This window comes from Curtobacterium sp. CFBP9011, from assembly GCF_034045095.1.
GTDB lineage: Bacteria > Actinomycetota > Actinomycetes > Actinomycetales > Microbacteriaceae > Curtobacterium.
This window is the reverse complement of the sequence record NZ_JAXCWN010000003.1, coordinates 167,409-222,536: the sequence shown is the minus strand read 5'-3', so window position 1 is coordinate 222,536 and position 55,128 is coordinate 167,409. Positions and strand designations below refer to the sequence as shown.

The window sequence follows — 55,128 nt, the reverse complement described above, 5'->3', positions numbered from 1 at the left end:
CGCTCTCCCAGGCGGTGGCGACCGCGGCGAGCATGCGGTTCGCGATCGACTCGTACGCTTCGCCCCAGCTCGGTCGCCAGGGGTTCGCGATCCACGGCCATTCCGTCGGGCGTCGGACGGAGCGCTTGGTGAACCCGGGAGGCTGTCCCTCGTACCGGTTCGTCGGCTCGATGAGGCGTTCGTCGAGCCGGACGTCGAGACCGTAGGCGGCCGACCAGGGAGCAGCGGACTCCTGCGTGCGCTGGAGCGGCGAGGCGACGATCGCGCGGACGTCGACCCCGGCATCCTTCCAGGCGGCGGCGGAGGTGGCGGCCATCCGGGTGCCGAGCTCGCTCAGACCGAAGCCCGGGAGCCGCCCGTAGAGGACACGGTCGGGGTTGTGGACCTCGCCGTGCCGCACGAGGTGGATCGTGTTCGCGGGCATGGGTTCCAGTGTAGGTCGGTCCTGCTCGCCCACCCGCCGCTCAGCAGATCCACGGCTGCACACCTGTTCAGTGCGCCGTCAGCCGAGGTGGCCGGAGAGCCGTCCGTGCAGGGCGATCGACCCGCTGTTCAGGTTGACGACCTCGACGGTCGACCCGTGCTGGGCGAACCGCTGCTCGATCCCGTCGAGGGCGGCCACGGTGCTGGCGTCGAAGACGTGTGCGTCGGTCATGTCGATGACCACGTGCTCCGGGTCCGCGGCGTAGGAGAACCGGGTGACCAGGTCGTTCGACGACGCGAAGAACAGCGCGCCGCGGACCCGGTAGCGGACCGTGTGCTCGTTGACGGGTTCGCGGACGACCTCCACCACGTGGGCGACCCGGCGGGCGAAGACGAGCGCGGCGACCACGACACCGGCCAGGACCCCGGTCGCCAGGTTGTTCGTCGCCAGGACCACGAGCACGGTGATGACCATCACGGCGGTCTCCCCCAGCGGCATCCGGCGGAGCGTGCGCGGTCGGACGCTGTGCCAGTCGAAGGTCGCGACACAGACCATGAGCATGACGGCGGTCAGCGCGGCCATCGGGATCTCGGCGACCACGTCGTGCAGCACGATCGTGAGCACGAGGATCGCGGCCCCGGCGGTGAAGGTCGACACGCGTGTCCGAGCACCGGCCGTCTTCACGTTGACGACGGTCTGGCCGATCATCGCGCACCCACCGGTCCCGCCGAAGAACGCGGCGGCGATGTTCGCGATGCCCTGCCCCCAGGACTCGCGCCAGGCGCTGGAGCGGGTCTCGGTGACGGCGTCGACGAGCTGTGCGGTGAGCAGGGTCTCGATGAGCCCGACGATCGCGACACCGAACGCGTACGGCGCGATGAGCCGCAGGGTGTCGAGCGTGAACGGCACGGTGACGCCGTTGAACCCGGGCAGTGCGGTCGGCAGCGCGCCCTCGTCGCCGACGGTCGGGACGGCGACCCCGAACAGGACGGTGATGCCGGTGATCACGACCACCGCGATGAGCGGCGCCGGGACCGCCTTGGTGAGGTACGGGACACCGATGATGAGCCCGATGCCGAGCGCGGTCAGGGGCCACACGACGAACGGGACGTCGTGGCCGAACAGGTTGGGCAGCTGCGCGGTGAAGATGAGGATCGCGAGGGCGTTCACGAAGGCGACGTTGACGCTCCGCGGGATGAAGCGCATGAGCCGGGCGACCCCGAGGAACCCGAGCACGAGCTGGAACAGGCCGCCGAGCACGATCGTCGGCACCAGGTAGGCGACGCCGTGGTCGCGGACCAGCGGGGCGATGACGAGTGCGACGGACCCCGCGGCGGCGGAGATCATCGCCGGGCGGCCGCCCACGATCGAGATGACGATCGCGAAGACCACGCTCGAGAAGAGCCCGACGGCCGGGTCGACGCCTGCCACGACCGAGAACGAGATCGCCTCGGGGATCAGGGCGAGTGCGGTGACCACGCCGGCCAGGACCTCCCGGGTCAGCAGGCGCGGCGAACGCAGGGCGGACAGGACGCTCGGCGCGCCGGGGACGGTGCTGGTGATCGACATCGGGAGCGACCCTACCGACGCGTGAGGGTTGCCGCGACCGGAGCCCGCTCACGACCGGTTCTGCCACGATGGCGGACATGACCGCCCCGGACGTCCCCACCACCATGCACATCGGCGAACTCGCCGAACGCACCGGGATGTCGCTCCGGTCGATCCGGCACTACGACGAGGTCGGGCTGCTGGTGCCGAGCGGTCGGACCTCCGGCGGCTTCCGCGTCTACACGGCCGGGGACCTCGAGCGCCTGCTCGTGATCCGCCGCATGAAGCCGCTCGGGTTCACGCTCGAGGAGATGGCCGGACTGCTGCGGGTCGTCGACGGGCTGGCGACCGCGGACCCCACCGAGGCCACGGCCCTGGCTGCCCGGCTCGACGAGTTCCTCGACGACGCCCGGGCCCGGCACGCCAAGCTGCTGGAACGCGCCGCGATGGCCGAGGAGTTCATCGGGACCCTGGGGCGGCTGCGCGCGTCGGTCTGATCCCGTCGATCCGCGATCAGCGGTGGATGGGTGGCCAGGCCGCAGCACCGGGACCCTCCGTCATGAGTCCCGCCCCGTGTCCTCCCGCGACCTGGCCACGAGGACGACGGTAGGGACCTGACGGAGCCGGGGCGGGCCTCCCGGCCGTCCCTGTGGACGAACGCTCCGAGCGGTGTTGCTGTGCAGGGAGAGGCTCAGCCCGGACCGAGTTCGCCACCGGCACGCCACGGGCGCGCCCGGCCGGTAGACTCCACGACCGTGATCGAACGCACCCGCATCGCCGACCTCGCAAGCCTCCCCGACGGCCCCGTCTCCGTGGCCGGATGGGTCGAGACCGTCCGCGATCAGAAGAAGGTGCAGTTCGTCGTCCTCCGCGACGAGAGCGGCGCCGTCCAGCTGGTCAACCCCGCCACCCGTGAAGCCGTCGAGGGGGACGACTCCTCCGCCGCGGCCCTCGCCACCACCGAGACGATCTCGGGCCTGGCGCACGGCTCCTTCATCCACGTCACCGGCACCCTGAAGGCCGACGAGCGCGTCAAGCTCGGCGGGCTCGAGGTCAAGGTCGGCACCCTGACCGTCGTCAGCGCCGCCATCCCCGAGACCCCGATCGCCGACGACTCGTCGCTCGACAAGCGTCTCGACTGGCGGTTCCTCGACCTGCGCAACCGCAAGCAGAACCTCATCTTCCGCATCCAGACGACGATGGAACACGCGTTCCGCACCTACTGGGTCGAGCGCGACTACATCGAGATCCACACCCCGAAGCTGATGGCGTCCGCGTCGGAGTCCCGCGCCGAGCTCTTCCAGCTCGAGTACTTCGAGACCACCGCCTACCTGTCGCAGTCGCCGCAGAACTTCAAGCAGATGGCACAGCCGGCCGGTTTCGGTGCCGTGTTCGAGATCGCCGACGCCTTCCGCGCCGACCCGTCGTTCACCTCGCGCCACGCGACCGAGTTCACCAGCGTCGACGCCGAGTTCTCGTGGATCGAGTCGCACGAGGACGTCATGACGATGCACGAAGAGGTCCTGGTCGCCGGCATCACTGCTGTCAAGGAGAAGTACGGCAAGGACATCCAGGAGGTCTTCGGCTTCGAGCTGCAGGTCCCGACCACGCCGTTCCCCCGCGTGACCCTGGCCGAAGCCCGCACGATCGTCGCCGAGAGCGGCCACGACGTCGTGCGCGCCGACGGCGACCTGGACCCCGAGGGCGAGCGCCGCGTGTCGGCCTGGGCCAAGGAGCACCACGGGTCGGAGTTCGTCTTCGTCACCGACTACGACGCATCGATCCGGCCGTACTACCACATGCGTCACGCCGACGACCCGACGCTCACGAACAGCTACGACCTGCTGTTCAACGGCGCCGAGATCTCCACGGGCGCCCAGCGTGAACACCGCGTCGACGTCCTCACCGCCCAGGCGGAGGAGAAGGGCCTGGACCCCGCCGAGCTCGGTTGGTACCTCGACTTCTTCCGCTACGGCGTCCCGCCGCACGGTGGGTTCGGCATGGGCCTGGCCCGCGTGCTGATGCTCATGCTCGGCGAGCCGTCGATCCGCGAGGTCACGTACCTCTTCCGTGGCCCGACGCGCCTGACCCCGTAGGCAGCGCGGCGCCGCAGCCGCGGCGCCTCGCGGCGCAGCTGCGGCGCGGACTGTCGTCGCACAACAGGAACCGGCTCGAACCACGGAAGTCCGTGGTTCGAGCCGGTTCTCGTTGTGCGGTGCCACGGCGCACCGGCCGAACGCGCAGCCGCAGGCGCGCCGGCCGCAACCGCAGGCGCCGCGGCCGGGCTGCGCCGGCCTCAGTCCTGCCAGTCGATGGCCGCGCGGCTGGTGACCATCGCGCGGATCTCCGCGGCGGCGGCCTGGTGCTCCGGGTGGAACTGGTACTCGTCCAGGCCGGCGAGGTCGTCGAAGGTCGCGACGACCGCCAGGTCCTGGTTCTTCCCCGGGTAGGCGACGTTCTCGACGACCTCGAGCGACCGGATCGATCCGATGACGCCGACCAGGCCGGTGAGCAGTTCGCGCACCCGGGCGACGGCGACGGCGCGGTCGAGGTCCTCACGCAGGGTCCAGGAGACGACGTGGCGGATCATGCGCGAGCCTCCGCCAGTTCGATCGCCCGGGCGAGTCGCTCGGCATCGACGTGCCAGTTGCTGTGCACACGGCCGTCGACCAGGACGACGGGGATGTCCTCGGAGTACTCCTCGCGGAGCGCGTCGTCGTCGAGGATCGACCGTTCCTGGAGGGTCGTGCCGGGGTGCGCGGACACGACCTGTTCCACGACGGGTCGCGCGTCGTCGCAGAGGTGGCATCCGGGTTTGGTGAGGAGCGTCACGGCGGGCATGGCACCAGGGTAGTCCGGCGGGTCCCCGGCCCGGCTGGTGGCCCTGCATCCGCGCCGTGGCAGGGATCAGAGCCGAGCAGCGAGGCCCGGACCCACCCCGGGAAATGCGAAAGCCCCGGCGAACCGGGGCTTCTGCGGCAAGTCTTGCGACTTACTTCTTGTTGCGACGCTGGTGACGCGTCTTGCGAAGGAGCTTGCGGTGCTTCTTCTTCGCCATGCGCTTGCGACGCTTCTTGATGACAGAACCCATGTGGACCTCGCTCGGACTGATGGTGATGTACGGACACCGGGCCGATGAAGCCGCGGAAAATCAACCTGCCCGAGTCTACCGGAGGGCTGACGCGATGTCGAACGGCGCCGGAACGGACGGTGGACGCCCGGGGCGGATGCGTCGGGTCAGCCGACGTCGGCGATGCCACCGCGGAGCATCTCCGCGACCGCCGATTCGGGGACCCGGAAGGACCGACCGAACCGGATGGCGGGGAGCTCGCCGGCGTGCACCATGCGGTAGACCGTCATCTTGGAGACCCGCATCATCTCGGCGACCTCCGCGACGGTGAGGAAGCGCACGTCGTCGAAACTGCCGGTCATGATCCGCCTTCGGGCTGGCTTGCTTGTTGTGACCTGTGTGGTCTCTGGACACTGTAGAGGCGCGTGAGCCTCGCTGTCCAGCAGCCGCTCAGTCGTCCTCGGGGCGCTTCGTGAACCGGCGCCGTCCGCGGTCGACGACACGCTCCCAGCCCTGCTGCGCGCCCGTGAACGCGACGGTGGCTCGATGTGACGCCTCGGCCATCACGCGGCCCAGCTCGGTGCCGACCTCGACGGTCCCCTTGCCGGTCGCCCCACTCCGTCGGAACGAGACCGGCTGGCCGTCCGGCGTCCAGGACGTCGTCGCCGGGGTGCCGTCGGCGTCCACCGCGTTGGTGAAGGGGACGACCCAGTCCTCGATGCCGAGCAGGGGTTCCGGGTCCAGGCGGTAGTAGCGGTGCTGACCCTCTTCGCGGCTGGTGACGAGCCCGATGTCGCGGAGCACGCGGAGGTGCTTCGACACGGTCGGTTGGCTCACGCCGAGGCGCAGCACGAGCTGTCCGACGCTGAGTTCGCCGCCGGTCGCGTCCGCCCCGTACGCGGTGAGCAGTTCGCCCAGCAGTGCACGCCGCGTCGGGTCCGCGACGACGCTGAAGATGTCGGCCATGGGGAGAGGCTAACCGCCGCGGTGCGGATGTACCATGACGAACCGTCCCGCCCATGTCCTCGGAGGCATACGATGCTCGACCGCACCGAGCCGGTCCCCGCCCCGGGCGCCGCGTCGGCCCGGCGACACCCGGGCCGGATCACCACGGCGCTGCGGTCCTCGCCCTCCCGCCTGGCGATCCTGGTCTTCATCGTCCTGATCTTCCTGTTCACGGTGCTGTTCATGACGCCGATGGCCGCGGCCGACGGGACGACGACCGACTTCTCCGACGCGCTCTTCACCGCGGCGAGCGTGGTCTGCGTCACCGGGCTCGCGACGGTCGACATGGCGACGCACTGGTCGGTGTTCGGCAAGGTCCTCGTCGTGATCGGGACGCAGATCGGCGCACTCGGGGTCCTGACGTTCGCGTCGATCCTCGGCCTGGTGGTCACCCGCCGCCTCGGACTCCGCGCGAAGCTCATCGCCGCGGGCGACTCCAACCCGCTACGGACCCACCACGGAGCCGTCCCGGAAGGGCAGGCGGTCCGGCTCGGCGACGTCGGCACCCTGCTGCTGACCGTCGCGGTGAGCACCCTGTCGATCGAGATCGTCCTGGGTCTGCTGCTGCTGCCGAGCGTCCTGGTGACGGGCATCCCGTTCTGGTCGGCGGTCGGTGACTCGTTCTACTACGCCGCGATGGCGTTCACGAACACCGGGTTCGCACCGAACGCCTCCGGGCTCGACCCGTTCGCGCACGACTACTGGTTCCTCACCCTGTTGATGGTCGGCGTCGTGGCCGGCTCGATCGGCTTCCCGGTGATCCGCACGCTGACGAAGCAGCTGCGTTCCCCCAGGCGCTGGCCGATCCACGTCAAGCTCACGCTGGTGACCAGCGGCGTCCTGCTGCTCGGCGGCGCGGTGACGTACATCGCGCTCGAGGCCTCGAACCCCGCCACCTTCGGTCGCGAGGGCGCCGGCCGCACGGCGTTCCAGGCGCTGTTCCTGTCCACGATGACGCGGTCCGGCGGGTTCTCGCTCGTCGACTTCGACGAGCTGCACGGGTCGAGCCTCCTCGTCACGGACATGCTCATGTTCATCGGTGGCGGCTCCGCCTCCACCGCCGGCGGCATCAAGGTCACCACGCTCGCCGTGCTGTTCCTGGCGGCCGTCGCGGAGGCCCGTGGCCGGCAGAGCATGGAGGCGTTCGGCCGGCGGATCCCGAGTGACGTCCTCCGCGTCGCCGTGGCGATCGTCCTGTGGGGTGCCACCATCGTCGCGATCGCCACCGTCGTGCTGCTGCAGATCACGCACGAGCCACTCGACCGGGTCCTGTTCGAGGTGATCTCCGCGTTCGCCACGTGCGGTCTGTCGTCCGGGGTCTCGGCCGACCTGCCGGACTCCGGCAAGTACGTCCTCGCCGCGACGATGTTCCTCGGCCGGGTCGGTACAGTGACCATCGCCGCCGCGCTCGCAGCGAGTCAGAGCCGGCAGCTGTTCCGCCGTCCCGAGGAGAGGCCGATCGTTGGCTGACCGAAACCGCACGCACCACCAGCAGGGCCCCGTCAGCCACGACGCCCCCGTGCTGGTCATCGGGCTCGGCCGCTTCGGTGCCGCCACGGCCGGCCAGCTCGAGCGTCAGGGGCGTGACGTCCTGGTGGTCGACACCGACGCCGCCCTGGTGCAGAAGTGGTCGGACCGGGTCACGCACGCGGTGCAGGCCGACGCGACTGACATGGACGCCCTGAAGCAGATCGGGGCACAGGACTTCGCGATCGCGGTCGTCGGCACCGGCTCGGACCTCGAGTCGAGCGTCCTCATCACCGCGAACCTCGTCGACCTCGGGGTCCCGCAGATCTGGGCGAAGGCGATCAGCCGGTCACACGGCACGATCCTGAGCCGCATCGGTGCGAACCACGTGGTGTACCCGGAGCGTGAGGCCGGCGAGCGGACGGCGCACCTGGTGTCCGGCCGGATGCTCGACTTCATCGAGTTCGACGACGACTTCGCCGTGGTCAAGATGTTCCCGCCGCGGGCCGTCCGCGGGCGGGACCTGGCGACGACGGTGATCCGGACGCGCTTCGGCCTGACGGTGCTCGGCATCAAGCCGCCCGGTCAGGCGTTCGTGCCGGCGACCCCGGACAGCGTCATCGGTGAGGACGACGTGATCATCGTCTCCGGCACCGAGACCGACCTCGAACGGTTCGCCGCGCTCGAGTAGCCCGCTCAGAGGCGGGACAGCTCCTCGGCCCGGGCGATCGCGGCGCGCGCAGCCCGCTCGAGCGTCCCGGACAGGTCCGCCTCCTGCAGCACGGTGACCGCACGCTCGGTGGTCCCCTTCGGGCTCGTCACCGCGCGGCGCAAGTCGGCCGGCTCGCTGCCCGACCTGGCCAGGAGCTCGACCGCGCCCCGGACGGTCCCCTGCACCATCGTGCGCGCCTGCTCGTGCGTGAACCCGAGCGCCTCGGCGGCCTGCTGCCACTGCTCGACGAGCAGGAAGACGTAGGCGGGGCCGGAGCCGGACACGGCGGACAGGGCGTCGAGCTGCGACTCCGGCACCTCGATGACCTCGCCCGAGACCGCGAACACGTGTGCAGCGAGTGCCGTCGCGTCCGCGTCCGCCGATGCTCCGGCGCTGATGCCGGTGACCCCGAGGCCGACCCCGATCGGGGTGTTCGGCAGCGCCCGGACCACCCGGACGCCCGCGGGCACGTGCGCCTGCATCGTCTCGGTCGTCACGCCGACGGCGACGCTGACGACGACCGCGTCCGGCGCCAGGTCTCCGGCGACCTCGTCGAGCAGGTCGACGATGCCGAACGGCTTCACCCCGAGCACGACGAGTCCAGCGCCGCGGACGGCCGCACGGTTGGCATCCGGGTCGGTCTCGGTCGCGGTCGCGTCCAACCCGCTCGCACGGTGCGCCGCCGCCGAGGACTCGGACCGGGTGGTGACGACGACGGTGTCGGGCGCCACGCCGGAGGCCAGGAGGCCCTGCAGGACCGCGCCGGACATGGAGCCGACACCGAGCATGGCGACGCGGGGCAGTTCGATGGTCATGGCCACCAACCTAGCGAGGACCGGCAGCCTAGGATCGTGGTCCAGGTCGGGTGAGAGAAGGGGTCGGACATCCACATGAGCGCTTCCGGAGGGACGAAGGCGATCTTCGCCGCACTCGGTGCGAACATCGGGATCGCGATCGTGAAGTTCATCGCCGCGGCGATCAGCGGATCCGCGTCGATGCTCGCCGAAGGGGTGCACTCACTGGCGGACTCCGCGAACCAGCTGCTCCTGCTGCTCGGTGGCCGGAAGGCGAAGAAAGCAGCGGACGAGGAGCACCCGTTCGGCCACGGCCGCGAGCGCTACGTGTACGCGTTCGTCGTGTCGATCGTGCTGTTCTCGGTCGGCGGCGTGTTCTCGCTCTACGAGGGCATCGAGAAGTTCGCGCACCCGCACCCGCTCGACAACTGGTGGCTGCCGATGGTGGTGCTCGTCATCGCGATCGGGCTCGAGGGGTTCTCGCTCCGCACCGCCCTCAAGGAAGCCGCACCGCAGAAGGGCGGGCAGTCCTGGGTCCAGTTCGTCCGCCGCGCCAAGGCCCCGGAGCTGCCCGTCGTGATGCTCGAGGACACCGCGGCCCTGATCGGCCTGGTGTTCGCGCTGTTCGGCGTCGGCCTGACGGCGATCACCGGCAACGGGGTGTTCGACGCGATCGGCACGGTCCTCATCGCGGTGCTGCTCATCGCCGTGGCACTCGTCCTCGGCGTCGAGACGAAGAGCCTGCTCGTCGGCGAGGGCGCGAGCTCCGGCGACGTCGCACGCATCAAGCAGGCGGTGCTCGACGGCCCCGAGGTCGACTCGATCATCCACCTCAAGACCCTCTACCTCGGGCCGGAGGAACTGATGGTCGGCGTGAAGGTCGCCGTCGACGGGGACCGCCGACTCGGTGACGTCGCCGCGGGCATCGACACGGTCGAGCAGCGGGTCCGTGCAGCCGTCCCGATCGCCCGGGTCATCTACATCGAGCCCGACGTCCGGCACGACGGGCCGCACCCGTCGACCGAGGCGATCGTCCTGCGCGCCGCCGACTGACCAGGCCGCCCCGGGCTCGCTCGGCGGTCAGCGTCGCTCGGCGAAGAACGCGTCGAGCACCGCCGCGCACGCGTCCTCGAGCACGCCGGCGACCACCTCGGCCCGGTGCGGCAGCCGGCGGTCCCGCGCGATGTCGTAGACGCTGCCGCTCGCGCCGGCCTTCGGGTCCCACGCACCGAAGACGATCCGTGGCACGCGTGCCGCCAGGGCCGCGCCGGCACACATCGGGCACGGCTCCAGCGTCACGACCAGGGTGTGCCCGGCCAGGTGCCAGTCGCCGGTGACCGCCGCGGCGGCGCGGAGTGCGAGGACCTCGGCGTGCGCGGTCGGGTCCTGACGGGCCTCCCGCTCGTTCCGTCCGACGGCGACCACCGCGCCGGCGGCGTCGAGGACGACGGCACCGACCGGCACGTCGCCGGTGTCGAGACACGCGCGGGCCTCGGCCAGCGCGCGTTCCATCGCGGGGACGAACGGGCGGTGCGCCGGGTGCTCCACGGGTGCTCCGATCGTCCGGCGGGACCGCGACCGCCGGGAGGGGTGCGGCACGGTACGCTCGACCCTATGCGAGTCCACGTCGCCGACCACCCGCTCATCACCCACAAGCTCTCGGTGCTCCGCGACCGGACCACTCCCTCCCCCACGTTCCGCGCCCTGACGGAGGAACTCGTCACGCTCCTGGCGTACGAGGCCACGCGCAACGTCCGGGTGACGGCCACGCCGATCACCACCCCGGTCGCGCAGACCATGGGCGTCGCCATCGCGAAGCCCCGGCCGCTCGTCGTTCCGATCCTGCGCGCCGGCCTCGGCATGCTCGAGGGCATGGTCAAGCTGGTCCCCACGGCCGAGGTCGGCTTCCTCGGCATGGCCCGCAACGAGGTCACCTTCGAGCCGCAGACCTACGCCGAGCGCCTGCCCGACGACCTGTCGAACCGGCAGTGCTTCGTGCTCGACCCGATGCTCGCGACCGGTGGCACGCTCGCCGCGGCCATCGACTTCCTCTTCGCCCGCGGCGCCGTCGACGTGACCTGCGTCTGCATCCTCGGAGCCCCCGAGGGCCTCGCGGCACTCGAGGCCGCCGTCGGCGACCGTGACGTGACGATCGTCCTCGGCGCGCTCGACGAGCGCCTCGACGAGAACGGCTACATCGTGCCGGGCCTCGGCGACGCCGGCGACCGCCTCTACGGCCTGGCCGAGTAGCCGCCGCACCACATTCCTGACGGGAGGCTGCCCACCGGACCGGTGGGCAGCCTCCCGTCCGTCGTCGGCGACTGTCCGCATCCGTCGACCGTCCGTGCGGACGGTTGACACGGCGTTGGTATACCGCGGATACTCATGCCATGACTGCAACCGTGTCCACTCGCGCCCTCCACGAGGCCTCGGGGACCGTCGGCATGATGATGCCGACCACGGCGGTCATGCGTTGTCGAATGTGTGCCTGATCGGTACCCGTTCCAGCCGGATCCCCCGCGACACCACCCCCGTCGCGCGCGTGTGATCCCCCGGTGACGACCCCGTCGACGACGCGCACCACCGTCGCGAGGTCGGACCCCGCTCCCCCGGACCAGCCCCGGTCGGTGACGACCGCAGGGCTCCTCGGCGAACGCTGCCGCAGCGACTCCTGCGCCAGCCGTCACCGCCGTCGATCCGGGCCGACGCATTCGACACCGGCCGCTGCACCACCCCGTGCACGGCCCCTGCACCACCCGGAGACCGCATCATGTCGCTCACCATCGCCCAGCCCCGCACCGCCCCCGCGATCCGTACCGCCGCGCCGGCCACCACCGACCTCGGCAGCGTGACGCCGATCCGCGGCCGTCGCCCGGCCGTGCTGCCGACGCAGCCCGCCCGCCCCGTCGCCGACCGCTCCGCCGTCCCGACCAGCCCGGTCGTCGCGCCGCCCCGCAACCGCGCGCTGCCGGAGGGCACGGAGGCCCGTGGGTTCGCCCTGTACGTCGGTCTCGACGAGGCCGCCGCCGCGGCCGCCGGCACGACGCTGGCCGCCGTCGTCGAACAGCTGAAGGCCCTCACCGCCCAGCTCGTCCCCTCCGCCGAGACCTACGCGGCCGTCGCCGTCGCTGCCGAGGGCTCCGGTGGGCGGGACGTCGACGTGGTCCGCCTGGCCCTGCAGGACCGCTCGGCGGTCGCGGCGCGCAAGCAGACCGAGAAGCCCGAGCCCGAGGAGACCGGGGTCGTCATCGACATCTCCCGGAAGCGTGTCGTCCTGGACGGCGAAGCGGCGCCGCTGACCTTCAAGGAGTTCGAGCTCCTGCAGTTCCTGGTCCTCCGCGAGGGCCGCACGGTCGACCGCTCGGCGATCATCGAGGGCCTGTGGTCCGACGGTGAGGACGAGACCCCGAACGAGCGCACCATCGACGTGCACGTGCGTCGGCTCCGGTCGAAGCTCGGTGCGTTCGAGGAGATCGTCCGGACCGTCCGGGGCGTGGGCTACCGGTTCGACCGGCACGCCGACGTCTCGGTCCGCTACGCCTCGACCCCCTCACCCGACCTCTTCTGAAACTGCTCTCGTGCGTCGATCGGACAACTCGCAGGATTCGACGGCGAGGCGCCCTTCCCCGGCGTTACCGCACCGTTATACAGTCGGTCGTGCAGACGGTGTTTGCTGTGGCACCGGCTGTGGAATGTGATTGCAGGAATCTCTTGGTGCAAGGGAGCGGGCCGGTCGTCCACCAGGACGGCCGGCCCGCGTTCTGTGTCCGAGCCCGTCGGTAGGGTGGTGGTCCACCCGACGGAGGGAAAGACCCGTGAGCGATCACCGAACCGAGAAGGCCACCGCGGTCGCCGCCTGGGAGTCGTTGTTCCGCGCCCAGGTCACCGTGATGCGGAACCTCAACACCGAGTTCCCGTCCGCCGAGATCTCGTTCAACGAGTACGACGTGTGCTTCAACCTCTCCACGCAGCCCGGACGCCGCTGCCGGATGCGTGACCTGACCGGGCACCTCCTGCTCACGCAACCGAGCGTCAGCCGTCTGGTGGACCGGCTCGCCGCGAAGGGGATCGTCGAGAAGCAGCCGGACCCCACGGACGCCCGCGGGGTGATCGTCGCACTCACGCCACACGGCTTCGACGTGTACCGCACGGTCGCCGTGCAGCACGCCTCCACGATCGCGGCCCAGGTCGGTGCCGGGCTCGACGACGCCGAACTCCGCACGCTCACCGAGCTGTGCACCAAGCTGCGCGTCGGCGCCGCGGCGACCACGCCGTCCCGCCGCTCGGTCGGGGCTCCGGCATGAGCGGGAACGGTGCGGGCGGCTCCGTCGTCTGGTTGCGCGACGACCTGCGCATCGCCGACAACCCCGCCCTCCGCTCGGCCACCGACCGCAGCGGCCCGGTCACGGTCGTCTACGTCCTCGACGAGCAGAGCGACGGCATCCGCCCGTTCGGTGCCGCGGCGCGCTGGTGGCTCCACCAGTCCCTGAGCGCGCTCGACGCCGACCTGCGCGGGTACGGCTCGCGGCTCGTGCTGCGCCGCGGTCCGGCGGCCGAGGTCATCCCCGCCCTCGTGCAGGAGTCCGGCGCCGACGCCGTGTTCTGGAACCGCCGGTACGGCCTGGTGGAGCGCGAACTCGACGCGGGCATCAAGGCCGGCCTCATCGCCAGCGGGATCGAGGCCCACAGCGCGGCGGCCAACCTGCTCTGGGAGCCGTGGACGGTCCTCAGCGGCAAGGGCGAGCCGTTCAAGGTCTTCACGCCGTTCTGGCGGGCGGCGCAGGCGATGCCCGAGCCTCGCCACCCGTGGGCCGAGCCGGACACCATCGCCGCGCCGCCGGACGTCGCCTCGGACACGCTCGACGACTGGGACCTGCTGCCGAGGACCCCGGACTGGGCGGGCGGGATGCGCGACGCGTGGACGCCCGGTGAGCAGGGTGCGTCCGACCGTCTCGAGCGGTTCGTCGACGAGGCCCTCGCCGACTACGACCAGCGGGACGAACCGGCCCAGGCAGCGACGAGCAGCCTGTCGCCGCACCTGCGCTGGGGCGAGATCAGCCCGTACCAGGTCTGGCACCGCATGCACGAGCCCCTCGAGCCGGACCAGCGACGTGCCGCGCCGGCGTTCCTCCGCCAGCTCGCGTGGCGCGAGTTCAACTGGAACGAGTACTTCCACTGCGACGACATCGCCCGCACCAACGTCCGTCGTGAGTTCGACGCCTTCCCGTGGCGGGACGCCGCCGAGTCGGAGCTCGACCGCTGGCGCCACGGCACGACGGGCTTCGACCTGGTCGATGCCGGCATGCGAGAGCTCTGGCACACCGGCGCGATGCACAACCGGGTCCGTCTGGCCACGGCGAGCTTCCTCGTGAAGAACATGCTCGTGGACTGGCGGATCGGCGAGCAGTGGTTCTGGGACACGCTGGTCGACGCCGACGCCGCCAACAACGCCGCGAACTGGCAGTGGGTCGCGGGCTCGGGATTCGACGCGGCGCCGTACTTCCGGGTGTTCAACCCGGACCGGCAGCTCGAGCGCTTCGACCCGCACCGGGAGTACGTCCGCCGCTGGGTGCCCGCCGACGAAGCGCGCCCGGAGCCGATGGTCGACCTCAAGGCCACCCGGCAGCGTGCCCTCGACGCCTACGCCGAGATGCGGCGCGCATGACCCGGCCGTCCGCCGCGGTGCTCGACCAGGTCGACGCCCTGCACCGGCAGCGGGTCGCCGACGGCATCGCTCCGAGCAGCGTCTGGGGCGTGTTCGACCGCGACGGACTCGTGGCCTCCGGTGGTGCCGGGGACCGCGGGGACGGCACGGCGCCCGACGCCGACACCGTGTACCGGATCGCGTCGTGCACGAAGAGCGTCACCGCGACGACGCTCCTCGGACTCGTGGACGACAGACTGCTGTCGCTCGACGCCCCGGTCACGGACTTCGTGCCGGCGTTCAGCTCGGTGGCGCTCCCGACCACGGACTCCCCCGTGCCCACGGTCCGGATGCTCCTGACGATGTCCGCGGGCTTCCCCACCGACGACCCGTGGGGTGACCGGCAGGAGAGCATCTCCGACGACGAGCTCGACGACGTCCTCGGCGCCGGACTCCTCTTCGACTCGGTGCCGGGCACGCGCTTCGCGTACTCGAACCTCGGCTACGCACTGCTCGGCCGCGTGGTCGCCGTCGTGACCGGTGCGCCGTTCACGTCCGTCGCCACCGAGCGGGTCCTGCGTCCCCTCGCACTCGACGACACCGTGTTCGCGGCCGCCGACGCCCGCGGGCACGTCGTGACCGGGTACCGGCCGTACGGCTCCGCCTGGGAGGCCCTGACGACACCGGGGCCCGGCGCGTTCTCACCGATCGGTGGGCTCTTCTCCACCGTCCGGGACCTCGCCCGCTGGGCGTCCTGGCTGGCGAGCGCGTTCGAGAGCACGGCGCCGCCATTCTCGGAGCCCGCGGCCGCGAACGCCGGCCCGCTGGACACGGCCGGACGTCGGGCGATGCAGCAGGCGATGCGGATGGTCCCGGCCGAGGCCCTGCCCGGATCGACCCGGGCGACCGGGTACGGCTTCGGGCTGTTCGTCGAGCACGACCCCGTCGTCGGCTCGATCGTGTCGCACTCCGGCGGCTACCCAGGCTTCTCGGCACACATGCGGTGGTCGGCCTCCACCGGCCTCGGTGTCGTCGCCTTCGAGAACGCCACCCAGGCCAAGGTGTCGGTGGCTGCCACGCGGGCGCACGACCTCGTCCTGGCCGACGTCCGGTCCGGAGCCGTCGCGTCGATCGCCGACACGTCGATCGCCGGCGCCTCGATCGCCGACACGTCGATCGCCCACGCGCCGGTCGCCGACGCCCCGGAGCGGGTGTTGCCGGAGACGCGAGCCGCCCAGCAGGCCGTGCAGCGCCTCCTGGCCGACTGGGACGACGACCGAGCCGCCGCGATCTGCACGCCGAACGTGCCGCTCGACGTGCCCTGGGACCGCCGACGTGCCGCGCTCGACGCCGCGGTCGCCGTGGTCGGGGCCGACCTCCGTGGCACCCCGGTCGCCGAGCAGTCGAGCACGCCGACGCACCTGCGGTGGTGGCTGCCCGGTGAGCACGGTCGTCTGCGCGTCGAGATCCGTCTCGCGCCACTCGCCGCCGGTCTGGTGCAGACGCTGACCGTGCGCGCGGAGCCGACGCCGGACTAGCGCAGGGCAGAGTGTCGGAACCGTCCGGTAGAATGCGACATGTCCGCTCGGTCCTCGTGGCGGTCATCCGTCCCGATCACCGCCTTCGGAAGAGACCATGCCACGCAAACCGGACCCGACGCTCAAGCCCGCGATCGTCTGCAAGGTCACGGACCACCTCCACCACACCCGGCTCGAAGACGTCTCGGTCCGCAGCCTGGGCCGGGTCCTCGGCACGAGCGCGTACCCGATCGTGTACCACTTCGGCTCGCGGGACGGCCTCATCGACGCCGTGGTCGAACACCTCAGCCACCCGGTGCTGTCGGTCTGCCTCGACCCGGACGCCGACGAACAAGCCCTCGCCGACCACCTGGTCCGCGTCTTCGGCGGTCTCGACGACGCCGAGCGCTTCCTGGCGGCACGCCTGACGTTCGAGCTCGGCTCGGTCGAGTGCCTGTCCGATCACGACCGGCACCGCCGCCTGCACCGGGCGCACGTGGACACGCTCGCCGCTTGGGCCCGGGCGCACGGCGCCGACGACGGCACCGCCCGCCGCGCCGCAGGGGCCGCCGTGCTCGCTGCCCGGGGCGCGCAGTGGGGTGCGGTCCTCGACGGTGACGCCACCCACACCGACGCGGTCCTCCGCGGTGTCGCCCGCCGGCTCGCCGCCGAGGTCGAGGTCGCTACACGCTGACCGAGCAGCGGGCTGCGAGCAGCGGGCTGCGAGCAGCGGGCTGCGGGCTGCGAGCAGCCGGCGGCCAGCGCGCGGTGACCGATGCCTGACGACCGGCCACCAGCAGGTCCGACCGCACCACGGGACGACGGGAGGCCCGGTACCAGCTGGTACCGGGCCTCCCGTTCGTCAGGTGGTCGCCTCAGCGACCCGCGTCGGTGACGCTCAGAGCGTGACGAAGCTCTGCGACTTGGCGTTCTCGAAGCGCGCGGCCACGTTCTCCCAGTCGACGATGTTCCACACGGCCTTGACGTAGTCCGCCTTGACGTTGAGGTAGTCGAGGTAGAAGGCGTGCTCCCACATGTCGAGCATGAAGATCGGGACGAGACCGAACGGGATGTTGCCCTGCTGGTCGAACAGCTGGAACGTGGCGAGCTTCTGGCCCACGACGTCCCAGGCCAGGACGGACCAGCCGGAGCCCTGGATGCCGTTGGCGACCGCGGCGAACTGGGCCTGGAACTTCTCGAACGAGCCGAAGAACTCGTCGATCGCGGCGGCGAGCTCGCCCTCCGGGACCTTCGTGTCCGGGCCGAGGTTGGTCCAGAAGATCGAGTGGTTCACGTGCCCACCGAGGTGGAACGCCAGGTCCTTCTCGAGCTTGTTGATCGCACCGAAGTTGCCGGACTCGCGGGCCTCGCCGAGCTGCTGCAGGGCGGTGTTCGCACCGGTGACGTACGCCTGGTGGTGCTTGTCGTGGTGCAGCTGCATGATCTTGCCGCTGATGTGCGGCTCGAGGGCGGCGTAGTCGTACGGGAGCTCGGGCAGGGTGTACTCAGCCATGGGCGGTCCTTTCGATCGGTGATGTGGGGTGCGGGGCTCCGCGGCTCACGAGAGCCGGGAACGATCGGTCAGGGAGTGGAATTCCCGGTTGTGGTAGACCAGCGGCTCGCCACGGTCGAGCCCGACGACGATGTCGAGCACCTCGGCGACGACGACGGTCGAGCTGCCGATGGGCGTGGTCGAGAGCGGTCGGCAGCGCAGGGCGCTGGCGGCGTCGGGGAGGTAGCGGTCACCGGAGGGCAGCCGTCCCCAGATCGGGTCGTCGGCCGCGGGGCTGCCGGTCGAGGCGAAGCGCTTGGCGAGGGCCACACCGCGGGCGTCCATCAGGTGCACCACGAACAGCGGTGCGCCGAGGACGACCCCGGCGGACCCGGAGTTCGTGGAGAGCGAGAACACCAGCACGGGCGGGTCGACCGCGACCGAGGCGACGCTCGACGCGGTGAGGCCGGTCGGTCCGTCCGGGCCCTCGGCGATGATCACGGCGACGCCGGCGGGGTGCCCGCGGAAGGCGTCCTTGTAGGCGGCGGTGATGTCGGCCGTGGTGGCGTCGACCTCGGGCGGGGCGGCGGGGGTGCCGGGCTGGGAGACGTCGACCGGGGCGGCGTCGGGCATGTCAGTCGTGGTCGTTCCTCGTTCGTGGGTGCGGCCGCGGTCGTCGCGGCCATCTCCCAACGTAGGACCTGTGCCCGGGTGCCGGTCCATGATTCACAGGATCGGCTCATCCCCGGGCGTGCCGCGACGTCGCGTGAGCGACCCACGACGCGGACGGACGCGGCGACACGGACCGGGCCCGCCCGGCCGCGGGTCAGCGCTTCCGCAGCATGACGACGGCGCCGGCCGCCGCGACGACCATGAGCGCCGCAGCGACGCCCGCCGTCGTGGTGACCCCGGAGTCGAAGGCGGCACGCGCCGACTCGAGCAGCGCCTGCCCCGCCGACCCGCCGAGCTGCGTCGCCGCGGCGACGGCTCCGCCGAGGGTCTCCCCCGCTGCGGTGTGCGCGGTGGAGGACAGCCCGTCCGGCACGACGACGTGTGCCCGGTACGCGGTGGCCAGGATGGTGCCGAGGACGGCGGTGCCGAGCACGGCGCCGATCTCGTACGCGGTCTCCGAGATCGCCGACGCAGCGCCGGACTTGTGTGCCGGCGCGGTCGAGATGATGAGGTCGTTCGTCACGGTCTCGGACGCACCGATGCCGATGCCGAGCAGCACGAACGCGAATGCCAGCGCGGCGATCGAGGCGTGGTGGCCGAGCACGGCGACGAGGGCGTACGCGGCGGCCGAGAACAGCAGCGACACGGACACGACCCAGCGCGGTGCGACCCGGGCAACGACGGGCACGACGGCGAGGCCCGCGATGATCGTCAGGACGGCGCCGGGGATGAGCACCACACCGCTGGCGAACGGGTCGAGGCCGGCGACGAGCTGCAGGTGCTGCGCGATGAAGAACAGGAACCCGGTGAGCGAGAACATCGCCGCCATGTTCATGAGGACACTGCCGGTGAAGGCGGTGCTGCGGAACAGGCGCATGTCGAGCATCGGCGTGCGGGAGCGCAGCTGCCGCCGGACGAACGCGATGCCGCAGAGCACACCGACGGCGACCATCGCGATCGCGAGACCGCGCTCCTCCGGGTGGACGAGGGACTTGATCGCCCAGACCGTGGGGGCGAGGGCGCCGAGGGACAGCAGCATGCTCGGGACGTCGACGGGCCCGGGCTCCGGGTCGCGGGACTCCGGCACGCAGAACGGCACGGCGACGAGCATCACGACCAGGATCGGCACGGCGACGAGGAAGACGCTGCCCCAGTGGAAGTGCGCGAGCAGCACACCGCCGACGAGCGGGCCCAGGGCGTTGCCGGCGGCGAACATCGTCGACCAGACCGCCAGGGCCAGGCGCCGTTCGCCGGCGTCCGGGAACACGTTGCGGATGATCGAGAGCGTCGCCGGCATGAGCATCGCGCCGAAGACACCCATCGCGAGGCGTGCGGCGACGAGCATCCAGGCCTCGGTGGCGAACGCCGCGGCGGCGGAGAGCAGGGCGAAGCCGGTCGCGCCGATGACGAGGATCCGGCGGCGGCCGATGCGGTCGCCGATGCTGCCCATCACGACGAGCAGGCCGGCGAGGACGAGCGGGTAGGCGTCGACCATCCAGAGCTGGGTGGTCGCGTCGGGGTGCAGGGCGCGCGAGATCGAGGGCAGCGCGAAGCTCAGGACGGTGTTGTCGACCGAGATGAGCAGCACCGGCAGCATGAGCACCGCGAGCGCGGCGAACCGGGAACCACGGCTGGTGGTGATCCGGGTGGCGACGGGGCTGGTGAGCAGGGCGGACATGGCGGACTCCAGGACTTCGAGCGTGTCGCGCCGTCGGCCACGAGGGGCAGAGCGCAGACGAGACGGGACGCGGAAGTCGTCACGCGCCCCGTCAGGGTTCCGTTAGTGTACCGTCCGGACGGTTGTGGTTGCAAATGCAACCAATGGCGGACGGGAGGCGCGGATCCGGCCCGCCCCGTGCCTCCCGTCCGGTGGTCGGTCCGTGCGCCGGTCAGGCGGACTCGCGCACGACCAGCCGGTGGCGGACGACCCGCTCGACCGACGGACCGGACCGCGGCAGCGAGCCGTCGAGCATGCCGAGTGCCAGGTCGACCGCGTGCCGTGCCACCTCGTCGAGGTCGACCGCGAGCGTGGTGAGCGTCGGTGCAACGAGCGTGCCGAGTGTCAGCCCGTCGATGCCGATGACGCGGACACGGTCGGGGACCTCGGCGCCGGCACGGCGGCAGGCGGCGAGCGCGCCGAGGGCCATCACGTCGTTGAACGCCACGACGGCATCCAGACGAGGGTGTCGCGCGAGCGCCGCGGTCGTCCCCGCGGCACCTGCGTCGGCCGAGGCCGCGGTGGCGACGACGTGCGCCGGCAGGTACCCGCGGCGGCGGAGCGCGTCGAGCAGGAGGGCGCCACGGGCGCTCGACTCCCCCGGTGCTCGGGCGACCGTGGGCGCGTCGAGGACGAGGGGGTGCTTCACACCGACCGAGACCAGGTGATCGGCGAGGGCCTCCACCGCGTCCGTCGGGTCGAGCCGGACGGCGCCGCGGGCCGGGACACCGTGCGGGTCGAGCTCGACGACCGGCACCGGACCGAGGTGCTCGATCCACTCCGGTGCGCGGGCGCCGAGGTAGCCGATGACGACGTCGCTCTGGGCGCCGAGGTCCTGCACGGACCGGTCCGAGTCACCCGCCAGGCCGACGTCGGCGAGCATCACGTTCCACCCGCGAGCTGCGGCCAGCCGGAGGACCGCCGCGGCGAGTTCGGGCGAGTACGGGTTCCGCAGGTCGTCGACGAGCAGTCCGAGCTGGTGCGCGCCGCCGGAGACGAGGCCTCGACCGAACCGGGACGGCCGGTAGTCGAGCTCAGCGGCGGCGGCGAGGACCCGTTCCTTCGTGGCGTCGCTGATCCCCGGCAGACCGTTCACCGCGCGGGTGACCGTCTGCCGGGAGACCCCGGCGGCCGCGGCGACGTCGAGGATCGTCGCGCGGCCACCGGTGCCGGTCAGCTGCGGAGGTCGAGCCATGCCACCTGCTCGGGCGTGAGGTCGACGGTCAGGCCGAGCATCGACGAGCGGGCCTCGGCGATGGTGCGCGGGCCGAACAGCGGGAACGTCGGGAACGGCTGGTGCAGGACGTAGGCCAGGGCGATCGCGGTCGCCGGGACGCCGTACTGCGCGCCGAGCTCCTCGGCCCGGCGCAGGCGTTCGAAGTTGGCGTCCGAGTAGTAGCAGCGGACGAGTTCGGCGTCGCTGGTGTCGTCCGGTCGGGCACGGCCGGTGAAGAACCCGCGGGCCTGCGACGACCAGGGCAGCAGCGGGACCTGGCGCTCCTCGAGCCACTGCTTGGACGCGGCGTCGGTGACGTGCTCGCACCCGGCCCAGGGGACGTCGAGCGCCTCGGCGAGGCCGAAGTGGTTGCTGAGCACCTCGAACCCGTACTTGCCGTTCGCCGCGGCCCAGGCGTTCGCCTCGTCGAAGCGGGCGGGGGTCCAGTTCGATCCGCCGAAGACCCGGATGTGGCCGGCGCGGCGGTGTTCGTCGAGGACGTCGACGAACTCCCCGACCGGGATGTCCGGGTTGTCCCGGTGCATCATGTAGACGTCCGCGTACTCGGTGCCCTGGCGCTCCAGGCTCTCGAGCAGCTGGCGGGTGAGCGACTCCGGGTCGCAGTAGGGCGTGTGCGCGCCCTTGGTGATGACGACGACGTCCTCGCGGATGCCGCGGTTCCGGATCCAGGCGCCGAGTCGGCCCTCGAGCACGCCACCGCCGTAGACGTACCCGGTGTCGAAGACCGTGCCGCCCTGTTCCACGAAGTGGTCGAAGATCGCGCTCGCGTGCGCCAGGTCGGGCTGGTTGTCGACGCCCATCACCAGACGGGAGACACGCTTGTCGATGCCGGGGAGCTGGCCGTACGTCATCGGGGCGTCGGCCGCGACGGTGAGCGGGCGGCCGCTGACGGTGGGGATGTCGGCGATCTCGGCCTCGAACGGGTAGCGCAGGCCGATCGCGGCGCGCCAGCGGTCGAGCGTGCGGGCGGCGGCGAGGCTCTCGTCGGTGGTCATCTGCGGGGTGTCGACCCGGCCGGCACGGAGGGCGTCGATGGTGGCGTCGGCTTCGAGCCCGTAGGGGGCGGCACCCGCGAAGGACGTCTCGGTCGGTGCGGCGTCGACGGTGCGGACCTCGATCACCGGGTTCCCCCCGATGGTCCAGGGGTCGCGGAGCGTGATCGTGCCGCGGGTGCCGTGCACGACGACGGCGTTCGTGTCCTCGACCTGGACGCCGGTGCGGAGGCTCGCGGTGATGCCGGTCGGGTACGTCGCGCTGGCGACGGTCCACTCGTCCACCCCGGTCGGGCCGAGGATCCCCACGGCGTGCAGCTCGACCGGTTCGGCGACGCGGACCCCGGTGGCGGCCTGCACGATCGCCGCGGTCATGGTGACCGGGTAGCAGCCGACGTCGAGGATCCCGCCGCCGGCGGTCTCGACGTCGAAGAGCCGGCCGGTGCGCTCCTCGGTCCGGAACGCGAAGGAGGCGTCGACGTGGGTGACGGTGCCGATCGCGCCGTCACGGACGAGGTCGAGGAAGGCGGCGGTCTGCGGGTGGAAGCGGTACATGAACGCCTCGACCAGCGGCAGCCCGGCCTGGCGGGCGGCGTCGACGAGCGCCATCGTCGTGCCGTGGTTCGGCGTCAGCGGCTTCTCGCAGAGCACGGCCTTGCCGGCCCGGAGTGCTGCGAGGACGAGGGCTGCGTGCCCGGTGTGCACGGTCGCGATGTAGACGGCGTCCACCCGCGGGTCGGCGAGCACGTCGTCGTAGGTGCCCGCGGTGACGTCGGGGAACCCGTGCTCGGCGGCCTCGTCCGCGAAGGCCTGGGCCCGCTCGAGTGACGAGCTGCCGGCGGCGACGAGTCGGCCGCTGCTGCTGGACAGCTGGGCGAGGAAGCGGCGGGCGATGCCCCCGGGGCCGAGGACCGCCCAGCCGGGGGTCATGTCGTTCGTGGTGGGTGTGGGGGTCGCGGTCTGCGCTGACATGCGGATCCTGTTCGTCGTGAACCTTCACGGTCGGAGCGAGGCTAGCCGCGGACAGCCCGCAGAACAAGGGTGCGTGAACGTTCACGGCGACTGTTCATCCCGGTGGGTCCCTAGACTCGTGCGCATGGCAAGTGCTCGCGACCGCGTCCTCGACAGCTTCGTCGCCATCGTGTGCGAGGACGGCGAACGTCCCGCGACCCTCGACGCCGTCGCCGCCCGCGCCGGTGTCTCGAAGGGCGGACTGCTCTACCACTTCGGCTCCAAGGCGGCCCTGGTCGAGGGGCTGTGCGAACGGCTCGCCGACCTGTCCGCGCTGGACATCGAGCGGATGCGTTCGGCCGAGGACGGTCCCGCGCGCTACTTCGTCGAGAACTGCCAGTTCGTCGGCAGTGAGCTCGACCTGGCCCTGCTCGCCGCCTCACGCCTGCAGCAGGCCGGGTACGAAGAGGCCGGCCGTACCCTCGACGAGACCGAGAACGCCTGGCTCGCCACCCTGGTCGACGCGCTCGGGGACGTCCCCACCGCGCAGGCCGTCAAGCTCCTGGGCGACGGGCTGTACCACGCGGCGTCCCTCGGGGCGGCCAGCGACGTCCGCCCGGACCGGGCCTCGGTGGACATGGCGGCACTGCTGCAGGTCGTCGACCGCCTGATCGCGACGAAACCCGCTCCGTGAACCAGCGCACCCGGTCCTGGGGATAGACTGAGTTCGTTCTACCCGCTGATTCCCGGAGGTACCACCGTGGGCCGCGTCATCGCTGCTGTCTTCTCGATCCTGCTGCTGCTGGTGTCGATGTACCTGTTCGGGTTCGCGTTCCAGGTCGCCTCCGGTCAGGCCTTCGTGTTCATCGCCGGCGTGCTGCTGATGAGCCTCTCCTTCTTCCTGCCGATCCACGTGTTCGGCAAGCGGTAGTCACACACCGCACACGCAGAACGGCCCCGCACCTCTCGGTACGAGGCCGTTCTGCATGCGCGGGCCGTTCTGCATGCGCGGGCCGTTGTGCGTACAGCCGCAGGTCAGGCGTTGGTGCGCAGCTCCCGCAGGGTGACGGCGGTGGCGACGGCGGCGTGTGCGGCCTCGGCGCCCTTGTCCTCCTTCGACCCGGGCAGCCCGGCACGGTCGATGCCCTGCTGCTCGTCGTCGAGGGTGAGCACGCCGAAGCCGACGGGCTTGCCGGTGTCGATCGCGACCTTCGTCAGTCCACTCGTCGCCGCATCCGAGACGTACTCGAAGTGCGGGGTACCGCCGCGGATGATGACGCCGAGGGCGACCGCGGCGTCGAAGCCCGACTCCAGCGCGACCTTCGCGACGACCGGCAGCTCGAAGCTGCCCGGCACGGGGACGACCTGGGCCGTGGCACCGAGTCGTTCGATCTCGCGCTGCGCCCCGGCCAGGAGCCCGTTCGCGATGACGTCGTGCCACTGTCCGGCGATGACCGCGACCCGGATGCCGCTGCCGTCGACGAGCTCGCGCTCCGCCGCTCCTGCTCCGCTCATGCGTGTGTCCCTTCGGTGCGGGCGACGTCCGCCGCCCGGTCGGCCGCGTCGAGCCAGGTGGCCAGCGCGGTGATGGTGATGACGGGCACGCCCTCGCGTGTCCCGAGTCCGACGAGTTCCGGCAGGCGCATCATGCCGCCCTGCTCGTCGACGATCTCGCAGATCGCCGCCGCGGGGCGCAACCCGGCGGCGGTGACGAGGTCGATCGCGGCTTCGGTGTGCCCGGCGCGCTCGCGGACCCCGCCGGCCCGTGCCCGCAGCGGCACGACGTGCCCGGGTCGGTGCAGGTCGGCGCGGACCGAGGTCGGGTCGGCGAGGACCCGGAGCGTGCGGGCCCGGTCGTGGGCGCTGATGCCGGTCGTGACGCCGACGGCCGCGTCGACCGTGACGGTGTACGCGGTGCCGCGAACGTCCTCGTTGTGCTGGACCATCGGCGGCAGGTCGAGGGCATCGGCGATCTCGGCGCTGACGGGCGCGCAGATGAACCCGGACGAGTGCGCGACCGTCCAGGCGATCCACTCCGGGGTGGCGAGTTCGGCAGAGAGGACGACGTCACCCTCGTTCTCACGGTGTTCGTCGTCGGCGACGATCACCGGGCGACCGGCGGCGATCGCGGCGATGGCCTGCTCGACGGAGGAGAGCCCCGGGGCGGAGGCAGCCGCGGCAGTGGTGACCGCCGGCGCGGGGCTGACTGCCGGCGAGACGGGGGCGGTGTCGGCGGCCATCACCGGGCCTCCGCCCCGACCGACGCACCGGCGGCGACAGCACCAGCGGCACCGGTGGCAGCAGCGTCCAGCCGCAGCATCCGGCGGACGTGCCGTGCCAGGACGTCGGTCTCGATGTTGACGCGGTCGCCGGGCACCCGCACACCGAGCGTGGTGGCGGCCAGAGTCTCCGGGATGAGGCTGACCTCGAACCAGGCGGCGTCGGGCGCCGCGGACTCCGGCGACACCGCACTGACCGTCAGCGAGACACCGTCGATGGCGATCGAGCCCTTGTCGACCACGAGCGGGCTGAGCTCCGGCGTCAGCGCGAACCGCACCCGCCGCCAGCCGTCTCCGTCGTCGGTCTCGAGCACGGTCGCGGTGCCGTCGATGTGGCCCTGCACGATGTGGCCGCCGAGGCGGTCGCCGACCGACGCGGCGCGCTCGAGGTTGACCCGGTCGCCGGACCGCAGCGACCCGTGGGCGCTCATGTCGAGCGTCTGCTTCATGACGAAGGCGGTGAAGGTCTCCGGGGTCTGCTCGACGACGGTCAGGCAGACGCCCGAGACCGAGATCGAGTCGCCGTGCTGCGCGTCGGAGACGACGAGCGGGCCGCGGACGGTGAGCGCGACGGAGTCGCCTCGTTCGTCGACGGCGGTGACGGTGCCGAGTTCCTCGATGATGCCGGTGAACACTGGTGTCCTCTCAACGGGACTCCAGGGCGCGCGACGGTCGTCGGCGGACGGCAGGTGGGGTCGCGGAACGACCGTCACCTTCCGTCAGCGCTTCCTCCCGTCCGGACTCTCACCGTCGGTCCCGGAATTGCACCGGGTCAACCCCGCCCCGGGCGGACCCGGCGCGGCGCTCGTGGACTGTCACCACCGGTTCGGACTTGCACCGACCCCGGAGCGCTTGCGTGTCCCCGACGATACCCCAGCCCCCCGACCGTCGCGGGCGGACCATCCGCCGGACGTCACGCGGCGTCTCGGAGGCGTGGCGGGCCTCCCGTCCGACCGCCGGTGCGCCGAAGCGGACGGGACCAGCAACGACCACCGGACGCGATCAGCCGCGCCCCTGCCGCGCCCGCCGGAAGCGACCACCGCACCGACGGGACGCGCTCAGCCGCGCCCCCGGACCAGCGCGAGCGCCTGCCGGAGCGACAGGTCGGGCAGGTACGCGCGGACCACCGCGACGCCGATCGCGGGCAACGCGACCGGGTCCGGGTAGGCGAGGACGAGCGGTTCGAGTTCGGGGCCGAACTTCCGCTTGAACCGCAGCAGCGAGCGGAACCCGTAGACCGGCTCGAGGACCCCGCCGACCAGTTCCAGCAGCGTCTCGACGCCGTCGCCGGTGGACCCGGTGCCGGGCGTGCGGGCGAGCGGCGCGGCGGAGAGGCCGAGCCGTTCCGCACCCTGCTCGCGCATCACGTCGGCGGCCGAGGCGACCAGGAACTCCATCACGCCGTTCGGGGCGTCCGTCCGACGGCGCATCACGTCGAGCGTCCAGCCGACCACGCGGCCCTCGCGGTGCGACGGCAGCCAGCTGGTGACGCCGAGGACCGTGCCCTCGGCGTCCTGGGCGACGAGGGTGCGGACGGCGGGGTCGCGCATCTCGTCGAGGCTGCCGAGCGTGAAGCCCATCTCGGGGAGCTCGCGGTCGGCGACCCACTCCTCGGAGATCGCCTCGATCTGCCGGGTGGTCGCGACCGGCAGGTCCTGCCACGACGACCAGGTGGCGGTGAAGCCGGAGCGCCGTGCCTTGTTGACGGCCGTGCGGACGTCCTGCTTCCGGCTGCCCTTCGTCGTCCAGTCCCGCGGGTCGAACGACGCGTCCTCGGCGACCGGCAGCGTGCGCCAGCCGAGCGCGGTGAGGGCCGAAGCGCTGGTCGTGTCGATGCCGTGGAACACTGCCGTCCAGCCGTTGTCGTCGCAGTACCGGGCGAACTCGGTCAGCGCCGACACGCGCGCGTCCGGCCACCCGAACGGGCCGAGGGCCACCGCGACGGTGCCGGTGCGGCGGTAGGCGACCCCGGCACGGCCGTCGGCGGTGAACCAGTGCGCGCTGCCCGGCCACGTGGCCATCCACCCGAACGTGTCGCCACCACCCGCGACGAGCAGGGCGCGGGCACGCTCGCGGTCCACGGCGGACACGTCGGTGTCGGTCGCGCCGGGGGCCGCACCGGCCGGTCGGATCGCGGCGACGGCGACCACGGCCCAGAGCAGCGGCCCGACGAGGCTCAGCACGGTCCGGAGCCCGGGATCCCGGATCGGCAGATCGCGGTGGTGCACGACCGGTGACAGCGGTCCGAGGACGGCGACCACCAGCCCGAGCGGGTCGTGCACCCGCACCGGCGCGGCGTCGGCGCTGATGTACACGACGGTCGCCAGGACCGCGGCGGCGGCCAGGACCGTCACCGCGAACGCGACGACCCGGCGCCGGGCGACCGCGACCGTGAAGGACCGCCGCAGCAGGACGAGGACCAGTGCGGTGACGAGCGGGACCGCGACGGACGCGGCGATCGACAGCCCCACGACGAGGTCGTCCTCGGACCCGCGGAGCTGGTCGACACGGCCGGGCACGTGGGTGTAGGTCACGGCGGCGGCGATCCCCGTGACGGTGTCGACCACGACGACGAGCCACACCGCGAACCGGCTGCCGCGGAACAGCCCGATCGCCCCGACGACGAGCACGAGCAGCGGCGCGATCGCCAGCAGCAGGGACCAGGGGTCCGTCGCGCGGTACGTCAGCAGACGGTGCAGGCACTCCCCCGCGACGCCGTCGGCACGACAGGCGGACGGCTGGTCGGCCGGCCCCATCCCGACGACCGCGGCGATCGGTGCGAGCAACCCGACCCGGGCGCGGGACACCAGCGCGATCACCGGTCCCACCGCCGACACCAGGACGACCGTGCCGAGCAGCACCCGGGTCTCGCGGTGCGAGCTACGGGTCCAGCCGGTGCGCTTCGGGGTGCGTCGGAAGACCTCGCCGAGTCCCCAACCGGCAGCCGTCGCGACGACGGCGGAGAGGTCGGCGGTGTGCCCGGCGTAGAGGAAGAGGGTGAGGACGACGGCCAGCGCGTTCACCCGGATCCGACGGCGCCAGAGCGGGCCGGCGAACGCACTCGCGGTGGTGACCGTGCCGAGGATCGCCGTCCAGGGGTCGAGCCCCTCGGCCCCGGACAGCAGGGCGGCACCGCGGCGGCCGTCCGGGTCGATGACGCCGACGACGGCCGCGGCCGCCGCGCCGACGACACTCGTCGCCAGGAACGCGGAGACCGTCCGGCGCGACCCCATCAGCCGCTCGGAGGCGCCCAACAACAGCACGACGCCGGCGAGCGTCAGGATCAGGGCGAGGACACCGGTGGTGACGGCGAACACCCGGAAGGGGACGAGCGCGTCCGGCACCGGCCGTCCGTGCGCGAACCGCAGCGCCGCCGCGGTGACCGAGGCGACGAGCACCAGGAGCAGGACGACGGCCGTGACCGGCTGTCGGGTGACGGCGTGCCGCACCGACCGGGAGGCCCGCCCCACGTCGCGCAGGACGCGCGCGGCCGCCTCGCGGCCGGCCTTCGGCGGGGCCGCGGACTGCGGCGCGGCCGCCTCGTGGCCGGCCTTCGGCGGGGCCGCGGGCTGCTCCGGAGCGGCGCTGTCGGGTGCGCCCTTCGCGGTCATCGACGGACCCCGTCCACCGGCAGGCCGAGGTGGGCGATCACGGTCGGGAGGCCGCGGCGGAGGACGTAGCGGACGGTGTTCCAGTCGTGGGCCGAGCCCGGCGAGACGATGAGCGTGGTGGCGATCCCGGCGCGTTCCGACGCGGCACGGAGCGCGAGCGTCGAGGCCTTGTAGGGAGCGTCGTCCTCGCCGTACCCGAACACGGTGAAGTGGTCGTGGTACGGCGTGTGGGCGGCGAGCAGGGCCTCCGGTGTGGCCTTGAGGTAGGCCGGACGCGAGCCGCCGAAGCCGACCGCGATCGTGTGCTGGAGGTCGCCGTTCGCCGGGGCGATCTCGCTGGAGATGGCGAGGGTCGTGCCGAACACCTCCGGGTACGCGCTCGAGAACTGCATGGCGCAGGTCGCTCCCTGCGAGAAGCCGCCGATGCCCCACGCCGCGCTGCCCGAGGCGACGTCGAGGTGCTGGTGGATCCACCGGACCGTGTCGGTCATCACGTAGGTCGCACTCCGCCCGAGGCGACGGCTGTCGACGCACATCGGGTTGTGGCCGGGGGCTCCGAGCTGGTCGGGCGAGACGACGATCGGCGCGATGCCGTGGTGCGTCGACGCGTAGCGGTCGAGGAACGACCCGAGGCGGCCGGTCTGGAACATGTCGGACGGCTGACCCGGCTGCCCGGAGAGCGCGACGAGCACCGGCAGGGTCGGCGGGTCGGCCACCTGCGCGGCCGGCGGCAGCCAGACGACAGCGGGGCGGGCGTGGAAGTGCGAGACCGTCGCCGGGATGCGGACGGCGATCGTGCGGCCGTGTGCCGGCATCCCCTTCGGCGCGGTCCAGGTCGCCGCGTCGACGATCCGCGCAGCCGGACGCGCCGCGTGCTGGTGGTCGAGGGTGCCCAGCGGGTAGGGGTTCGGCGTGACGGCCTCGCCGATGGTCCGGTACGCGCCGAAGTCGACGTTGATGCCGAGGCCCGCCGTGAGGGCGACCGCCAGGGCTGCGCCCAGCCCGACGATCCGCCGGCCGTTGCCGCCCTGCACCAGGACGACCAGGAACAACAGGACTGCGGCCGCCGTGAAGGCGACCCACATGCGCGTGACGGGCGTGAAGGACACACCGAAGAGGTCCTGGACGTCGCCGAACCACCAGACGGCGACCAGGCCGATGCCCGAGCCGACCGCCATCGCCACGATCCGCACCAGCACCCCGGGGAGGCCCCGGTTCCACCGGCGTCGGGGCGGGTGCTCCGACGCGACCGTGCCCTTCGTCCGGCCGTGCGGTCCGAAGACCGTCAGGAGGACGAGGACGACGGCGACGACGTCCACCGGCACGAGGACGGCCGGGAGGACGATCGGGAGCTGGAGCAGTTCTGAGGGCACGCGTTCATCGTGCTGCCGTCCAGCTGACGCACAGCCACTGGTCGGCTGCCGCTGTGTTCAGCAAGCGACTGTGGCCGTCCAGGAGGCGTACAGCACTCCCACAGGACGGGTCCTGATCAAGACTCATCACCTCGTGGTGGGTGTCGCCGGTCGAGCCCGTTCACCGGTGGCTCCGGCTCTGCTGCGCGGCTCTCGCGGTCCTGCTGGCGAGCGGCTCGCGGTCCGAGTGCGAACAGGAACGCCCCGGCGACAGCGCACGCGATGGTTGCTGCCAGCAGTGGGGGCCACGGCGTGGAGTCCGTCACGGCCGCCAGCGCCGTCAGGAGGACCAGCGCCGCCAGCAGCGGGCCGAGGATCCACGCCAGCCAGAGTCGGTACCGGCGCATCATCACCTCATGGTGCACTGGCATCTCGACAGGCGTCCGGCTCATGACCGGCACGTCCATCGGCGTCGGCATCGCTGGCTTCGCCCGCCACCGGCCGTGAGTGACGGAGAGGGTCCGGGGAGGGTCAGAAGTACATGCGCCCCTGCGCGATGTCAGCCTCGGCTTGCCGGAGGGCCCCTGCGACTTCGGGGTCAGCGCCTTCGAAGTCCGCGGCACGAGAGCCGAAGTCGGTGAAGCGGTGCATGACGATCCACAGCACGAGGAACACCGCCAAGACCACGCCGGTTGCGATCCACCACCACATGCGGGCAGCGTAAATGCGACCGACTGAAGGTGCAAGCACTGAGATGCGCCGTTGCACCATCGTCTCCCTGCCCGATCAGAGGATGAGCGCGACGGGGACGGACACCGCTGTCAGGACGAGTGCAACTGGCCAGAACCAGTACCTGAACGGACGACGTCGACGCCATGCGTGAGTACCGAACGCCGCCAGGAAGATGACCACGAGCAGGACCGCCACACCACCGACCATCGTCGCTCCGCCGAGCGCTTCATCTCGGTTCATCTGCGCGACATCGAGGTCGTTGTCGGTCGGTCCGGGCCAACCGAAGCTGCGTGCTTCGTCGAGAGCCATCGCGACCAAGGACGCCATGACGAACAGCACGACGGCGAAGGGAAGAGTCAGCAGCCACGCGAGCCAGGCTCTTCCCGTTCCCGTGTCAGCAGAACCGGACTGGTTGGTCACACGACGCACGGTACGGGATCCACCGCAACGAGAGCGCGTCCCGTCGCCCGATCAGCGGGGCGCGACTCCGAGCCCGTCGTCATCGAGTGTGCGGTCGTCGCAAGTGACCCGGGTCGCTCTCGTAGCGGCGGTGTCGTCCGCGGGCTCGGCCATCGCGGACGGACCGTTCTCGCCGCGGGTGCCGTCGAGCTCGATGGGTGTCACCGCGATCTGGTCGATGTCCGATGGGGCGCGCGCGGGTCGGTCCGCGAGGAGTCCGACCAGATGGCGCGCTCCGTTGATGCTCGTGCATCCCACGCCGGTGCCGTGTTGCCCGGTGAGGTCGAACTGGTACTGGTCGCCCTCGGGGTTCGTGACTGCCTCGAATGCGCAGCCGGTCCAGCGGTACAGATCGACATCACGGCTGCCCGCGACGAGCATGACGATCGGTCCGTTGCCCTGACCGGACACGTCGGCGACCAACGCAGTGGGTTCGGCACCGCCAGAGAGGTTGCGGGGACGCACGGAACTGGTGAGACCGGTGCTCGTCGTCACGCCGAACCGGCCGTCCTCGGTCACCCACTGTTGGTCAGCCTCGAGATCCCCGTCCACGTCGATCGTCGAAGCGGTCCTCGCACCGGCCGGGACACCGCCATCGGATGCCGGGCAAGGCTTCGATGCCTCGGCTGGGGTCGGTGTCGAAGCACTCGAAGCAGCTGGTGGCCGCGATGTCGGTTCGGCGGCGTTCGGCGGCTCACCCGTCCCACTGCACCCGGTCAGCAAGACGAGCGACATCGCCGTGGCCACGAATGCGCTGGTGCGCAGGACAGTGCTCCCCGTCGAACTCATCGGATCAGGGTGACTCCTGTTGCATCAGCCACGCAACCTCCACGCGCTTCGTCCGGTCAGCTGATCCCCTCCCGGGTTTCCGGATGAGCGTCGTCGTCCTCTGCGTCCAGTGAGGCCAGGTAGTCGGCGTTGCCACGCAAGGCCGGCTTGTACCGTTCGAGGTCCGGGGCGTCCACGTGCTCCGCGAGGAGCACGAGGAGGCTCGCGAGTGCGGTGTTCGGTCGGCCGTCGGCGTGGAACGTCAGGGCTTCGAAGGCTTCGAGGGCGACGGAATCAGGGAACTCAGCCCGCGCCCGCGCGAAGGCCCGGAGCGAGTCGTCGATCCGGCCGAGGTTCCGGAGGGTGCTCCCGTACTGGAGGGAGCAGCGGCGCCGGAGATCTCCGGTGAGTCCGCGTTCCATCGCTCGCTCGTAGAAGCTGAGCGCCGTCGCCTCGGCTCCCGCCGTGTCGTACACACCCCCGAGCTCGTAGAGGACTCGAGGGTGCTCCGGGTGCTCCTCGTGGATGGGGAGCAGCGCATCGATGGTCGGCTGCATGTCCTCGCGGTTCCGGGCGGCGAAGATCGCATCGAGTCGCGCGTCGATCGCGTCAGACATGGTCGGCCGCTCCTCCCGTTCGAGCAGTCACGAGACCGCGCCGACACAGTACCGGTCGTCTCGATGGCCGACCTCCACCGGTCGGCGGCCGAGGTCGTCCGATCGAAACCGGTACCCGGAGCAGGCTCCACGGCCGCGCCCGGCGCCACCGTCCGGTCACCCTCGGGTCACGTGCTGTTCACCCGCTGCCGCTACCCCTGCTTCTCGGACCACTGCCCGAGGTCCGACATCGGAGGATCCATGAACACCCGCGCCGCGCTGTCCTGCGTCGCCGTCGCTGCCATCGCCTCGCTGATGGTCGCGGGACCGGCGCACGCCGACGACGACACCAACGTCTACAGCAGCAAGCAGCCCTACATCGCCCCCAGCAGGTCGGACATCGACGCGTACTCGCCGGCGCCGACGGGCTACGCGCCCGTCGCCACGGAGTCGGTCGCCCGACACGGATCCCGTGGGCTCTCCGCCTACAAGTACGACGCGCTGCTACACCGTCTCGCCGCGACCGCGCAGGCCGAGAACGGGTTCCTGACGCCGGAGATCGGGAAGCGCTTCTCCGCGGACCTGGATGCCATCACCGCCGCCAACGTCGCGAACGGCTACGGCATGCTCACCGGCCAGGGCGCAGCCCAGCACCGCGGCATCGGAGCGCGAGCCGCGCAGCGCAACGCGCCACTCTTCGCCGAAGCGGCACGATCGGGCGGACGTGTCGTCGCCGAGACATCGGGTGAAGCCCGCGCCACAGAGTCAGGCGAGAACTTCCTGAAGGGCTTCGGGCTCACGGGAGTCACGCTCGAGCCGCGCCCGGACCTGCTCTACTTCCACGAGGTCGAGAACCCGGACGGCACCGAGAAGGCCGTGGGCTCCCCCGAGCGCGAGCGCGCCCAGGCGTACGAGGACTACATCGCCGAACAGACCGGTGACGGCGGCACGATCGCGGCGGCCTTGCACTACATCGAAGCGAAGCCGCGATCGGTCCAGGCAGCGGACGACGTGCTCTCCGGCATCTTCACGCCCGAGTTCATCGCCACGATCGGCACGGACAAGGCGCACACCTGGTACAACACCGCCGACGGTTCCAAGGGCGGCGCGGTGACGTGCGCGCCCGGCGCCGACACGAAGGCCGATCCCGATGCCTGCGGCGATCCGAAGAAGTCCATCAAGACCACTGTCGACGCGGCGATGGCGCTGTACAACCTGTACATCATCGCGGCCGACATGCAAGAGGAGAACGTCGCTCCGCACCGGTTCGACTTCGCGCAGTACTTCGCGGGTCGGCCGGCGGACGCCGAGTGGTTCGCGTACCTGCTCGACGCCGAGGACTTCTACGAGAAGGGCCCGAGCCTCGCCGGGCACGACGAGACCTACTCGATCACCAAGCCCCTGCTCGACGACTTCTTCTCCACGATCGACGCCCGCGCCGCTGGTGGCGACGTGGTCGCGACCTTCCGCTTCGCGCACGCTGAGACGATCATCCCGTTCGCTGCGCTGCTGCGTCTGCCGGGATCCACCGTGGCCGCGCCCGACAACGCCGCTCCGGCATCGGACGCCGACGTCTACGACGACGCCACCAATCCGTGGCGCGGCTCCGAGGTGACGCCGATGGCCGCGAACGTGCAGTGGGACGTCGTGTCGCGAGCGGGCATCGACCCGGTTACACGAGCGGCCTACACCCCGCTCGTGCGCATGCTCTACAACGAGCGGGAGATCGCGTTCGCCTCCGGATGCCGTGCGGTCGCCCCAGGGTCGCACTGGGTCAAGGAGACCGAGCTCAAGCGGTGCCTCACCGGCACGGCGATGACCGAGAGCCCGCTGATCGCCGAAGCCGCGCCTGCGCCGACGCCGACCCCGACCGTGACGCCCGCTGCTGCGCCCACCACGAGTCCGACCCCGACCTCGACCCCGACACCGACACCAGCGGCTCAGGGCGCCGATACGCCGACGACCCGGGCGAAGGGGTCGCTGGCCGCGACCGGAGCACAGTCACCGCTCGAACCGGCGTTGTTCGCGACGCTGCTCCTCCTGGCCGGTGCCGGAACCCTGGTGGTGCGTCGCGCACGTCGTCACACCGAGTGACACCGATGCGGAGTGGCGGCTGCGCGAGACCACCGCTCCGCCGTGCCGCACCCGCCCGGAAGACGCCACCAGCCCGACTGTGAGCAGGGCATGCGGGTGCGGAGCACCGGGGGTCCCGGTACTCCGCACCCGTTCAGCGGGTCGTCGTCAGTGGCGGCGCCGCAGGGTCATCGTCCCGAGGCCGGCCAGGAGCAGCAGCAGTGCCGCGAGGGCCGGGAGGACCGGACGGTCCGCTCCCGTGTAGGCGAGCGTGCCGGTGGTGCCGGTCGTGCCGGTGGCCGTGCGGGTCGTGCTGACCCCGCTGCCCGTCGCCGTCGTGACGACCGGGGTGGCAGCAGAGCGGGTGGTGACCGCCGCCGCCGGGGTGACCAGCGCGGCCGGGGTCGCCGGGGTGGTGACCGGGACGGTGGTGCCGGGGTTCGTCCCCGTCGCCGGGGTGACTCCGGTGGTGGGCTCCGTGGTGCCCGGGTCCGTCGTGCCCGGCGTCGTCGTGCCCGGGTCCGTCGTGCCCGGGTCCGTCGTACCCGGCGTCGTCGTGCCCGGCGTGCTGCTGGAACCGTCGCCGATGACGCCGACGCCGTTCCCGCCGATGGTGACCGGGATGGTGATCACGGGGATTATCTGGGTACCGGAGCCGATGCCGCCTTCGCCGGAGGTCGTCCCTCCGCCGACGGGCGTGGTGCCGGCGCCGGAGCCGGTGGTCGAACCGCCGGTGCTGGTGCCGTCGCCGATGACGCCGATGCCGTTCCCACCGATCGTGACGGGGACGTCGATCACCGGGATCACCTGCGTCCCGGAGCCGATGCCACCCTGGCCGGAGGTCGTCCCGCCGGAGACCGGCGCGCTGCCGGTTCCGGTTCCAGTGCCCGTGCCCGTGCCCGTGCCGGTGGTCGAACCGCCGGTGCTGGTGCCGTCACCGATCACGCCGATGCCGTTCCCGCCGATCGTGACCGGGACCGACACCACGGGAGCGACCTGCGTGCCGGAACCGACACCGTCCTCCCCCGAGGTCGTGCCGCCCGAGACCGGCGCGCTGCCGGTTCCGGTTCCAGTGCCCGTGCCCGTGGTCGAACCGCCGGCGCTCGTGCCGTCACCGATCACGCCGATGCCGTTCCCGCCGATGGTCACCGGGACCGACACCACGGGAGCGACCTGCGTGCCGGAACCGACACCGTCCTCCCCCGAGGTCGTCCCGCCCGAGACCGGCGCGCTGCCGGTCCCAGCGCCGGCGCCGGCGCCGGTACCGGTGTTCGAGCCGCCGGTGCTGGAGCCGCCGGTGCTCGTGCCGTCGCCGAGCACCCCGATGCCGTTCCCGGTCACCGTGACCGGGACGGAGACGGTGCCGAGGAGCTGCGTGCCGGAGATGAGACCGTCCGAGCCCGACGTCTTCGAGGAGGGCGCGCCTCCCGTCGAGCCGGAACCAGCCGGCGTGCCGGAGGTCGACGGACCGGCGCTCGCGGCGCCGTTCCCGAGGACCCCGATGCCGTTGCCCGACACCGTGACCGGGATCGAGACGTCCGGCAGGACCTGTGTGCCGGACAGGAGGCCGTCCGCTCCTGAGGTGGACGCGGGCGTCGCTGCCGGCGCGGCAGCGACCGGCGCGGTGGCCGGAGCCGCCGCGCTCGAGCCGGTGCTGGTGGCGTCTCCTGCGACGGCGACGGCGTTGCCGCCGACCGTCACCGGGAGGTCGACGTCGCCAGCGACCTGGGTGCCGGAGACGACGCCGTCCGTGCCACTGGTCGTCGGAGCCGGAGCCGGAGCCGGTGCAGCCGGTGCCGCCGGAGCGGGTGCCGGCGCAGCAGCCGCGTCGCCGAGCACGCCGACGGCGTTGCCGGTGACGGTCACGGGAGCCGCGACCTCCGGCACCACCTGGGTGCCGGACGCGATGCCGTCAGCACCGCTCGTCGTCGCGGCGGGTGCCGGTGCCGGAGCAGGTGCCGCCGGAGCGGGTGCAGGTGCCGGTGCCGCGGGTGCCGGAGCAAGTGCCGCCGGAGCCGGTGCCGGTGCCGCGGGTGCAGGTGCAGGTGTCGCCGGAGCCGGCGCAGCCGCCGGGCTCGTGACGGCCGAGACCGCGTCGCCGACGATGCCGAAGGCGTTGCGGGTGACGGAGACCGGTGCGTCGACGTTCGGCGCGATCTGAGTCCCGGAGGCGATGCCGTCCGCTCCGGTGGTCGTCGCCGCGTTCGCCGCGACGGCTCCACCGAGCGTCAGCCCGCCCACGCAGAGGGCGAAGAAGAGCCCTCGGGTGACGTTCTTGTTCATGGTCGTTCACTCCTGATCGAGATGGTTGGTCGACCGCATGGAGGCGGTCGGTGACGCGTCCTGCCGTGGCGGGCAGGTGCGCCGATCTCAATCGGGGGCGACGTCGTGGTCGCCGACGAGCGATGCCGGGAGGGCCTCGTCGGTGACCGGGCCGCGGTGACCCGCGGCGAGGGGGGAGGTCTGTGCGTCGGCACCGACGGTGCCGATCGGGTTCGCGCCGCCGGAGCTGCCCGCGGCGGATCCGCCTGCGGTGCCGCCGGTGGCGCCCTCGAACGGTGCGTGCACGGGCACGCCACCCTCCGGGAGGACGAGGGCCTCGCCGCCGAAGGTCGCGGCAGCGAGGGGGGTCGATGCCGTGCTGGCAGCGAGCGGACCGTCGACGGTCGTCGAGGTGCTCGCGCGGACGACGGACGGCGAGGACACGGAAGTGGTCATGCCACCTGCGCCCGTGCTCGTGCCCGGTGCGGCTGCGGTCGTCGCGGGGTGTGCGGTCTCGGTGGTCGACACCGCGACGGCGGGCGATGCGGGAGCGGCCGGCTCCGGGACTCCCGGCAGGATCGGCGCGACCGAGCCTCCGATGCCGGGGCCGACCACGACGGGGACGTCGACGACGGGGAGGGAGCCTCCCGGCAGGAGTCCGCCACCGACGCCGGGAAGGTCGCCGACGACGTCGGGCACCTCGGACACGACGCCGGGCAGGACGCCGACGACGTCGCCGACCGTTCCCAGCGCGTCGTCGACGGTGCCGGTGACGGGTGCCGTGACGATGCCGAGCGTGTCGTCGCCGAGCAGTCCGCCGACGACCGGGAGGCTCCCGACCACCCGGTCGACGACGGCCACGATCGCGGTCACCGGGCGGTCACCGACGACGTCCTGCACAGCCCCGGTGACGGGGTCGAGGGCGGTCGCGACGGTGTCGGTGACGGGCCGGGAGGCACCGCTCACGGCCGACACGACGCCACCGACGAGCGAGGTGCCCGGGCGGGTCGCCGGCGTGCCTGCGGGGGCTGCGGAGTCGTTCGCGGGGACGTTCGCCGGGGTGCCGGCGTGGCTCGACGGCTGGCCTGCCGAGGTGGGCGCGGGAGCAGTGGTCGGGGCCGCCTGCGAGCCCGCCGACGCGGGGGCCGGAGCGGGGACCGCGGGGGCTGCTGCAGGGACCGGAGCGTGGGCGGCCGGAGCCGGTGCCGATGCCGGAGCGACAGCGACCGGGGCGGGGGCCGCCGGAGCGGGTGCCGGCGCGGGCGCCGCCGGAGCGGGTGCCGGCGCTGCCGGGGCCGGTCGGGTGGGGGTGACGACGTTGCCGACGGCCCGTCCGACGCCCTCGACTGTCCCGCCGACGCCCGACACGACACCGCCCAGCAGGCCGTCCGAGCGCTGCGACGAGGTCGTCTGCGAGCTGCTCGAGGGCGTTCCACCCAGGTTGAGCACCCCGGCCGAGGCGGGCCGAGCACCGAAGAAGAGCGACAGCAGCACCAGTGCCAGCGCGATGCCGGAGGCCATGAGGGCCCAACGGATCACCGCGTCGAGGGGTGCACGCATCGATGCGTCCATGCGCTCACCTCCTGATCTCGGCTGCGCACGTAGAGTGGTTGACCGGCACGGTACGCCTGCACAGGTGCCGTGCGGAACCCATTCCCAAGAAAAAGTCAGGAAACGTCGTGCCCTCGACCTTCAGCGCCCCGACCCGCAACCTCGACGTCGTCACCCTGCACGAGATCCTCCGCCTGCGACAGGACGTGTTCGTGGTGGAACAGGCCTGCGCCTACGACGACATCGACGGCCGCGACCTCGAGCCGGGCACGGTGCAGTTCTGGGCCGGCAGCGGGTCCGTCGACGCCACCCTGCGTCTGCTCCGCGAGCCCGACGGCACCGAGCGGATCGGCCGTGTCGCGACGGCAGCGCACGCCCGTGGCAAGGGGCTCGGCGCCGCGCTCATGCAGGCGGCCATCGCCGAGAGCCGCTCGGAGCGGATCAGCATCAACGCGCAGGCGCACCTCGGCGAGTGGTACGCGCAGTTCGGCTTCGTGCGCTCGGGCGAGGACTTCCTCGAGGACGCGATCCCGCACACCCCGATGGTCCGCACCCGCTGACGGGCCGCGCCGACGAGCCGCGCTGACGGCCCCGGTCCGATGACGGCCCCGGTCCGCCGGGATCAGGCCTGCCAGCGGCGCAGTTCGCCGTAGGAACGGGCCTGGTGCTCCCGGTCCGCGACAAGCCGTTCGAACACGATCGACGTCTGCGTCGTCGCGACGGACGGGTCCCCGCTCAGCTCGTCGGCGACGAAGTCCCGCAGCTGTTCGGTCGACGTGCAGGCGATGTGCACGAGGAAGTCCTTGTCACCGGCGAGGAACGACACGTCGAGCACCACCGGCACCCGGAGCAGGCGTTTCGCGAACTCCCGCAGCTCGTGCCGGGCGGCGGCGTGCACCCGGACGGAGACCATCGCCTCGATCGAGAACCCGAGTCGGGCGATGTCGACCTCGGCCCGGTACCCGGTGATGATGCCGGCGTCCTCGAGTGCCCGGACCCGCACCAGGCAGGTCGACGGTGCGATGCCCACGGCAGCGGCGAGCCGGTTGTTCGGGATCCGGGCGTCGGACGCCAGCACCCAGAGGATCCGTTCGTCGACCTCGTCGAGGCGCGGCGGTGTGGCGTCGGGGCGGCGGACGATGCGGTCGGACACGGCACCACCGTAACGCCGGTCACATCGCCAGGGTCATCCCGACCACGGCGACGGTCATCGCGAAGACCTCGCCGCTGCGGACCGCGCGTCGGTCGTCCCGTGCCCACTCGTAGCGGAGCAGCCACCCGCTGAAGGCGCAGTAGCCGATGACGCCGGCGCCGAGCACCGCGGTGAGGACCAGGGCGTGGGCGTGAACGCCACCACCGCCGAGTTCGGACGCGTGCCCCATCAGCAGCATCCCCGCCATCACGACGGCGGAGAGTGCCCGGTGCACGTCCATCGGCTCGGCGCGACGACCGTCCCGACGACGTCGGCGCATCACGGGCATCGGCGCGAGGAAGAGCAGCAGTGCCGCGGCGAGGATCGTCCACGACGGGCCGGCCTGCACGACGGGCATGAGCATCGCGACGAGCATCACGGCCGCGGGGACGATCACGCCCGGACGCGGGCGGTACCGGTCGCCGACGATGCAGCACACCGAGGCGAACTGCGGCACGACGAGCATGGCGTCGGCGACGGTCCCGTGCACGGGTGGGGTCAGCCCTCGGTGCGGGCGGCGCGCTCCTGCTTCACGCGCACGTTCTCGGTGCGGACCGCGGCCTGGGTCGAACGCTCCTGCACGAGCCACGCGGGCATGTCCTGCAGGAGCTGCTTGATCTGCTCGGTGGTGAGGACGTCGTCCACGCCGGCGCGGGCGAGGCCGGAGATCGAGACCCCGAGGCGCGCGGCGACGACCGGGCGGGGGTGCGGACCGTCACGACGGAGGTCCTGTAGCCACGTCGGCGGTTCGCTCTGCAGTTCGTCGAACGTCGTGCGAGCGATCGGGCCCGCACGGAACGACTCGGGTGTCGCCGAGAGGAGGATGCCGAGCTTCTTGGCAGCGGTCTCGGGCTTCATGGTCTGTTCCTGGGCCATGGTGACCAGAGTACGGCCCCTATGCTCGGGTGCATGACCGCGCTCTCCATCGCCTTCGTACCCGGGGTCTCCCCCGCCAAGTGGGTACGGGTCTGGCGTCAGCGCCGACCGGACGTCGACCTCGTCCTCATGCCGGTCACCGCGGACGGGGTCCTCGACGCGATCGAGGGCGCCGCCGACATGGTCTTCGCCCGGATGCCGGTCCCCGAGCGGGCCGACGGCGACCAGCCGCACGCGATCCCGCTGTGGACCGAGACGGCCGTCGTCGCCGCTCCGAAGGGCTCCCCGCTCGCCGACCTCGACGAGGTCACCGAGGCGGACCTCGCCGGCGTCACCATCCTCGACGGCGGCCCCGTCCCGCCGGACGTCGCGGCGGCGCTCGACCTGGTCGAGGCCAACGTCGGCGTCGTCGTCCTCCCCCAGTCCCTCTTCCGTGCCGAGAGCCGGAAGTCCTTGGTCTCCCGGCCGCTCGCCGACTCCCCCGGCACCCGCGTCGCGCTCGTCTGGCGCGACGAGGACGCCTCGGAGCTCACCGAGGAGTTCATCGGCGTCGTCCGCGGGCGCACTGCGAACAGCTCGCGGCAGCAGGACCAGCCGGGAGGCTCGGATCCCGACGAGCAGGACGGCGCACGACAGAAGGCGGCCGGCAAGGCCTCCGGCAAGGCGCCCGGCGGCAAGGCCACGGCGGCGAACGCGAAGACCGTCGCCAAGCGGAGCGCCACGAAGGGCACCGGCGCGAAGAGCGGCGGCGGCAAGAACTCCACCGGCCGCGGCCGCACCCCGCGCGGCATGTCCGGCAAGCCGAAGCGTGGCTCGAAGGGCAACCGCTGACGATGGACTCCGCAGTGCCAGGCACGACCCCGACTCCGGCTCCGGCGCCGAGCGACGTGCGCCTCGTGCCGATGCCCGGCGAGCGGATGCCGGGCTGGTTGGACCGTTCGATGGCGGACTACGTGGCCTCGCGCATCCGGTCAGGTGAGAGCCCCGAGGCCGCCGAGAAGAACATGCGGCAGTCCCTCGACAAGTGGTTCCCGGGCGGGTCGCCCGCAGCGGGTCACCACGTGTGGGAGCTGACGCTCGCGGACGACACCGTGGTGGGGCAGCTCTGGGTCGGCCCGCTCACGGCGGGCAGCTCCGAGTGGTGGGTCTTCGAGGTCGAGGTCGACGCCGCACACCGACGGCAGGGTCACGCGCGGCGGGGGCTCGAGCTCGCCCACGTCGTCGCCCAGGACGCCGGCGCGAGGAGCATCGGGCTCAACGTCTTCGGCTACAACACCGGCGCGCGCCACCTGTACGAGGAGCTCGGGTACGAGGTCGCCTCGGTGCAGATGCGGCTCCCGCTCACCTGAGCTTCAGCCGGACCTCAGTCCGGCCAGATGCCCGAGGTCGCCCGACGGTGGCTGCCGAGCAGGTGCGTGTCGACGATGCCCAGTGCCTCCATCAGGGCGTGCATCGTGGTCGGTCCGACGAAGGCGAAGCCGCGCTTCCGCAGCGCCTTCGACAGCGCGGTCGACTCCGGGCTGGTGGTCGGGACCTCTGCGGCCGTCCGGGGCCTGGGCGTGTCGTCCGGCCGGAACGACCACACGAAGTCGGCCAGTCCCCCGTCCGCCCGCAGCGCGACGGTGGCGTTCGCGTTGGTGATCGTCGCGGCGATCTTCGCGCGGTTGCGGACGATGCCCGCGTCGCCGAGCAGCCGGGCGACGTCCTCGTCCCCGAACGCGGCGACGGTGTCCGGGTCGAAGTCGGCGAACGCTGCCCGGAACGCCGGCCGTTTCGCCAGGATCGTGCGCCAGGACAGCCCGGACTGGAACGCCTCGAGCGAGAGCCGCTCGAACACGCCCCGCTCGTCACGGACCGGCATCCCCCACTCGGTGTCGTAGTAGGCACGCAGCATCGGGTCGGTCGACGCCCAGAGCGGTCGGGCGAGGCCGTCGGCACCGGTCACGAGGTCGTCGGTCATCCCCCGATCTTCCCGCAGAACGAGGGGTCAGTCGGCGGGCGGGCCGTCCTCCTGCGCGGCGGGGTCCATCCAGACGTACTCCCAGCGGTGGCCGTCGGGGTCGTTGAAGCTCCGCTGGAACATGAAGCCGAGGTCCATCTCCGGCCGGTCCTCGGTGCCGCCGGCCTCGACGGCCGCGTCGACGATCCGGTGCACCTCGTCCTTCGTCTCGGCGCTGAGGGAGTTGATGACCTCGATGGTGTCCGGCGCGGCGATCGCCTTGTCGGTGAACTCCGAGAACTTCGCATGCGTCAGGAGCATCACGTACACGGTGTCGCTCACGACGATGCTCGAGGCGGTGTCGTCGCTGAACACCGGGTTGAGCGGGTAGCCGAGCGCCTGGTAGAACGCGGTCGCCCGCGCCAGGTCGGACACCGGCAGGTTGATGAACACCATGGTCGACATGTGGGGTCCCTTCCGTCACGACCAACCTGGACCCCGGACCGCGCCCACGCAACCGTTCCGTGGTGGAACCGACGGCAGGTCGGCACGGACAGCCGCCGAGCCGGAACGACACCCCGTGCCGACCGCCGTCTCCGCCCACCCACCCGCTCGGTAGGCTCGCCGCATGCGCATCCTCGTCCTCAACGGCCCGAACCTGGACATCCTCGGCCGACGGGACCCGGCACAGTACGGCACCGTGACGCTCGCCGACCTCGAGGCCGTCGTCCGCGCCGAGGCCGCCGAGCACGGGCACGAGGTCGACTTCCGCCAGACCAACCGCGAGGGCGAGCTCGTCGACTGGCTGCACGAGGCGCTCGACGACCACGACGCCGTCGTCATCAACCCCGCCGCCTACGCGCACACCTCGGTCGCGCTGCACGACGCGGTCGAGGCACTGAGCGTGCCCGTGGTCGAGGTGCACCTGTCCAACACGTGGAAGCGCGAGCCGTTCCGCCACGTCGACCACGTCGCCACGGCCGCGACCGCGGTCATCGCGGGTGCCGGGGCGGACGGGTACCGCCTGGCGGTCGCGCACGTCGCCGCGTTGCTGCGCGGCTGACCCACCTGGGCGGCTGACGGGTCCAGCCCGGAACACCCCGGCCGGGAGGCCCGTCAGAACTCCGCCGGCCGCCGCACCTCGTCGACGCCCGCCGCCACGAACCCGCCGCGGATGATCGGCATCGCCCGACGGACGGCCTGGTCGATCCGCAGCTCGAGGTCGACACTGGCGATGTCGTAGCCACCGACGCGCTTGTCGAAGTCCCGCTCGTTGCCGAACACCGCCAGCGGCAGCGTCGTGGACTGGAAGAACCCGAACAGCGGCCGCATCTGGTGCTCGACGAGCAGCGCGTGTCGGTCGCTGCCCCCGGTCGCGGTGAGCAGCACCGGGGTGTCGACCAGGTCGTACTGGCCGATCCAGTCGAAGAAGAGCTTGAACGCCCCGGAGTACGCGGCACGGAAGGCCGGGCTGCCGACGACCAGGACGTCCGCAGACTCGACGGCCTCGAGCGCTGCCCGCGTGGCGTCCGACATGTGCTCGCGGTCGACGGCGGCGCCGAGGTCCGCCAGCAGCGGGCCGATCTCGACGATGACGGTCTCGGCGTCCGGCAGCTCGGCGGCGAGCCGGTCGACGGTCGCGGCGACGAGGGTCGAGGTGCGGGACGGGTCGGACGGGCTGCCGCTGACCCCGACGACGAGGGAACTGCTCATGCGGTCGATGCTCACACGCCCCGCACGCGCCGGTCGCCGATGTGACGACATGTGTCACCCGGCACCGCGCGGACTCCCGGGCCCGCGGGCGTAGCGTCCGGCAGATGCAGACCTTCCTGCCGTTCCCGGACTTCCGTGCCTCCGCCGAGGTGCTCGACGACAAGCGCCTCGGCAAGCAGCGGGTCGAGACCCTGCAGGTCATGCGCGCGCTGACCCTGCCCGACTACGGCTGGCAGCACCATCCGGTGACCGCGATGTGGCGGGGGTTCCGGCCGGCCCTGATGGCCTACCAGGACGCCACGTGCCGGGTGTGGCTCGAGCGCGGGCACGCCGACACCTGTCTCGAGAAGACCCTGGCGGACCTGGCACTCGTGCCGGAGGACCTGGCGACCTACGAGCGGGGTGACTTCGAGGTGCCCTCGTGGAACACCGACGAGCGGGTACACCTGTCGCACCGCTCGAAGCTCGTGCAGAAGGCGCCGGAGCACTACCGGCCGCTGTTCCCCGACGTGCCGGACGACCTCGACTACCTGTGGCCCGGCACGGTGGAGCACCGCACGACCGCCTGAGTGGGACCGGGTCCGCCGCACCCCGGGGGGAACGGGACACATCGTTCAGGGGTCGATGGTCCCGGAGGCCGCGGCGGACCCGGTCGTTCCGGGACGACCCGGCAGGGGCCGGTGTCCCGGCCGGACGCGCATCAGGGGATGCGTCCGGTCCAGCGCACCGCCGGGAGGGACGGTGCAGGTCGAGAGGTCAGTTCCGGTCGCGGTCTCCCCGGTACCGATCGGACTCGGTCGGCGCAGCCATCGCGTGGCCAGCGCGCGCGAGCCGCGCGGGCAGGAGTGCGCTGGCGAGGGTCGCGAGGACGCCGACGACGGCGACCACCGCGAGCGGACCGGCGTCGAGGCCGTGCGCGGAACCGACGGCGAGCGCCAGGACCGTCGCCGGTGCGGGCAGGAGCTGGACCGCACGGAAGCGGTCGTCCTGCGTCACCGGGGTGGTCGTCACGTTCGCCATGCCTCCACTCTGCTCGAGAGTGCTTGTCCGCAATAGAGGGGACACGTCCCCAGACCTGGAGGAGAACGTCTAGTACACCTCGTCAGGCGAGCGACCGGACGGCCGAGACCGCGGCGACCACGGCCTCCACGACGGCCGTCGCGTCCGCGGTCGTGAGCGTCGCGTCGAACGTCAGCCGGACTGCGGACCGGGCCAGGTCGTCCGGGAGGCCCAGCGCGGTCAGCACGTGCGAGGCCTCGGTGCTGCCCGCGGCGCAGGCGCTGCCGGAGGAGGACACGACGTCGCGTCGTTCCAGCTCGAGCAGCACCGTCTCGCCGTGCACGCCCGGGAAGCAGAAGGAGGCGTGCCCCGGCAGGCGGTGCTCGGCCGACCCGGTGAGCCGCGCGTCCGGCACCCGGTCGAGCACCCCGGCGACGACGAGGTCCCGCACCGTCGTGGCGTGGGCTGCGGCGGCGTCCCGCTCGGCGAGGACACTCCCCCAGGCGGCGGCGAGCCCGACCGCGCCGGCGACGTCCTCGGTGCCCGAGCGACGGCCGCGCTCCTGTCCCCCGCCGTGCACGAGCGGCTCGAGCTGGACCCCCGCGCGGACGGCGAGCGCGCCGGTCCCCTTCGTGGCGCCGAGCTTGTGCCCGGACACCGAGACCGCGTCGACCCCCAGGACGTCGAGGCCGACGGGCAGCCAGGGAGCCGACTGCACGGCGTCGGTGTGGAAGCGGGCCCCGACCTCGCGGGCGATCGCGGCGAGTCCGGCGACGTCCTGCACCGTGCCGATCTCGTTGTCGGCGTGCGCGATCGAGACGAGGGTGGTGTCCGGTCGGAGGGCGGCGCGCAGGGTGTCCGGCGCGACGGTGCCGTCCGACTCGACCGGGAGCACCGTCACCTCGAAGCCGTGGAACCGTTCGAGGTACCGGCAGCTCTCGAGGACCGCCTCGTGCTCGATCGCGCTCGTGACGACGTGGCGGCCGCGGGGTGTGGCGAGGGCGATGCCCTTCACCGCGGTGTTCGCCCCCTCGGTGCCACCGCCCGTGAAGACGACCTCGCCCGGGCGGCAGCCGAGGGCCCCGGCGACGACGGTCCTGGCGGCGGCGAGACCCCGGGCGGCAGCGTCCCCGATGCCGTGGGTCGACGACGGGTTGCCGAAGGTGCCGGTCAGGTAGGGCCACATCGCCTCGAGGACCTCGCGGCGGACCGGCGTGGTGGCGGCACGGTCGAGGTAGAACACGCTTCGTGCCTCAGGCGGTGACGTCGACGTCGAGCCCGAGGTCGAGCGCCCGTGCCGAGTGGGTCAGGGCACCGACCGAGACGATGTCCACCCCGGTCGCGGCGATCGCGGCGACCGTGTCGAGGGACACTCCGCCCGAGGCCTCGACGAGCGCCCGGCCGGCCACGAGGGCGACGCCCTCCCGGAGCATCGGCACGGTGAAGTTGTCGAGCATGATCGTGTCGACGCCGGCGCTGACGACCGCCTCGATCTGGTCGATCCGGTCGACCTCCACCTCGAGGTGCACGGTGTGACCGAGCCGGGCCCGGGCAGCGCGGATCGCGTCCCCGATGCCGACCCCCTCGGCGAGCAGCACCGCCAGGTGGTTGTCCTTCGCGAGCACCGCGTCGGACAGCGACGTCCGGTGGTTGTGACCGCCACCGCAGCGGACCGCATGGCGCTCGAGTGCGCGGAGGCCGGGCGTGGTCTTCCGGGTGTCGACGATCCGGGCGCTGGTCCCGACCGTCGCGTCGACGTACCGCGCGGTCAGGGTGGCGATGCCGGACATCCGCTGCACCAGGTTCAGCGCGACCCGCTCGGCCCGGAGCACCGAGCGCGCCGATCCGGTGACGCTCGCGATGACGTCACCGGCAGCGAAGGTCGCACCGTCGCGGCGGGCGAGGGCGACGACGAGGCCCGGGTCGACGGCGTGCATCACCGCGACGAAGACCTCACCGCCGGCGAGCACGCCGGGTTCGCGGGCCGCCAGGATCGCGGTCGCGGTGGCCGAGGCGGGGATCAGGGTCTCGCTCGTGACATCGCCCCAGGGCGCGTCCTCCTCGAGCGCGGTCTCGATCACCCGGCGCAGTGCGTGCGGCGGGATCGTGCCCGGGTCGGGGACCGCCGCGGCCGCTGCAGTCTGCGCGTCGGTCGGGGTGGCTGCAGTGGTGGTCGTGCTGGTCATGCGAGTGCTCCCTGTCGGGCGGACGTGCGGCTGGATGCGGCAGCGGACGGTGCCGCGGCGGACGGTGCGGCGGCGGACGGCGCGGGTGTCGCAGTGACCCAGGCGAGCGTCGCGGGTGCGGCCGGGTCGGTGTCCGGGTGGTCGGTGCGGGCGTGGGCGCCGCGGGACTCCGTGCGGGCCTCGGCAGCGCGGGCGGTGAGCCGGGCGATGTCGAGCAGAGCGCGGTCCTCGGCGTCCCGCACGGTGGTCGGTGCCGGCGCGGACAGTCCGGCCAGGGCAGCGCGGGCCCCGGCGAGCCCGGCCGCGTCGCGGAGCAGGCCGACTTGGTCGGTCATGACGGACTGCAGCGCCTGCCGGACGGAGGCGGACGGACCGGGGTGGGTCGCGCCTCCCGTCCGGTCGCCGACGGGTTCGACGACGGTCGGGACGAGTGTCGCGTCGCCGCGCAGGCGGAGTCGGCCCGGTCGCGGGCTGCCGAGCGCGTCGGCCGCACGGACCGCGAAGACGAGCCCCTCGAGCAGCGAGTTCGACGCCAGTCGGTTGGCGCCGTGGACGCCGGTGCAGGCGGCCTCGCCGACCGCCAGGAGACCCGGGAGGCTCGTCCGGCCCTCCGTGTCCGTCGCGATCCCGCCCATCGCGTAGTGCGCGGCCGGGGTGACCGGGACGCCCTCGCGGGTCCAGTCGAAGCCGGCCGACCGGGTGGCGCGGGTGAGGCCGGGGAACCGGCCGACGAGGAAGTCGGGGTCGAGTCCGGTCGCGTCGAGGAGCACCGGTCGGCCGTCCTGCGCCCGGACGGCCGCGGCGATCCCGCGGGCGACGACGTCCCGCGGGGCGAGCTCGGCGTCGGGGTGGACGTCGGTCATGAAGCGGTGTCCGGCAGCGTCGCGGAGGACGGCTCCCTCGCCGCGGACGGCCTCGGAGACCAGGCCGCCGTCCGGCACCGCGAGTCGGGTCGGGTGGAACTGGACGAACTCCACGTCGGCGAGCACGGCGCCGGCCCGCCACGCGGCGGCGGTGCCGTCACCGGTCGCCACCAGCGGGTTCGTCGTCTCGCGGTACAGGTGCCCGGCGCCGCCGGAGGCGATCAGCACGGCGTCCGCGCCGATCCGCCGGGGTTCGCCGAGCAGGTCGAGGACGTCGATCCCGACGACCTGGCCGTCGCGGACCACGAGGTCGGTGAGGCAGGTGCGTTCGAGGATCGTGACGTGTCGGCGGTGCAGGGCGGCCACGAGGGTCCGTTCGACGGCGGCACCGGTCGCGTCGCCGTCCGCGTGCAGGATGCGCCAGCGGGCGTGCGCGGCCTCACGTCCGCGCGCCAGGTCATCGCCGTAGCGGTCGAGGGTCGCCGGGTCGGTGCTGCGGTCGAAGGGCACGCCGAGTGCGAGCAGGTCGCGGACCCGGGCTGGGCCGTCGGTGCAGAGGACGTCGACGGCGCGGGCGTCGGCGCTGCCCGCCGCGGCGAGGTGGGTGTCGTGCTCGTGCAGGGCGGCGGAGTCGTCCGCGCCGAGCGCCACCGCGATGCCGCCCTGGGCCCATGCGGTGGCGCCGTCGGCGAGCGCGCTCTTCGTGACGAGGGTCACGTCGTGGCGCGCGCTGGCGCGGATGGCGGCGGTGAGGCCGGCGATGCCCGACCCGACGACGACGACGTGCACCGTCAAGCCCGGGTGGTGGTCGCGGGCGCGTCGGCGGCGGCCGGGCCGGTGGCGGCCGGGGCGGTCGCGGCGGGGCCCGGGTCGCGTTGCCCTGCCAGCGGGCGGGGCTTGGCGGCGAGCATCCGCTCGAGGGCGACCTTCGCGTCGACCTGCACCGCGGCGGGCACCACGATCTCGTTGAGGACCTCGCCGCGGACGAGCGCCTCGAGCACCCACGCCAGGTAGCCCGGGTGGATCCGGTACATCGTCGAGCACGGGCAGACGACGGGATCCAGGCAGGAGATCGTGTGCTGCGGGTACTCGGCGGCCAGGCGGTTCACCATGTTGATCTCGGTGCCGATCGCGAAGGTCGTCGGCTCGGTGGCGGCGGCGACGGTCTTCCGGATCAGGTCTGTGCTGCCCGCGACGTCCGCGGCGTCGACGACGTCCATCGGGCACTCCGGGTGCACGATCACCGTGACGTCGGGGTGCTCACGGCGGGCCTGCTCGATCTGGTCGACCGTGAAGCGGCGGTGCACCGAGCAGAAGCCGTGCCACAGGACGACCTGGGCCTCGAGCAGCTCGGCCGCGGTGTTGCCGCCACCGGCCAGGCGCGGGTTCCACAGCGGCATCCGGTCGGTGCTGATGCCCATCGCCTTCGCGGTGTTACGGCCGAGGTGTTGGTCGGGGAAGAAGAGCACGCGCTGCCCGCGCTCGAACGCCCACTCGAGCACGGTCGCCGCGTTCGAGGACGTGCAGACGATGCCGCCGTTCCGCCCGCAGAACGCCTTGAGGTCGGCGGCGGAGTTCATGTACGTGACGGGGATGACCGGCACCCGGCCGTCGGCGTCGGGCTCGGTGCCGTACAGCGCGGTGAGCTCGGCCCAGGCCGCCTCGACGCTGTCGATGTCGGCCATGTCCGCCATCGAGCAGCCCGCGGCCAGGTTCGGCAGGATCACGCGCTGGTCGTCCCGCGCCAGGATGTCGGCCGTCTCCGCCATGAAGTGGACGCCGCAGAACACGATCGCTTCGGCGTCGGGCTTCGTCAGCGCCGCGTTGGCGAGCTGGAAGGAGTCGCCCAGGAAGTCCGCGTGCCGGACGACCTCGTCCCGCTGGTAGAAGTGCCCGAGGACGACCACGCGGTCCCCCAGGGTCGCCTTCGCCCGCTCGATGCGCTCGTGCAGTTCATCGTCGGGGGCGTTCTTGTACTCGTCCGGGATCACGCCCTGCCGCGGGGCGGAGGTCGGGATGACGTCGGACATCGACGAACCGGGGCCGTAGCCGGGGACGCTGTCGAAGTCCCAGGTCGGCGCGGCGAGGTCGGGCGTGCAGGTGGTGCCGGCCGCCCGGCCGTTGGAGATCAGTTCGATGGTGGTCGCGATGGACACGGCGGTTCCCGTCTCAGCTCAGGGGATGGGTCAGGGCGTCGTCAGCGGGCCGTTGTCCGCGTACGACAGGTCGGGGTTCGAGCGGTACAGCCGGGCCGGTCGGTGCCGTCCGCCGCTCGTGGTCTCGTCGGTCGGCAGGACCGCGTCGCTCTGCGCGACCTGCCGTCGGAAGTTGGCGGGGTCGAGCGTCTGCCCGAGCACCGCCTCGTACACACCGCGGAGCTCGGCGAGCGTGAACCGGTCGCCGAGGAACGCCTGCGCGATCCGGGAGTACGACATCTTGTTGCGGAGGCGCCACAGCGCGTACTCGACGATGCGGTCGTGGTCGAAGGCCAGCGGCGGGTGTTCGTCGGCGAGGAACCACCGCACGTTCCAGTCGTCCGGCACGACGTTCGCCTCGTCCGGGTGCACGAGGGCCCAGTAGACGACGGACACGACCCGCGTCGGCGAGCGGTCGACGGCGCCGAACGCGTAGAGCTGCTCCAGGTAACGCGGCTGCACCTTGGTCGTCTCACGGAGGCGCGCGGCGGCCGAGTCGTCGAGCCCCTCGTCCGCCCCGACCCAGCCACCGGGCAACGCCCACGAGCCCTCGAACGGCTCGGTCACGCGTCGCACCAGTGGCATCCAGAGTGCGGGCACACCGCTGTCGGGGTGCGGACGGAGCGCGACGATCACGGTCGAGACCGCCAGGCGGATGCCGGTGTCGTCCATCGCTGCCTCCTCCCCTGAGTTGTTATGGTCATGCTGACCCGAACTGTTCGGGTACTGATGACCGTATCACGATGGTCACCGGACCGGAACGCAGCCGTGACGCCCGGGTAACACGCCGCTCGTAGCATCGGCCGCATGGGCAGCACCACGAGGAAGCACGCCGTCGTGACCGGAGCCGTGCAGGGCGTCGGGTTCCGGTACTGGACGGCACGGAAGGCCGACGGGCTCGAGCTCGTCGGGTACGCACGGAACCTGTTCGACGGCACCGTCGAGGTCGAGGCGGAAGGCCCCGGCCCCGCGGTCGACGCCCTCGTCGTGATGCTCCGCTCCGGCCCGCCGTCGGCGACCGTCACCGACGTGGCCGTGCGGGAGGTCGCCCCGCTCGGCGAGGACGACGGCTTCCGCATCCTGCACTGACGCGGGCGACACGCGGAGTTCACCCCACGTTCTGCGGCAGTCGGGAATGCTGTGGTCCTGTCAGCTCTTGCAGCCTCGGTACCCACCCGTCGTGGGTCCACCGTCACACCACGAAGACATCAGGAGCCCCCTTGACCCAGGCCGTCGACTCCGCACCCCGCACCGGGTCCGTCGAAGAGTCCTCCCCCGCGGGCAACCGCCTCGTGATCGGACTGCTGCTCGTCTCGGCGTTCGTCGTCATCCTCAACGAGACGATCATGGGCGTGGCGCTGCCGCGACTCATGGACGACCTCGGCATCAGCGCCGCGACCGGGCAGTGGCTGACCACCGGCTTCCTGCTCACCATGGCCGTCGTGATCCCGATCACCGGCTACCTGCTGCAGCGCTTCAACACCCGACCGGTGTTCGTCTGGGCGATGAGCCTGTTCTCCGCCGGGACGCTCATCGCGCTGCTCGCGCCGGGCTTCACGATGCTGCTCATCGGGCGCATCGTGCAGGCCAGCGGCACCGCGATCATGATGCCGCTGCTCATGACCACCGTCCTGACCCTCATCGAGCCGGCCCACCGCGGCCGCGTGATGGGCAACATCTCAATCGTCATCTCGGTCGCCCCCGCGATCGGCCCGACGATCTCCGGCCTCATCCTCAACGCGTTCTCGTGGCGCTGGCTGTTCGGGTTCGTCCTGCCGATCGCGCTCGCCGCGCTCGTGCTCGGCATGGTGAAGGTCCGCAACGTCTCGACCCCGCGCAAGTCCGCGATCGACGTGTTCTCCGTCGTCCTGTCCGCCTTCGCGTTCGGCGGCATCGTCTACGGCCTGTCGAGCATCGGCGAGGCCGGGGAGACCGGGTACGGCGTGCCGATCGGTGCGCTCGTCGTGGGCTTCGTCGCCCTCGCGGTGTTCATCGTCCGCCAGACCCGGCTGCAGCGCCGTGACGCCGCACTCCTCGACCTCCGCACCTTCAACACCAAGGGCTTCACCATCCCGATCGTCGCGATGGCGATCAGCTTCATGGCGATGTTCGGCACGCTGATCCTGCTGCCGATCTACCTCGAGCGGGTGCTCGGCCTCGAGGTCCTGCAGGTCGGCCTGCTGCTGCTCCCCGGCGGCCTGCTGATGGGGCTGCTGTCCCCGATCGTCGGCCGTCTCTACGACCGCTACGGCCCGCGCATGCTGCTCATCCCCGGATCGATCATCATCAGCGCCGTGCTCTGGGCGCTCTCGACGGTCACCGCGGACACCAGCGTCACGTTCGTCCTCGTCGCCCACATCGTGCTGAGCCTCGGCCTGGCGCTGACCTTCACGCCGCTGTTCACCGCGGCACTCGGTGGGCTGCCGCCGCGCCTGTACTCGCACGGCAGCGCCGTCCTCGGCACCGCCCAGCAGCTCGCCGGTGCGGCCGGCACGGCACTCTTCGTCACGCTGCTGACGCTCGGCGCCACCGCCGCGGCGACGAACGGCGACGTCGCAGGTGCCGCGACCGCCGCCGAGGCCACCGCCCGGGCGACCGCGTCCGGCGTGCACTCGGCGTTCCTCGTCGGTGCGGTGATCTCGATGCTCGGCATCGTCGCCTCGGCGATGGTCCGGAAGCCGGCCACCCCGGAGGGTGCACCCGCACCCGCCATGCACTGACCGCTCCCGCTCCGACCGCGCGCCCCCCCTTCTGGAGGGGGGCGCGTCGTCGTTCCCGGCCGCGTGGCATCGTGGGCACATGCGGTCGACGACGAGCGAGCTGAACTGGTCCGGCACGATCACCTACACGGCCGAGCGGGTGGTGCGGCCGACCTCGCTCGACGACGTCGCGGACCTCGTCGCCCGCAGTCCCCGCGTCCACGGGCTCGGCACCCGGCACTCGTTCAACGACGTCGCCGACACCGAGGGCGTCCTGCTCGACCTGACCGCCGTGCCGAACGACCTCGTGGTCGCCGCGGACCGCCGCACCGCCACGATGGGCGCCGGCACCCGGTACGGGCTCGTCGCACCGGAACTCGACGCGGCCGGGGTCGCCCTGCACAACGAGGGGTCGCTCCCCCACATCTCGCTCGGTGGCGCGATCGCCACCGGCACGCACGGCTCCGGCACCACACTCGGCTCGCTGAGCACCGCCGTCGCCGCGCTCGAGCTGATCGGCCCGGACGGCACCACCAGCACGATCCGACGCGGTGACCCGGACCTCGGCGGCGCCGCGATCCACCTCGGGCTGCTCGGCATCGTCACCCGCGTGACCGTCGACGTGCAGCCCGCGTACCGGATGCGGCAGGACCTCTACGGGCCGATCCCCTGGGACACCTTCACCGCCTCCGCCGCCGAGGTCTTCGCCGCCGGGTACTCCGTCTGCGCCTACACGCTGTTCGGTGACACCGTCCCCGAGGTGCTCGTGAAGTCCCGCGTGCCGGACGGGGCCGACGACGTCGAGGTCCCCATGGGCCTCCTGGGCGCGCCCCGCCTGCCCGGCTCGCCCGGTGACGGACACCACACCGCGCGGGACGGCTCGATCGGGCCGTGGTGGGACCGGCTGCCGCACTTCCCGATCGAGTCGGTGCCCTCGGTCGGGTCCGAGGTGCAGAGCGAGCACTTCGTGCCGCTCCGACACGCGGCCGCGGCGCTCGACGCGCTGCGCGGGCTGGCGGACCGGATCCAGCCGCACCTGCACGTGTGCGAGCTGCGGACGATGGCGGCCGACGACCTGTGGCTGAGCCCCACGCAGGGCGAGGACGTGCTCTGCATCGCGTTCACCTGGAAGAAGCACCCGGAGCAGGTCGCGGCCCTGTTGCCCGACCTGGAGGCGCGACTCGCCCCGTTCGGCGGCCGTCCGCACTGGGGGAAGATGAGTTCCCTCGACGGCTCCGCCGTCGCCGCGCTGTACCCGCGACTGGGCGCGTTCCGCGAACTGGTCGGGCGGCGTGACCCGGCCGGCAAGTTCCGGTCGGCGTTCGGCGAGCGGGTGCTCGGGCTGCCTGCTGGTTCGGGGCTCAGCTGACCGGTGTGACCGTCGTCGTCTCGCCGTCCCAGTGCCGGACGCCGGCGATGCCGAAGGTCTCCGGCAGCGAGACCGACGCCAGCACCTCGAGCATCCGCGGCAGGTCGACGTCCCGCGGCCGACGTGCGAGCGTCAGGTGCGGCGCCCACCGTCCTGGCAGCGAGGTGTCGAC

The 55,128-nt window shown here is 72.3% G+C and carries 59 protein-coding genes, 1 pseudogene and 1 riboswitch (2 of these 61 running past the window's edge); of the genes and pseudogenes, 22 read left to right on the top strand and 38 right to left on the bottom strand.

Annotated features, from left to right (window positions below; all coding sequences use genetic code 11):
- Both SOM35_RS08380 and SOM35_RS08375 read right to left on the bottom strand, forming a co-directional pair.
- Positions 1-424, bottom strand: partial view of a histidine phosphatase family protein gene (locus SOM35_RS08380; RefSeq protein WP_111074373.1) — the 5' portion only. Its footprint begins 233 nt before the window's first position; the window shows 424 of its 657 coding nt (coding positions 1-424); it begins with the start codon at positions 422-424; the stop codon falls past the left edge of the window.
- A 78-nt stretch (positions 425-502) separates the two neighbouring features.
- Entirely contained in the window at positions 503-1,993 is a 1,491-nt protein-coding gene (locus tag SOM35_RS08375; protein ID WP_320515054.1) for a SulP family inorganic anion transporter, read from the bottom strand.
- A 77-nt stretch (positions 1,994-2,070) separates the two neighbouring features.
- Between SOM35_RS08375 and SOM35_RS08370 the strand changes: the two genes are divergently transcribed.
- Positions 2,071-2,469 (top strand): MerR family transcriptional regulator, encoded by a 399-nt coding sequence (locus SOM35_RS08370; protein ID WP_111074425.1) that lies wholly within the window; start codon positions 2,071-2,073, stop codon positions 2,467-2,469.
- 258 nt (positions 2,470-2,727) lie between these two features.
- The gene (gene aspS, locus SOM35_RS08365) at positions 2,728-4,068 is read left to right on the top strand and encodes an aspartate--tRNA(Asn) ligase (protein ID WP_320515053.1); all 1,341 of its coding nucleotides are present in this window, start codon (positions 2,728-2,730) and stop codon (positions 4,066-4,068) included.
- A gap of 200 nt (positions 4,069-4,268) precedes the next feature.
- On the opposite strand, the gene SOM35_RS08360 is transcribed toward aspS, so the two are convergent.
- The 5 genes from SOM35_RS08360 to SOM35_RS08340 all read right to left on the bottom strand — a co-directional run bounded on the left by SOM35_RS08360 (position 4,269) and on the right by SOM35_RS08340 (position 6,008).
- Positions 4,269-4,562 (bottom strand): Dabb family protein, encoded by a 294-nt coding sequence (locus SOM35_RS08360; RefSeq protein WP_110902607.1) that lies wholly within the window; start codon positions 4,560-4,562, stop codon positions 4,269-4,271.
- Positions 4,559-4,813 (bottom strand): glutaredoxin family protein, encoded by a 255-nt coding sequence (locus tag SOM35_RS08355; RefSeq protein WP_111074376.1) that lies wholly within the window; start codon positions 4,811-4,813, stop codon positions 4,559-4,561. The genes SOM35_RS08360 and SOM35_RS08355 overlap by 4 nt, the downstream gene beginning before the upstream one ends.
- A gap of 151 nt (positions 4,814-4,964) precedes the next feature.
- Positions 4,965-5,063 (bottom strand): 30S ribosomal protein bS22, encoded by a 99-nt coding sequence (locus tag SOM35_RS08350; protein ID WP_003792170.1) that lies wholly within the window; start codon positions 5,061-5,063, stop codon positions 4,965-4,967.
- 146 nt (positions 5,064-5,209) lie between these two features.
- Positions 5,210-5,404 carry a helix-turn-helix domain-containing protein gene (locus SOM35_RS08345; protein WP_111074377.1) on the bottom strand — a complete coding sequence of 65 codons (195 nt, stop codon included), beginning with the start codon at positions 5,402-5,404 and terminating at the stop codon, positions 5,210-5,212.
- An 88-nt stretch (positions 5,405-5,492) separates the two neighbouring features.
- A complete protein-coding gene (locus tag SOM35_RS08340) occupies positions 5,493-6,008 on the bottom strand; it encodes an ArsR/SmtB family transcription factor (protein WP_111074378.1) in 516 nt (171 codons plus the stop codon).
- Positions 6,009-6,080: 72 nt separating this feature from the next.
- Between SOM35_RS08340 and SOM35_RS08335 the strand changes: the two genes are divergently transcribed.
- Both SOM35_RS08335 and SOM35_RS08330 read left to right on the top strand, forming a co-directional pair.
- A complete protein-coding gene (locus SOM35_RS08335) occupies positions 6,081-7,517 on the top strand; it encodes a TrkH family potassium uptake protein (RefSeq protein ID WP_301223028.1) in 1,437 nt (478 codons plus the stop codon).
- Positions 7,510-8,205, top strand: a complete 696-nt coding sequence (locus tag SOM35_RS08330) for a potassium channel family protein (protein ID WP_221850196.1) — start codon at positions 7,510-7,512, stop codon at positions 8,203-8,205. The genes SOM35_RS08335 and SOM35_RS08330 overlap by 8 nt, the downstream gene beginning before the upstream one ends.
- Positions 8,206-8,210: 5 nt before the next feature.
- Here the strand turns inward: SOM35_RS08330 and proC are convergent, their stop codons facing one another.
- A complete protein-coding gene (gene proC, locus SOM35_RS08325) occupies positions 8,211-9,041 on the bottom strand; it encodes a pyrroline-5-carboxylate reductase (RefSeq protein WP_320515052.1) in 831 nt (276 codons plus the stop codon).
- Positions 9,042-9,116: 75 nt separating this feature from the next.
- On the opposite strand from proC, the gene SOM35_RS08320 reads away from it, so the two are divergent.
- Positions 9,117-10,073 carry a cation diffusion facilitator family transporter gene (locus SOM35_RS08320; protein WP_221850198.1) on the top strand — a complete coding sequence of 319 codons (957 nt, stop codon included), beginning with the start codon at positions 9,117-9,119 and terminating at the stop codon, positions 10,071-10,073.
- A 27-nt stretch (positions 10,074-10,100) separates the two neighbouring features.
- On the opposite strand, the gene SOM35_RS08315 is transcribed toward SOM35_RS08320, so the two are convergent.
- A complete protein-coding gene (locus SOM35_RS08315; RefSeq protein ID WP_111074426.1) occupies positions 10,101-10,532 on the bottom strand; it encodes a nucleoside deaminase in 432 nt (143 codons plus the stop codon).
- A 102-nt stretch (positions 10,533-10,634) separates the two neighbouring features.
- On the opposite strand from SOM35_RS08315, the gene upp reads away from it, so the two are divergent.
- The 6 genes from upp to SOM35_RS08285 all read left to right on the top strand — a co-directional run bounded on the left by upp (position 10,635) and on the right by SOM35_RS08285 (position 16,875).
- The gene (upp, locus tag SOM35_RS08310; protein ID WP_111074383.1) at positions 10,635-11,270 is read left to right on the top strand and encodes a uracil phosphoribosyltransferase; all 636 of its coding nucleotides are present in this window, start codon (positions 10,635-10,637) and stop codon (positions 11,268-11,270) included.
- Between the two features lie 520 nt (positions 11,271-11,790).
- A complete protein-coding gene (locus SOM35_RS08305; RefSeq protein ID WP_111074384.1) occupies positions 11,791-12,588 on the top strand; it encodes a winged helix-turn-helix domain-containing protein in 798 nt (265 codons plus the stop codon).
- A gap of 247 nt (positions 12,589-12,835) precedes the next feature.
- Entirely contained in the window at positions 12,836-13,324 is a 489-nt protein-coding gene (locus SOM35_RS08300) for a MarR family winged helix-turn-helix transcriptional regulator (protein WP_320515051.1), read from the top strand.
- Positions 13,321-14,685 carry a cryptochrome/photolyase family protein gene (locus SOM35_RS08295; RefSeq protein WP_320515050.1) on the top strand — a complete coding sequence of 455 codons (1,365 nt, stop codon included), beginning with the start codon at positions 13,321-13,323 and terminating at the stop codon, positions 14,683-14,685. Before SOM35_RS08300 ends, SOM35_RS08295 begins: the two co-directional genes overlap by 4 nt.
- On the top strand, positions 14,682-16,202 hold the full coding sequence (locus SOM35_RS08290; RefSeq protein WP_320515049.1) for a serine hydrolase domain-containing protein: 1,521 nt from the start codon (positions 14,682-14,684) through the stop codon (positions 16,200-16,202). Before SOM35_RS08295 ends, SOM35_RS08290 begins: the two co-directional genes overlap by 4 nt.
- Positions 16,203-16,299: 97 nt before the next feature.
- Complete coding sequence (locus tag SOM35_RS08285; RefSeq protein WP_320515048.1) at positions 16,300-16,875, top strand: hypothetical protein; 576 nt, start codon at positions 16,300-16,302, stop codon at positions 16,873-16,875.
- 204 nt (positions 16,876-17,079) lie between these two features.
- Here the strand turns inward: SOM35_RS08285 and SOM35_RS08280 are convergent, their stop codons facing one another.
- From SOM35_RS08280 to SOM35_RS08260, 5 genes are all read right to left on the bottom strand, one after another.
- Entirely contained in the window at positions 17,080-17,694 is a 615-nt protein-coding gene (locus tag SOM35_RS08280) for a superoxide dismutase (protein WP_111074387.1), read from the bottom strand.
- Between the two features lie 45 nt (positions 17,695-17,739).
- A complete protein-coding gene (locus tag SOM35_RS08275) occupies positions 17,740-18,306 on the bottom strand; it encodes a flavin reductase family protein (protein WP_320515047.1) in 567 nt (188 codons plus the stop codon).
- 193 nt (positions 18,307-18,499) lie between these two features.
- Positions 18,500-20,023: an MFS transporter gene (locus tag SOM35_RS08270; RefSeq protein WP_111074389.1), complete on the bottom strand. Its 1,524-nt coding sequence runs from the start codon at positions 20,021-20,023 to the stop codon at positions 18,500-18,502.
- Positions 20,024-20,234: 211 nt separating this feature from the next.
- The gene (locus SOM35_RS08265) at positions 20,235-21,257 is read right to left on the bottom strand and encodes a LacI family DNA-binding transcriptional regulator (protein WP_320515046.1); all 1,023 of its coding nucleotides are present in this window, start codon (positions 21,255-21,257) and stop codon (positions 20,235-20,237) included.
- Entirely contained in the window at positions 21,236-23,263 is a 2,028-nt protein-coding gene (locus tag SOM35_RS08260; protein WP_320515045.1) for an aldo/keto reductase, read from the bottom strand. Before SOM35_RS08260 ends, SOM35_RS08265 begins: the two co-directional genes overlap by 22 nt.
- A gap of 124 nt (positions 23,264-23,387) precedes the next feature.
- Between SOM35_RS08260 and SOM35_RS08255 the strand changes: the two genes are divergently transcribed.
- Together SOM35_RS08255 and SOM35_RS08250 are read left to right on the top strand one after the other, a co-directional pair.
- Positions 23,388-23,936 carry a TetR/AcrR family transcriptional regulator gene (locus SOM35_RS08255; RefSeq protein WP_111074392.1) on the top strand — a complete coding sequence of 183 codons (549 nt, stop codon included), beginning with the start codon at positions 23,388-23,390 and terminating at the stop codon, positions 23,934-23,936.
- A 66-nt stretch (positions 23,937-24,002) separates the two neighbouring features.
- A complete protein-coding gene (locus SOM35_RS08250; RefSeq protein WP_181439189.1) occupies positions 24,003-24,173 on the top strand; it encodes a hypothetical protein in 171 nt (56 codons plus the stop codon).
- Positions 24,174-24,277: 104 nt separating this feature from the next.
- On the opposite strand, the gene ribH is transcribed toward SOM35_RS08250, so the two are convergent.
- The 9 genes and pseudogenes from ribH to SOM35_RS08205 all read right to left on the bottom strand — a co-directional run bounded on the left by ribH (position 24,278) and on the right by SOM35_RS08205 (position 33,000).
- A complete protein-coding gene (gene ribH, locus SOM35_RS08245; RefSeq protein ID WP_111074393.1) occupies positions 24,278-24,757 on the bottom strand; it encodes a 6,7-dimethyl-8-ribityllumazine synthase in 480 nt (159 codons plus the stop codon).
- A 38-nt stretch (positions 24,758-24,795) separates the two neighbouring features.
- Positions 24,796-25,482: pseudogene (gene ribB, locus SOM35_RS08240) on the bottom strand (3,4-dihydroxy-2-butanone-4-phosphate synthase); the annotation flags it as partial.
- Positions 25,482-26,156, bottom strand: a complete 675-nt coding sequence (locus SOM35_RS08235) for a riboflavin synthase (RefSeq protein ID WP_320515044.1) — start codon at positions 26,154-26,156, stop codon at positions 25,482-25,484. The gene SOM35_RS08235 and the pseudogene ribB, both read right to left, overlap by 1 nt.
- An 85-nt stretch (positions 26,157-26,241) precedes the next feature.
- A riboswitch (FMN riboswitch) is annotated at positions 26,242-26,375 on the bottom strand.
- A gap of 204 nt (positions 26,376-26,579) precedes the next feature.
- Positions 26,580-29,132, bottom strand: coding sequence for a DUF2156 domain-containing protein (locus tag SOM35_RS08230; RefSeq protein WP_320515043.1), 2,553 nt, complete (start codon positions 29,130-29,132; stop codon positions 26,580-26,582).
- On the bottom strand, positions 29,129-30,505 hold the full coding sequence (locus SOM35_RS08225) for an alpha/beta hydrolase (RefSeq protein ID WP_320515042.1): 1,377 nt from the start codon (positions 30,503-30,505) through the stop codon (positions 29,129-29,131). Before SOM35_RS08225 ends, SOM35_RS08230 begins: the two co-directional genes overlap by 4 nt.
- Before the next feature lie 510 nt (positions 30,506-31,015).
- Positions 31,016-31,195, bottom strand: coding sequence for a hypothetical protein (locus SOM35_RS08220; RefSeq protein ID WP_301223044.1), 180 nt, complete (start codon positions 31,193-31,195; stop codon positions 31,016-31,018).
- 75 nt (positions 31,196-31,270) lie between these two features.
- The gene (locus tag SOM35_RS08215) at positions 31,271-31,636 is read right to left on the bottom strand and encodes a hypothetical protein (protein WP_253463847.1); all 366 of its coding nucleotides are present in this window, start codon (positions 31,634-31,636) and stop codon (positions 31,271-31,273) included.
- Positions 31,637-31,687: 51 nt separating this feature from the next.
- Positions 31,688-32,227, bottom strand: coding sequence for a hypothetical protein (locus SOM35_RS08210; RefSeq protein ID WP_320515041.1), 540 nt, complete (start codon positions 32,225-32,227; stop codon positions 31,688-31,690).
- Positions 32,228-32,520: 293 nt separating this feature from the next.
- Entirely contained in the window at positions 32,521-33,000 is a 480-nt protein-coding gene (locus SOM35_RS08205; RefSeq protein WP_320515040.1) for a tetratricopeptide repeat protein, read from the bottom strand.
- A gap of 300 nt (positions 33,001-33,300) precedes the next feature.
- Between SOM35_RS08205 and SOM35_RS08200 the strand changes: the two genes are divergently transcribed.
- Positions 33,301-35,133: a histidine phosphatase family protein gene (locus SOM35_RS08200; protein WP_320515039.1), complete on the top strand. Its 1,833-nt coding sequence runs from the start codon at positions 33,301-33,303 to the stop codon at positions 35,131-35,133.
- A gap of 147 nt (positions 35,134-35,280) precedes the next feature.
- On the opposite strand, the gene SOM35_RS08195 is transcribed toward SOM35_RS08200, so the two are convergent.
- Both SOM35_RS08195 and SOM35_RS08190 read right to left on the bottom strand, forming a co-directional pair.
- Positions 35,281-37,395, bottom strand: a complete 2,115-nt coding sequence (locus SOM35_RS08195) for a cell wall anchor protein (protein WP_320515038.1) — start codon at positions 37,393-37,395, stop codon at positions 35,281-35,283.
- An 87-nt stretch (positions 37,396-37,482) separates the two neighbouring features.
- Positions 37,483-38,946, bottom strand: a complete 1,464-nt coding sequence (locus tag SOM35_RS08190) for a hypothetical protein (protein ID WP_320515037.1) — start codon at positions 38,944-38,946, stop codon at positions 37,483-37,485.
- 107 nt (positions 38,947-39,053) lie between these two features.
- On the opposite strand from SOM35_RS08190, the gene SOM35_RS08185 reads away from it, so the two are divergent.
- Entirely contained in the window at positions 39,054-39,485 is a 432-nt protein-coding gene (locus SOM35_RS08185) for a GNAT family N-acetyltransferase (protein ID WP_220034040.1), read from the top strand.
- Positions 39,486-39,547: 62 nt separating this feature from the next.
- Here SOM35_RS08185 and SOM35_RS08180 read toward each other — a convergent pair whose 3' ends face one another.
- The 3 genes from SOM35_RS08180 to SOM35_RS08170 are packed head-to-tail and all read right to left on the bottom strand — an operon-like array spanning position 39,548 to position 40,993.
- Positions 39,548-40,078: an Lrp/AsnC family transcriptional regulator gene (locus tag SOM35_RS08180; RefSeq protein WP_221852100.1), complete on the bottom strand. Its 531-nt coding sequence runs from the start codon at positions 40,076-40,078 to the stop codon at positions 39,548-39,550.
- Between the two features lie 19 nt (positions 40,079-40,097).
- The gene (locus tag SOM35_RS08175; RefSeq protein WP_320515036.1) at positions 40,098-40,607 is read right to left on the bottom strand and encodes a hypothetical protein; all 510 of its coding nucleotides are present in this window, start codon (positions 40,605-40,607) and stop codon (positions 40,098-40,100) included.
- Between the two features lie 8 nt (positions 40,608-40,615).
- Positions 40,616-40,993, bottom strand: a complete 378-nt coding sequence (locus SOM35_RS08170; protein WP_110902580.1) for a DUF5997 family protein — start codon at positions 40,991-40,993, stop codon at positions 40,616-40,618.
- Positions 40,994-41,026: 33 nt separating this feature from the next.
- Here SOM35_RS08170 and SOM35_RS08165 point away from each other — a divergent pair, with 33 nt between their 5' ends.
- Both SOM35_RS08165 and SOM35_RS08160 read left to right on the top strand, forming a co-directional pair.
- Complete coding sequence (locus SOM35_RS08165; RefSeq protein ID WP_320515035.1) at positions 41,027-41,824, top strand: LysR family transcriptional regulator substrate-binding protein; 798 nt, start codon at positions 41,027-41,029, stop codon at positions 41,822-41,824.
- A gap of 14 nt (positions 41,825-41,838) precedes the next feature.
- A complete protein-coding gene (locus SOM35_RS08160; RefSeq protein ID WP_320515034.1) occupies positions 41,839-42,342 on the top strand; it encodes a GNAT family N-acetyltransferase in 504 nt (167 codons plus the stop codon).
- Positions 42,343-42,356: 14 nt separating this feature from the next.
- Here SOM35_RS08160 and SOM35_RS08155 read toward each other — a convergent pair whose 3' ends face one another.
- Both SOM35_RS08155 and SOM35_RS08150 read right to left on the bottom strand, forming a co-directional pair.
- Positions 42,357-42,953 carry a DNA-3-methyladenine glycosylase I gene (locus SOM35_RS08155; RefSeq protein WP_320515033.1) on the bottom strand — a complete coding sequence of 199 codons (597 nt, stop codon included), beginning with the start codon at positions 42,951-42,953 and terminating at the stop codon, positions 42,357-42,359.
- Positions 42,954-42,980: 27 nt separating this feature from the next.
- Complete coding sequence (locus tag SOM35_RS08150) at positions 42,981-43,397, bottom strand: VOC family protein (RefSeq protein ID WP_111074656.1); 417 nt, start codon at positions 43,395-43,397, stop codon at positions 42,981-42,983.
- Between the two features lie 163 nt (positions 43,398-43,560).
- On the opposite strand from SOM35_RS08150, the gene aroQ reads away from it, so the two are divergent.
- Positions 43,561-43,995, top strand: coding sequence for a type II 3-dehydroquinate dehydratase (gene aroQ / locus SOM35_RS08145; protein ID WP_111074657.1), 435 nt, complete (start codon positions 43,561-43,563; stop codon positions 43,993-43,995).
- Positions 43,996-44,048: 53 nt separating this feature from the next.
- On the opposite strand, the gene SOM35_RS08140 is transcribed toward aroQ, so the two are convergent.
- A complete protein-coding gene (locus tag SOM35_RS08140; RefSeq protein ID WP_221852089.1) occupies positions 44,049-44,645 on the bottom strand; it encodes an NAD(P)H-dependent oxidoreductase in 597 nt (198 codons plus the stop codon).
- Positions 44,646-44,749: 104 nt separating this feature from the next.
- On the opposite strand from SOM35_RS08140, the gene SOM35_RS08135 reads away from it, so the two are divergent.
- Complete coding sequence (locus tag SOM35_RS08135) at positions 44,750-45,214, top strand: MSMEG_6728 family protein (protein ID WP_320515032.1); 465 nt, start codon at positions 44,750-44,752, stop codon at positions 45,212-45,214.
- 187 nt (positions 45,215-45,401) lie between these two features.
- Here SOM35_RS08135 and SOM35_RS08130 read toward each other — a convergent pair whose 3' ends face one another.
- From SOM35_RS08130 to SOM35_RS08105, 6 genes are all read right to left on the bottom strand, one after another.
- A complete protein-coding gene (locus SOM35_RS08130) occupies positions 45,402-45,665 on the bottom strand; it encodes a hypothetical protein (protein WP_290158090.1) in 264 nt (87 codons plus the stop codon).
- Positions 45,666-45,747: 82 nt separating this feature from the next.
- Positions 45,748-46,887 (bottom strand): cysteine desulfurase family protein, encoded by a 1,140-nt coding sequence (locus SOM35_RS08125; RefSeq protein ID WP_320515031.1) that lies wholly within the window; start codon positions 46,885-46,887, stop codon positions 45,748-45,750.
- A gap of 10 nt (positions 46,888-46,897) precedes the next feature.
- Entirely contained in the window at positions 46,898-47,830 is a 933-nt protein-coding gene (gene nadC / locus SOM35_RS08120) for a carboxylating nicotinate-nucleotide diphosphorylase (protein ID WP_320515030.1), read from the bottom strand.
- Positions 47,827-49,482, bottom strand: coding sequence for an L-aspartate oxidase (nadB, locus tag SOM35_RS08115; RefSeq protein ID WP_320515206.1), 1,656 nt, complete (start codon positions 49,480-49,482; stop codon positions 47,827-47,829). The genes nadC and nadB overlap by 4 nt, the downstream gene beginning before the upstream one ends.
- A 2-nt stretch (positions 49,483-49,484) precedes the next feature.
- Entirely contained in the window at positions 49,485-50,849 is a 1,365-nt protein-coding gene (gene nadA, locus SOM35_RS08110) for a quinolinate synthase NadA (protein WP_320515029.1), read from the bottom strand.
- Positions 50,850-50,879: 30 nt separating this feature from the next.
- Entirely contained in the window at positions 50,880-51,560 is a 681-nt protein-coding gene (locus tag SOM35_RS08105; protein ID WP_320515028.1) for an NUDIX hydrolase, read from the bottom strand.
- A 135-nt stretch (positions 51,561-51,695) separates the two neighbouring features.
- Between SOM35_RS08105 and SOM35_RS08100 the strand changes: the two genes are divergently transcribed.
- The 3 genes from SOM35_RS08100 to SOM35_RS08090 all read left to right on the top strand — a co-directional run bounded on the left by SOM35_RS08100 (position 51,696) and on the right by SOM35_RS08090 (position 54,956).
- Entirely contained in the window at positions 51,696-51,977 is a 282-nt protein-coding gene (locus SOM35_RS08100; RefSeq protein WP_111074665.1) for an acylphosphatase, read from the top strand.
- A 131-nt stretch (positions 51,978-52,108) separates the two neighbouring features.
- Positions 52,109-53,608, top strand: coding sequence for an MDR family MFS transporter (locus SOM35_RS08095; protein ID WP_320515027.1), 1,500 nt, complete (start codon positions 52,109-52,111; stop codon positions 53,606-53,608).
- A gap of 79 nt (positions 53,609-53,687) precedes the next feature.
- The gene (locus SOM35_RS08090; protein WP_320515026.1) at positions 53,688-54,956 is read left to right on the top strand and encodes a D-arabinono-1,4-lactone oxidase; all 1,269 of its coding nucleotides are present in this window, start codon (positions 53,688-53,690) and stop codon (positions 54,954-54,956) included.
- Here SOM35_RS08090 and SOM35_RS08085 read toward each other — a convergent pair.
- Positions 54,949-55,128: the end of a 2'-5' RNA ligase family protein gene (locus SOM35_RS08085; RefSeq protein ID WP_320515025.1), read on the bottom strand. 318 nt of this gene lie beyond the right edge of the window; 180 of the gene's 498 nt are visible here — the last part of the coding sequence; its start codon lies off the right edge, out of view; the stop codon is at positions 54,949-54,951. The two genes, SOM35_RS08090 and SOM35_RS08085, sit on opposite strands and share 8 nt — an antisense overlap.

Bases quoted from the DNA above. Each gene is read 5' to 3' on its own strand.
- SOM35_RS08375 (WP_320515054.1), bottom strand. From the start codon at position 1,993: ATGTCGATCACCAGCACCGTCCCCGGCGCGCCGAGCGTCCTGTCCGCC.
- SOM35_RS08370 (WP_111074425.1), top strand. From the start codon at position 2,071: ATGACCGCCCCGGACGTCCCCACCACCATGCACATCGGCGAACTCGCC.
- SOM35_RS08360 (WP_110902607.1), bottom strand. From the start codon at position 4,562: ATGATCCGCCACGTCGTCTCCTGGACCCTGCGTGAGGACCTCGACCGC.
- SOM35_RS08355 (WP_111074376.1), bottom strand. From the start codon at position 4,813: ATGCCCGCCGTGACGCTCCTCACCAAACCCGGATGCCACCTCTGCGAC.
- SOM35_RS08350 (WP_003792170.1), bottom strand. From the start codon at position 5,063: ATGGGTTCTGTCATCAAGAAGCGTCGCAAGCGCATGGCGAAGAAGAAG.
- SOM35_RS08345 (WP_111074377.1), bottom strand. From the start codon at position 5,404: ATGACCGGCAGTTTCGACGACGTGCGCTTCCTCACCGTCGCGGAGGTC.
- SOM35_RS08340 (WP_111074378.1), bottom strand. From the start codon at position 6,008: ATGGCCGACATCTTCAGCGTCGTCGCGGACCCGACGCGGCGTGCACTG.
- SOM35_RS08335 (WP_301223028.1), top strand. From the start codon at position 6,081: ATGCTCGACCGCACCGAGCCGGTCCCCGCCCCGGGCGCCGCGTCGGCC.
- proC (WP_320515052.1), bottom strand. From the start codon at position 9,041: ATGACCATCGAACTGCCCCGCGTCGCCATGCTCGGTGTCGGCTCCATG.
- SOM35_RS08320 (WP_221850198.1), top strand. From the start codon at position 9,117: ATGAGCGCTTCCGGAGGGACGAAGGCGATCTTCGCCGCACTCGGTGCG.
- SOM35_RS08315 (WP_111074426.1), bottom strand. From the start codon at position 10,532: ATGGAACGCGCGCTGGCCGAGGCCCGCGCGTGTCTCGACACCGGCGAC.
- upp (WP_111074383.1), top strand. From the start codon at position 10,635: ATGCGAGTCCACGTCGCCGACCACCCGCTCATCACCCACAAGCTCTCG.
- SOM35_RS08305 (WP_111074384.1), top strand. From the start codon at position 11,791: ATGTCGCTCACCATCGCCCAGCCCCGCACCGCCCCCGCGATCCGTACC.
- SOM35_RS08295 (WP_320515050.1), top strand. From the start codon at position 13,321: ATGAGCGGGAACGGTGCGGGCGGCTCCGTCGTCTGGTTGCGCGACGAC.
- SOM35_RS08290 (WP_320515049.1), top strand. From the start codon at position 14,682: ATGACCCGGCCGTCCGCCGCGGTGCTCGACCAGGTCGACGCCCTGCAC.
- SOM35_RS08285 (WP_320515048.1), top strand. From the start codon at position 16,300: ATGCCACGCAAACCGGACCCGACGCTCAAGCCCGCGATCGTCTGCAAG.
- SOM35_RS08280 (WP_111074387.1), bottom strand. From the start codon at position 17,694: ATGGCTGAGTACACCCTGCCCGAGCTCCCGTACGACTACGCCGCCCTC.
- SOM35_RS08275 (WP_320515047.1), bottom strand. From the start codon at position 18,306: ATGCCCGACGCCGCCCCGGTCGACGTCTCCCAGCCCGGCACCCCCGCC.
- SOM35_RS08270 (WP_111074389.1), bottom strand. From the start codon at position 20,023: ATGTCCGCCCTGCTCACCAGCCCCGTCGCCACCCGGATCACCACCAGC.
- SOM35_RS08265 (WP_320515046.1), bottom strand. From the start codon at position 21,257: ATGGCTCGACCTCCGCAGCTGACCGGCACCGGTGGCCGCGCGACGATC.
- SOM35_RS08260 (WP_320515045.1), bottom strand. From the start codon at position 23,263: ATGTCAGCGCAGACCGCGACCCCCACACCCACCACGAACGACATGACC.
- SOM35_RS08255 (WP_111074392.1), top strand. From the start codon at position 23,388: ATGGCAAGTGCTCGCGACCGCGTCCTCGACAGCTTCGTCGCCATCGTG.
- ribH (WP_111074393.1), bottom strand. From the start codon at position 24,757: ATGAGCGGAGCAGGAGCGGCGGAGCGCGAGCTCGTCGACGGCAGCGGC.
- SOM35_RS08230 (WP_320515043.1), bottom strand. From the start codon at position 29,132: ATGACCGCGAAGGGCGCACCCGACAGCGCCGCTCCGGAGCAGCCCGCG.
- SOM35_RS08220 (WP_301223044.1), bottom strand. From the start codon at position 31,195: ATGTGGTGGTGGATCGCAACCGGCGTGGTCTTGGCGGTGTTCCTCGTG.
- SOM35_RS08205 (WP_320515040.1), bottom strand. From the start codon at position 33,000: ATGCAGCCGACCATCGATGCGCTGCTCCCCATCCACGAGGAGCACCCG.
- SOM35_RS08200 (WP_320515039.1), top strand. From the start codon at position 33,301: ATGAACACCCGCGCCGCGCTGTCCTGCGTCGCCGTCGCTGCCATCGCC.
- SOM35_RS08195 (WP_320515038.1), bottom strand. From the start codon at position 37,395: ATGAACAAGAACGTCACCCGAGGGCTCTTCTTCGCCCTCTGCGTGGGC.
- SOM35_RS08190 (WP_320515037.1), bottom strand. From the start codon at position 38,946: ATGGACGCATCGATGCGTGCACCCCTCGACGCGGTGATCCGTTGGGCC.
- SOM35_RS08170 (WP_110902580.1), bottom strand. From the start codon at position 40,993: ATGGCCCAGGAACAGACCATGAAGCCCGAGACCGCTGCCAAGAAGCTC.
- SOM35_RS08165 (WP_320515035.1), top strand. From the start codon at position 41,027: ATGACCGCGCTCTCCATCGCCTTCGTACCCGGGGTCTCCCCCGCCAAG.
- SOM35_RS08155 (WP_320515033.1), bottom strand. From the start codon at position 42,953: ATGACCGACGACCTCGTGACCGGTGCCGACGGCCTCGCCCGACCGCTC.
- SOM35_RS08150 (WP_111074656.1), bottom strand. From the start codon at position 43,397: ATGTCGACCATGGTGTTCATCAACCTGCCGGTGTCCGACCTGGCGCGG.
- aroQ (WP_111074657.1), top strand. From the start codon at position 43,561: ATGCGCATCCTCGTCCTCAACGGCCCGAACCTGGACATCCTCGGCCGA.
- SOM35_RS08140 (WP_221852089.1), bottom strand. From the start codon at position 44,645: ATGAGCAGTTCCCTCGTCGTCGGGGTCAGCGGCAGCCCGTCCGACCCG.
- SOM35_RS08135 (WP_320515032.1), top strand. From the start codon at position 44,750: ATGCAGACCTTCCTGCCGTTCCCGGACTTCCGTGCCTCCGCCGAGGTG.
- SOM35_RS08130 (WP_290158090.1), bottom strand. From the start codon at position 45,665: ATGGCGAACGTGACGACCACCCCGGTGACGCAGGACGACCGCTTCCGT.
- nadC (WP_320515030.1), bottom strand. From the start codon at position 47,830: ATGACCAGCACGACCACCACTGCAGCCACCCCGACCGACGCGCAGACT.
- SOM35_RS08105 (WP_320515028.1), bottom strand. From the start codon at position 51,560: ATGGACGACACCGGCATCCGCCTGGCGGTCTCGACCGTGATCGTCGCG.
- SOM35_RS08100 (WP_111074665.1), top strand. From the start codon at position 51,696: ATGGGCAGCACCACGAGGAAGCACGCCGTCGTGACCGGAGCCGTGCAG.
- SOM35_RS08090 (WP_320515026.1), top strand. From the start codon at position 53,688: ATGCGGTCGACGACGAGCGAGCTGAACTGGTCCGGCACGATCACCTAC.